Consider the following 57,671-nt stretch of genomic DNA (forward strand, 5'->3'; position numbering starts at 1 on the left):
GAAGGGACGAATCGATGAAGCCAAGCTTAAACAATGTCCGCCTGCGGGACAAGATGCTGCTGATGTATTTCCTGGCTGTTTTTTTGCCGATTCTGATCACCAACCTGATCTTCTATAATGTGACATCCGGCAGCGTGAGGGAGCAGCGGATCCAGGATATAACCGTAGCGCTTGAGCAGATGAAGAACGAATTCCGCCGAGAAGTCGAGGATGCCCTGGAGATCTCCTCGGTCTTCTATACGGATGTTCAATTGAACGAGATCGTGGAGACGGGGTACGACCACCCCGCCGATTATATTGAGGCTTATGACAGCTATCTTCGCCGCATTTTGAATTCGGGCAGCGCCGTATACAACTCGGTCAGCGAAATTACGGTATATGTGGACAATCCGACCCTGCTGTATTCCGGGGGCATCAATTACATCGATGACAAGGTGAAGGAAGAGGCCTGGTACAAATTGATCGCGGGCAAGAACGTGACTCAACCGATCGTGATGCGCACGGGTGGAAACGGCCAATTGGACAGCTTCAGCATCATCCGGAGCATGAATTATTTCAACTCCCAGAATGACTATACCAAGTATCTCAAGATTGATATGCGGATGCCCTCGATCCGGCAGATTATGAGCAATCTGAACGTGCAGGGCAAGGTGTACCTGCTGAGCGGCGCCGGAAATATTGAATACACCACAGATTCGAACGTCAACGTCATGCAGGGCTCCGTGCCGTACAGCAGCATCGAGCATGAGGACAAGTTTCTGGAGTTTCGTACCGACAGCTTCACAACCAACAATCTGAACTCCTGGACGATGGTGGCGGTGACGCCTGAGGATGTGGTGCTGCGGGATGTCCAGCAATCCCTGCGGTTTGTCATTGTGCTGACCTGCTTGAACTTTCTGCTCCCCACCCTGGTGATCGTCTGGATTAGCCGTTCCCTAAGCGTGCGGCTGGTACGCATACTCAAGCATATGAAGAAGGTTAAGAACCAGAATTATGACACGATTGAAGAAGCGGAGGCGCGCGACGAGATCGGCCAGCTGACGGGTGAATTCAACCGGATGACGCTGCAGCTCGAAAGCTTGATCAATGACGTATACGTGGCGGATATCCAGAAGAAAAATTTGGAGCTGCAGCGAAGGCACGCGCAATTGAATGCACTGCAGAGCCAGATTAACCCGCATTTCCTCTTTAACGCCTTGGAGACCATCCGCATGCGGAGCCTGATGAAGGATGAGGATGAGACGGCAAGAATCATTCATAACATGGCCAAGATTTTCCGTAATTCATTAGTTTGGAAAAAAGATATGGTGACGCTCAAGGAAGAGGTGGAGTTTATCCACTGTTTCCTTGAAATCCAGAGATACCGGTTTGGGGACAAGATTGATTATACGGTCCACGCACCCGCAGAAGAGGGTCACCTGCAATTACCCAAAATGGCGATTGTTACCTTCGTGGAGAATGCCAGCATTCACGGCATTGAGCCGCTGAAGCACGGGGGACGCATTGAAGTGCATATCGTACGCGAGGGTCGATCGCTCATCTGTACCATTCAGGATAACGGGGCCGGCATGTCCGCGGAGCAGGTCGAACGCATCTGCCGTTATCTCGATACCGAGGATGAGATGGGGGAGCGGATCGGCATTCAGAATGTGATCTACCGATTGAAGCTGTACTACGGAAGCCGGTTCCGGTTTGAAATCGACAGCTCGCCGGGACAAGGCACTCGGGTCCAGCTGTCCATTCCCATCGAACAATAACGGCGGCAAATCCTGCTTGGCATTCCGGTTTGGAATGACCAGAAGCAGGATTTGTTTGTTGCAGGGAGAAACCTGCCCTGCATGATGCCCGTACAGCCTTTTTTTTCTGCCGCTGGACACAGTTCTATAGTTTTCTAAGTATCACCTAAAGATTGACGGGTGAAAATCGCTCAAGGGCTCTCTTATAATGAAAGTGCTTACAATTAAACAAGACCGAAAGGGGTAGGTCAAGAGCATGAATAAGAAATTTTGGATGAGCTGTCTGACCGTAGTCATGATGGTATCTCTTCTGGCAGCTTGCGGCGGAAAAGACAATCAAACCGCGGACAACACGCCGGCGGCTGGTGGCGAAGGCGAGAAGAAGGAAGAGAAGGTCACCTTCACGTATTTCAACGCAGCAGCAGGCAAGGACAAAAATACGAACGAAACCACCATCGGTAAGATCTTCGAAGATCAAACTGGCGTGAACTTTAAGATGGAGCATCTGGTAGGGGATGAGAACACGAAGGTGGGAACCTTCATCGCCAGCAACGATTATCCGGATGTCATCGTACCGGGGAACTCGATTGACAAGCTGGTTGGCGCGGGCGCCTTTATCCCCTTGAATGATCTGATTGATAAGTATGGACCTAACATCAAGCGTGTATACGAGCCGTATTACAACCTGATGAAAGCCGAGGATGGCAACATCTACTTCCTGCCGCTGAGCGCGGTGGTAGGAGAGTACACGTCTGCTCCAAACATTGAGCAGGGTGCATTCTGGATTCAACGACGTGTTCTGAAGGAAGCGGGTTACCCGAAGATCAAGACCTTCGATGAATACCTGGGCCTGATTCGCGACTACGTGAAGAAACATCCGGAGGAAGGCTTGACCGGGTACCTGGCACTGACAACACAGGATAAATTTTTTGCACTGACCAATGCCCCGATGCACTTGGCCGGATATCCGAACGATGGCGGGATCATCATCGACATGGAGACCCACGTAGCGAACGATTATGCGGACGATGACATTACGAAGCGCTACCTGCAGGAGCTGAACAAGCTCAATACAGAGGGGTTGTTTGATAAATCCTCTTTCGTGGACAACTATGATCAATACCTTGCCAAACTGACTTCCGGTAAGGTGCTGGGCTTCTTCGACTATCGATGGCAGGTAGGCCAATCGATGAATAACCTGCGCGAAACAGCCAACGCATCGGGTAACGACGATCTCGAATATATGGCTCTGCCGATCGTCTACGATGAGAATATCAAGGACCAGTATCTCGATCCGCCATCCTTTGTTAACAACCGCGGCGTAGGAATCTCCGTCAGTGCGAAGGATCCAGAGCGTATTGTGAAATATTTCAACAACCTTCTTACGGACGAGAACCAGGTTCTGTCGAACTGGGGCATCAAGGACGAGACGTATTCCGTTGATGAGAACGGCCGCTTCTACCGCACGGAAGAGCAGATCACACAGACGAATACGGAAGCCTTCCGCGAGTCGTTCGGCTTCAAGTACTTTGAATACAACTGGCCTCGTTACGGCAATGGCTCCACGCTTCCTGACGGTAATTCCGTCGGTGCAGGACGCCAGCCTGAGGTTGCCAAAATGTCTTATTCCGAACCGGATAAAAAGCTGCTTGAAGCCTATGACATCGATTCCTTCTCGCAATTGTTTGCGGCGCCGGATGATCGTCCATGGTACCCGGCTTGGAGCATTCCGATTGATCAGGGCTCACCGGCACAAATCTTCACTCAGAAGAAAAGCGATTTGCAGCGTAAATACTTCCCGAAACTGGTGCTTGCAAACCCTGCGGAGTTTGACCGTATCTGGAATGAATACGTGGGCGAGTTCAGCAAGCTGGATGTGAAGGGATATGAGGATCTGATCACCGAGGAAGTCGCCAAGAAAATCGCAAATGCCCAAGGACAATAATAGATGAAGGAGAGGCGAAGGGGGCGGACCACTCGGTAGACTTGAGTATCCGTCCCTCCTCTTCTATACAACAAGCTCGGCGCTGAGAAGTTGCCTGCTTCGAACTTAACGGTAAGGGCTTGGATAGGAAGGAGAAGAAACCGTGGATAAAGCGAACCCGATTGGACCTGCAGAGACGAAGGCGTTGCGAGAAATGCCGGCGGAATCGAAAGGTTTCTTCAATAAACAACGAAAAAACGATACTGGTTTAAATACCAGGCCGCCATCAGGTGAAAAAAGCTTCTTTCAAAAGCTGCTGCAGCAGAAGGCGCTCGTCTTCATGTCGATTCCTTTTTTGCTCTGGCTGTTTATCTTTAAATACCTGCCACTATGGGGCTGGACGATAGCGTTTCAGGATTTTAAACCTGCGAAGAAAATCTTTGATCAGGAATGGGTAGGTTTGAAGCATTTTACCTTCCTGTTTCAGGATGAGCATTTCCTTCGGGTCATGCGCAATACACTCGCCATGAGTTTTATTAACCTCGTGCTCGGGTTTGTTACCGCCATTGTGCTGGCGATTCTGCTCAATGAACTGCGTAATCTGATGTTTAAACGGGTCGTGCAGACGATCAGCTATTTGCCCCATTTCATCTCATGGGTGGTGGCGGCGAGCATTATCTCGACGGCTCTGTCCTCGGACGGCGGAATCATCAATGAGCTGCTGCTGTGGCTCGGTCTCATCAAGGAACCGATTCTTTGGCTTGGAGAAGGAGAATATTTCTGGGGAATACTCGGTGTTTCGGAAGTATGGAAGAATGTCGGCTGGAACACCATCATATATTTGGCAGCCATGACGATGATCGATCCCTCGCAGTATGAGGCGGCGGAAATCGATGGCGCCGGACGTTTTCAACGGATTTGGAACATAACCCTGCCGGGTCTGAAGCCGGTATTTATTATCCTGTTGATCATGAATATCGGTAACTTGCTCGAATCCGGTTTTGAACCGCAATATTTGCTTGGTAACGGCATGAACGTGGATTATTCCGAGAACCTGGATATCTTCGTGCTGAAATATGGTATTCAGATGGGGAACTTCTCGCTCTCGATCGCTGCAGGCATGTTCAAGACGGTGGTCAGCTTCATACTCTTGTTCACGGCTAATCATATCGCGAAGAGACTGGGCGAGGAACGATTGTTCTAAGCGTAAGCTTACGAGGACCGTTTTCCTTCAGAACACTTACAGGAGGATTCATATGGCGAAGACATCAGATTCACCACGAGCTCATGCCCGGTTCAAGTCTCCCGCGGACCGGATATTCGATACTTTGAACATTGTATTCATGATCTGCCTAATGGTGGTTACGTTGTACCCGTTCCTGAATACGCTTGCAGTATCCTTCAACAATGCGACGGATTCGGTGAAAGGCGGCATTTATCTATGGCCTCGGGACTTCACATGGGAGAATTACAAATATGTGTTTAATGAAGCAACCATCTTTCAAGCTACCTTCATATCCGTGCTTCGTACGGTGATCGGTACGATCACCTCCGTATTCTGCTGCGCCATGGTTGCGTATACAATCAGCCGTCCGGAATACGTACTGCGCAAGTTCGTATCCATTGCTTTTATCTTGACCATGTATTTCAGCGGCGGTTTAATTCCGAACTTCCTGCTGATTCGCGAATTGGGCATGCTGGGCACCTTCTCGGTGTACATCATTCCGGGACTGATCGGCGTGTTTAACGTGATCGTCATTCGCTCCTTTATCGAAGGGCTGCCCGAAGGGATTCTGGAATCGGCCCGCATCGACGGCGCCGGCGAATTCACGACCTTTATGCGGATCGTGCTCCCGTTATGCGTACCCGTTCTTGCGACGGTATCGCTGTTCACGGCGGTATCGCAGTGGAACTCCTGGTTTGACGTATTCCTCTACAACTCTTCCTATACGGAACTGAGCACACTGCAGTACGAGCTGATGAAAATACTCCAGAACTCGAATTCCTCGATGAACTCGGGCAATGATTACGCAAGCCAGTTCGCAAGCTCGGAAAGCGGAGCGAACCAGGTCACGCCGACATCCATTCGGGCCACGATGACCATTGTGGCAAGTGTGCCGATCATCCTGGTGTATCCGTTCCTGCAAAAATACTTTGTGCAGGGGATGACCTTGGGCGGGGTAAAAGGTTAAGCTGCGGGAGCCGCTAAAGCTGTGCACCGTGCGCACTGCTTCCTGTGCGCACGGTACGTGGCCCGATGCATGCCTTGGATGACGGTCGACCAACCGGGATGCAGGTGGCATCACGATCATAAACCATCAATCTTGTTATTATCTCTAATTCAAGGAGGGACTGAATGTGACCAACCATCATCGTAGTGAACCAAAGCTGAAGGAAATGTTCGCGGATGACTTTCTCATTGGAGCGGCCGTAAACCCGCTGACGATCGAAACGCAGGAGGAATTGCTATCCTATCATTTCAACAGCATTACGGCGGAAAATGAAATGAAGTTTGTCAGTGTGCATCCCGCGGAGGATACGTATACGTTCGAGGATGCGGATAAACTCGCTGCCTTCGCCCGCAAGCATGGAATGAAGATGCGAGGCCATACGCTGGTATGGCATAACCAAACGACCGACTGGCTGTTCCAGGACAAGAATGGGAACATGGTGGATAAAGCGACACTGTACGAACGGTTGAAGTCGCATACCGATACGGTCGTGAAGCGATACAAGGATGATATTTATGCCTGGGATGTCGTGAACGAGGTGATCGCGGATGAAGGAGAAGAGCTCCTTCGTCCATCCAAATGGCTGGAAATCGCGGGTCCGGAGTTTATCTCCAAGGCGTTCCAGTTTGCGCATGAAGCAGATCCGTCGGCTGTATTGTTCTATAACGATTACAATGAGTCCCATCCGAACAAGCGGGATAAAATCTACATGCTGGTCAAGTCCTTGCTGGATCAGGGAACCCCTATCCATGGCGTAGGATTGCAGGCACACTGGAATCTGTACGATCCTGGCCTTGACGATATCCGCGCAGCGATTGAGAAGTATGCATCGCTCGGTCTGCAGCTTCAGCTGACGGAGCTCGATGTTTCGATGTTCCGGTTCGACGACACCAGAAAGGATCTGACCGAGGCGCCGGAGGAGCTTCTGGAGGCTCAAGCCAAGCGGTATGACGAGATGTTTGGCATTCTGAAGGAGTATCGGGATCATATTACGTCCGTTACCTTCTGGGGTGCAGCCGACGATTACACCTGGTTGGACAACTTCCCGGTGCGGGGGCGCAAGAACTGGCCATTCCTGTTCGATGAGCTTCATCAACCGAAGCGTGCGTTTCACCGCTTGGTGGAGCGTATGGTCAAGTCGTAATTGCTTTTACAAGGATTCCTACATTCAATTTAATTACCATAGCTAATATATGAAGCGGCTGAGGCTGCCATCAGCTCTTGTCGTGCCGGTCCTTGTGGCCGGCATCTGTATTTTACTGCCTCAGGGCAGCAGGAACTAGTGGAGTGAGAAGCTGGGAAATCATTGGCCTTGCCCAAACGAAGGGGGAACTTACGTTGAACAGCACTTTATATAAAGCGTGGCTGCAATATGCGCCCATCGAGGATCGGGAGCTTGCTGCCGCCTACAGCAGGCAACTCGGCACCATTGTTGTGGATCAGCAGCAGTCCCGAGTTGCGAACGCGGCTGTCCAGGAACTGAAGCATGCGTGTCAATCCATGCTTGGCATCGTACCGAATATCACCTCGGAAGCCTTGAACTCCTCCCATCTGGAGGTTCGTATTCATGTGGGGGCAGCGGCAGCAGCCGAAGGAGCCGCAGAAGGGATAACCGAGGCTATGGATAGGGGCCGGGCTGATACACAGCTGGATCCGGAGGGCTTCACGCTGGTACATTCAGGCCAAGGGCAGCAGGAGAAGCTTGTCCTGATCGGGGGATCCGGCAAAGGTATATTATACGGGGTGTTTCATTTGCTGCGGTTGCTGGCCTCCCATCAACCGCTAACCGGTTTGAAGGTGGCTGATCAGCCTGTGAATCGTCTGCGGATGATTAATCAATGGGATAACGTCGACGGCACCGTTGAACGCGGATATTCGGGTCAGTCGATTTTTTACGAGAACGGGCGGTTTACCGACAATCTGGAGCGAGTGAGGGACTACGCCCGATTGCTGGCTTCGGTGGGCATGAATGCAATCTCCATTAATAATGTCAACGTGCATGAGATCGAGACGCGATTCATTACGGCCGAATATTTGCCAACGGTTGCGAAGGTGGCTGATATTTTCAGAGAATACGGGATTACACTGTATCTTAGCATCAACTTTGCGGCTCCGCTCCACATAGGGGGCGTATCCACCTCCGATCCGCTGAATGAAGAGGTTCGGCAGTGGTGGAAGGATGCGGCGGATGAAATCTACGATCATATCCCGGATTTTGGAGGCTTCCTGGTCAAGGCGGACTCCGAGCATCGGCCGGGTCCATTCGCTTATGGCCGGGACCATGCCGACGGCGCCAATATGCTCGCCGAAGCGCTGGAGCCGCACGGCGGACTCGTGATTTGGCGCTGCTTCGTATATAACTGCATGCAGGATTGGCGCGACCGCAGCACGGACCGTGCACGTGCGGCCTATGATCATTTTACCCCGCTGGATGGACGGTTTAAGGACAATGTGCTGCTGCAGATTAAGAACGGGCCTATGGACTTTCAAGTACGAGAGCCGGTATCGCCGCTGTTCGGCAGCATGAAAGAGACCAATCAGGTGCTGGAGTTCCAGGTTGCCCAGGAATATACCGGCCAGCAGCGTCATGTGTGTTATCTGGTGCCGCAGTGGAAAGAGGTGCTGGATTTTGATACCTATGCGGATGGGGCCGGGTCTGAGGTGAAGAAGATAACAAACGGCTCGCTGCATGGCATGAAATATAGCGGGATTGCTGCGGTGTCCAACATCGGGAATGATGAGAACTGGACGGGCCATACGTTGGCACAAGCGAATCTGTACGGCTTCGGACGGCTGATCTGGAATCCTGAATTATCCTCAGAGGGGATTGCAGAAGAGTGGACGAGGTTAACCTTCGGCAATGACGAGTCAGTTGTAAAAACGCTGTGCCGCATGCTCATGCAGTCGTGGCCGATCTATGAGAGTTATACGTCACCGCTCGGCGTGGGTTGGATGATTACACCGCATACGCATTATGGTCCGGATGTGGATGGCTATGAATATTCCCGGTGGGGTACGTATCACTTCGCGGATCGGGACGGCATGGGGGTGGACCGCACGATGGCGACGGGTACAGGCTACACTGCTCAGTACTTCGAACCAAATGCCGCTCTGTATGATTCACTGGAGGACTGCCCGGACGAGCTGCTGTTGTTCTTCCATCATGTCCCGTATTCCCATATGCTGAAATCCGGCAAAACCGTGATTCAGCACATATATGATACTCACTTCGAGGGAGCCGAGGCTGCCGCTGGACTGCTTGACGCCTGGACCTCGCTAGAAGGCAAAGTCGATCCGGAGCGTTTCGCTCAAGTGGCACAGCGGCTGGCCGATCAGGCTGAGCACGCCAAGCATTGGCGGGATGTAATCAATACGTACTTCTACCGCAAATCAGGCGTACCGGATGACTCGGGACGGATCATATATTAATTCGGGCGAAAATATAGGGGGGTGCCCCATCAGATATTCCATCTGATGGGGCACCCTTTGGTTATAGCGATCCACAGAACCATTCATGTATCGATTCAACGAAATCTCATCCGTTCGGATAACCTCATTCCATAAGCTGGGCTTTATAGGGTGGGGGGCTATATGATATACTAGGTTCAGGATAGATTAGATTCAAGATGAAGGAACGGGATTTAAAGGAGGGGGAAATGGGCATGACAACTGAGAACCATGTACATGATGCTTGTGCTGTAACCAGCGAGCGGAAGAGCCATCATTCCGATAAAACGAAAAGCAACCTCATCAGCCGGTTGAACCGGATCGAAGGGCAGATTCGCGGTGTGAAGGGCTTAATTGAGAAGGATACGTACTGTGACGATGTATTAAACCAGATTTCCTCGATCCAGTCGGCATTAAACGGTGTCAGCAAATTACTGCTGGAGCATCATATGAAGAGCTGCGTCGTGGAGCGCCTTCAGGAAGGCGACGATGAGGTTATTACCGAGCTGTTAACAACGATGAATAAGCTGATGAAGTAACGGGGATGGGACTCTCAGCTGGAGAAGATCCGGTTGTAGTGAATAATGTATGGAGCTGCCACCTTCCGAAGGTGGCAGTATGTGTTTAGTCAAAGTGATGAATTCCGCACGGTCACGCGATGTATCCATGATATTGGAATTATTTTATAAAAAATCGAAAATAACTGGTTGACTAAATATAGGGTAGGGGGGTATACTAACTTCAAGAAATAGAAATTACAAGTAAAGTTCAGCGGGAATCCGAATCGAGTTTCTTGGATGATTCATCAACAATAAAACCAAACCTAAAGGAGAGATTCAGAATGGAACAGGTAACCATGAAAGTAGAAGGCATGTCCTGCATGCATTGCGTGAATTCAATTGAAGGGGCACTGAAGCAGCAGAACATCGAGGGCCATGTAGACCTGAAGGCGGGCACCGTTTCCGTCAAATATGATGAAGCTAAGTTCAATCTGGAAGAAGTCAAAGAGATCATTGAAGAACAAGGGTACAACGTAGTTTAACCAAATGGCACGAGGATGAAGAGGGGTGAGGAGAAGATGGAAGCAGGAGCAACAATGGAGCCGAAGAAAACGTCGCTGCAGTTAACGGGCATGACATGTGCCGCCTGTGCGAATCGGATCGAGAAGGGCTTAAGCAAAATGGAAGGTGTGCAGGAAGCCAATGTGAACTTTGCGCTGGAGAAGGCATCCGTGACTTTTGACCCGAAGGTGGTTACTGTCCAGCAGATGGAAGAGAAAATCGAGAAGCTGGGGTACGGAACAGCCAAGGAAACGGTTGATTTGCAGCTGATCGGCATGTACTGCGCGGCTTGCGCGGCGAAAATCGAGAAGGTTGTAAGCCGGATGCCGGGAGTCAGCGAAGCGAACGTTAACTTTGCCATGGAGACCGCCCGGGTGGAGTACAATCCTGCCGAGGTTAGCCTTGGCGATATCCAGCAGCGGGTCGAGAAGCTGGGATATCAAGCCGTATCGAAACGGGAGACGCTGGATCAGGAAGGTCACCGCAAGGAGGCCATCACCAAGCAGAAACGGAAGCTGCTCATATCGGCCATTCTGTCTCTGCCATTGCTATGGGCCATGGTGAGCCATTTTTCCTTCACCTCGTGGATCTGGATGCCGGATCTGTTCATGAACCCTTGGTTCCAGCTGGCCCTGGCAACGCCCGTACAATTCTATATCGGAAAACAGTTCTACGTGGGGGCTTACAAAGCGCTCCGCAACAAAAGCGCCAATATGGACGTTCTCGTTGCACTCGGCACCTCAGCCGCTTACTTCTACAGCCTTTATCTAACGATCGATTGGGCAGCGGCCGGAGCGAGCGTACACCATGGGCCCGAGATGTATTATGAAACGAGTGCGGTTCTGATCACATTGGTGATTATGGGCAAGCTGTTCGAATCTATGGCGAAAGGCCGTACCTCAGAAGCCATCAAAACCCTGATGGGTCTTCAGGCCAAGACAGCCCTGGTCGTTCGTGGCGGACAGGAGATCACCATTCCGATTGAACAGGTGATGGCGGGAGATCTCGTATTGGTGAAACCGGGCGAGAAAATTCCGGTGGACGGGAAAGTAGTGGAAGGCACGTCGGCGGTGGATGAATCCATGCTGACCGGTGAAAGTATTCCTGTTGAGAAAAAAGCGGGCGATGCTGTCATCGGTGCCACCATGAACAAGAATGGACGCTTGACACTTGAAGCGACCAAAGTGGGCAAAGAGACAGCTCTCGCCCAAATTATCAAGGTGGTGGAGGAAGCACAGGGCTCCAAAGCCCCGATTCAGCGGGTGGCGGACGTCATCTCGGGAATTTTCGTTCCCATTGTGGTTGGAATTGCGGTGGTTGCCTTCCTCGTGTGGTTCTTCTGGGTAACACCGGGTAACTTCGCCCATGCGTTAGAGATTGCCATCGCCATACTGGTCATTGCTTGTCCATGTGCGCTGGGTTTGGCTACGCCAACCTCGATTATGGCCGGATCAGGCCGCGCGGCAGAGCTGGGCGTGTTGTTTAAAGGCGGGGAGCATCTGGAATCCACGCATAAAATCGACACGATCATTCTGGACAAAACAGGCACGGTCACCAAGGGTAAACCCGAGTTGACGGATGTTGAAGTGAACGACATTGACGAGGAGCTGTTCCTGCGTCTGGTTGGATCTGCGGAGAAGAGCTCCGAGCATCCGCTGGCTGAAGCGATTGTTGCCGGAATTGAGGCAAGAGGGACACAGCTCCCGGCTGTCGAGCATTTTGAAGCCGTTCCGGGCTATGGCATCCGTGCCAACGTGGAAGGACACGAGGTGCTTGTCGGTACACGTAAGCTGATGGCACAGCATAACGTGGCAATCGACTCGGTTCTGGCCCGAATGTCGGAGCTGGAGACCGAGGGCAAGACGGCTATGCTTACCGCGGTAGATGGCCGATATGCCGGTCTGGTGGCCGTGGCGGATACCATTAAAGAGACGTCCCGGGCAGCCGTAGCCAGACTGAAGCAAATGGGCATTGAAGTGATCATGATTACCGGTGACAACGAACGCACGGCTCAAGCCATTGCGAAGCAGGTGGGCATTGACCATGTTCTTGCTGAAGTGCTGCCGGAAGGTAAAGCGGACGAAGTGAAGAAGCTCCAGCAGCAGGGCAAGAAGGTCGCCATGGTTGGCGACGGCATTAATGATGCGCCGGCACTTGCCGTTGCCGATATCGGCATGGCTATCGGGACAGGTACGGATGTGGCGATGGAAGCCGCGGACGTTACGCTGATGAAGGGTGATCTGAACAGCATTCCGGATGCCATCTATATGAGCCGCAAAACGATGAGCAACATTCGTCAGAACCTGTTCTGGGCGCTCGGTTATAACTCGCTTGGCATTCCGATTGCCGCCATCGGTCTTCTGGCACCTTGGGTGGCCGGGGCCGCCATGGCACTCAGCTCCGTATCGGTTGTGCTGAACGCCCTTCGTCTGCAGCGCATGAAGGTGTAACGGCAACGGATGAAGGATATTCGTAGAGCAAGGAAAAGATACTATGGTGACTTGATGGGAGTGTAGACATTGGCATCGCAAAAGTTTGCCGTAACCCCCGGCTTTGAAGTGGGCGGGACGCTGTTCCGCCCGCAGCAGCTGGCGGTACTGGGCTCCATCGTAGGTGAGGATGCCCGCATAGAGATGACAACCTTTAAGCAGCTGTACGTGGAGATGGATGAAGAGCGGGCGGAGGAGGCGAAGGCGAAGCTGGTGGCCGCAGGCCTTCAAGTTCATCCTGCCGGTTTTGTCTCCAAGAGCCTGATTACCTGTAATTTTTGCCGGGGAGCAGAGGATTCGGGCCTGGATGTTGCAGCTATGCTGGATGAAGTTATATCCGATCATCCGGTACCCAATCCCCTGAAAATCGGGTACGCCGGCTGTGCGCTGGGAACGAGCGAGCCCCTGCTTAAAGATATTGCCGTCATCAAGATGAGGGATGCCTTTGATCTCTATGTTGGCGGAGAGCCAAGGGGATTGAAGGCTGCTCTGGCGAAGCCGCTGCACACGGATTTGAAGGCTGAGCAGCTGGCGCCGATCATCTTGAAGCTGATAACCATTTATCAGGAGAACGGGAAGAAGAAAGAGAAGTTCTCGCGGTTTGTGGACCGCATGACACTCGATTACCTGCAGGAAGCAACGCTTCACGAGCGGATGGATACCGCTGCTGGATAATCGACCGGATCAGAGTAGGCATCACCTTAGGGTGGTGCCTTTTTTGGTGCAGGATGAGGTCAACCAGAAACATAATGCTATGCTGAAAGATAGTGCTGATCAGAGACATAACGCCAAGTCGAAACATAACAGAGAGTAGATAGCCTCCGCAAGAGCCGCCTAACACCTTACGGGATACTCCGAAATGGGGATGGATATACTTTAAAAAAGCACCGGGAGGTGCTTTTTTTATCTATCAGAACCTGAATCTGAATCGAAATACAGTAATTGAAATCATGGAAATAACAACCAAATCGGGCATTTTATCGCGGTTGACGAGCTATGTGAAAGGGTATACAATTTAATTGTTAAAAGCTTTTAACTATTTAAATTTGTAATATATAACGATGACGGACTTCGTCAGCACCGAGGAGATGAATACTGATACTGGATAAGCGGGAACAACTATCGAACATGATGGCTCGTCAGATGATGACACTTGTGGCGAACTATGCCAAGATCTTGGACAACGATTTGACAGCTCCTCAGTACTTCGTGCTCCAGACCTTGGCTTACGAGGGGCAGCAGACCAGCTCGTATTTTGCCAATGCTTTGAATGTTACACTCTCTGCTGTGACCAATTTAAGCAATAAGCTGGTCAGCAAAGGTTACATTGAGCGAGTGGCTTCAAGCACGGACAGGCGTCAGGTCTATCTTAAGATTACGGAGCAGGGCCGTGAAGTGGAGGCCCGAATGATTGCGAAGTACCGTGAATTGAACGAAGGTTTATGGTCGGATTTCTCGGATCAGGAGATGGATGTGCTGATCGCCTCGTACGAGAAGATGATTGAGCATTTGCAGCTTAAGATCAGTCAATCCAAGGCGGAAGACGGGTCCAATGACTAACAATTTCAGGAGGTATTCCTATGGGAAGATTAGATAATAAAGTAGCGGTGATTACGGGTGCAGCAGGCGGTATGGGTAAAGCTGACGCTCTTTTATTTGCGCAAGAGGGAGCCAAGGTGGCCATCACGGATCTTCAGGAAGACAAGATCAAAGACGTGGTTGCCGAGATTGAAGCGCTTGGCGGCGAAGCCATCGGATTGAAGCACAACGTGGCTTCCGAAGAAGACTGGATTCGCGTCGTGGACGAGACGATGAAGAAGTTTGGCAAGATCGATATCCTGGTCAACAATGCCGGTATCTCCAATGCTACGCCGTTCATGGATTTGACGGTGGAAGGCTGGGAGAAAACAATGACCATTAATGTGACGAGCATTTTCCTTGGCCAAAAATATGTCATCCCGCACATGATCGAAGCCGGCGGCGGTTCCATCGTCAACATCTCCTCCATTGCCGGTCTGACCGGCGGCAGCGGCGCAGGTCCCTACACGGCGAGTAAAGGCGCTGTACGTATGCTGACCAAAGCTACGGCTGTTGACTACGCGAAGCACAACATCCGCTGCAACTCGATTCACCCCGGATTTATTGAGACTCCAATGACCGTTGATATGTTCAAGGATGAACAGATGACGCAGTGGTTCCAATCCCAGACTCCGCTTCCACGCCTGGGCAAAGCGGAAGACATCGCGCGCGGTGTATTGTTCCTGGCTTCAGACGAATCTTCTTACATCACCGGTGTTGAGCTGCCGATTGACGGCGGATATTACGCGAAGTAAATCACTATAGATTTCAACAGGGGAGTGTTGATACATGTCCGATAACCAAACAATTGCTGTCATCACGGGTGCAGCCAGCGGAATCGGTAGAGCCAGCAGCTTGAAATTGGCAGAGAATGGCGCAACGGTTGTGCTGGTCGATTTCAACAAGGAAGCCGGTGAAGAAACGCTGCGCATGATTAAGGAGCGGGGCGGGGACGGCATTTTCGTGCAAGCCGATGTGACCAAGACCGAGGATGTTCAGAACTATGTGAACAAGGCGGTTGAAAGCTACGGCAGAATTGACTTCTTCTTCAACAATGCAGGGATCGTGCAGAAGTTCTCGATGCTGGACGATATTGACGAGAACGAGTTTGACCGTCAAATGTCCGTGAATGTAAAGGGCTGCTTCCTCGGCATGAAGTATGTCCTGAAAGTGATGAAGGAGCAGGGCAGCGGGCATATTGTCAATACCGCTTCGACAGCGGGTATTCGCAGTGAGCATAGTGCTGCCGCTTATTCGGCAAGCAAGCATGCGGTGGTCGGCTTGACGAAGGCCGCAGCACTGGAATACGTCAAGATGGGCATTCGCGTGAACGCGATCTGTCCAGGCGGCGTTCAGACGCCGCTTACCGCAGCGGTGGCCAAGTCCTTCACGGAAGGCGGGTACGTGCCGGAAGAGATTGGCAACATGCGGATGGGCCGTCCGGCTGAGGCGGATGAAATTGCCGACGTGGTAGCTTTCCTGGCTTCCCAGGGCTCCAGTTATATGACAGGATCCCTGGTGACCATTGATGGCGGGCTGACGCTATAAAAAAAGAGAAAGACCAGTTAAGCGCCGGGTTCCGGGCTTAACTGGTCTTTTTGGATAAGGGCTGTTATTTGATGCCGACGGCATCCGCCAGCAGCTCATAAGAGTGCAGACGCGCCTTATGATCATAGATCGCGGCGGCAACAATGATCTCGTCCGCGTTTGTTGTTTGCTGGAACTGCTCCAGCTGCGCACGGACGGTGGCCGGGCTGCCGATCGCGGAGAAGCTGAGCTGGCGCTTCACAATGGCCTGCTCCTGCAGGTTCCACAGATCATCCATGCTGTCTACCGGCGGACTCAGCTGGCCGGTGCGGCCCCGGATGATATTCAGGAACTGCTGGTACGGCGATGTGGCAAGGCGCTGCGCTTCCTCATCCGTGTCCGCACAGATCACGTTCACGCCGATCATGGCGTACGGCTTGCTTAGCTCGGAAGAAGGCCGGAAGCTGCTGCGGTACAAATCCAGCGCAGGCATCAGATAATCCGGGGCGAAATGGCTCGCAAATGAGAATGGAAGCCCCAGCTGTCCTGCCAGCTGGGCACTGAATCCGCTGGAGCCGAGCAGCCAGATCGGAACATGCAAGCCTTCACCGGGAATCGCCCGAATGCGCATGGACGAGCCGGAGGTGGGCTGGAAGTAATTTCGGAGCTCGCCGAGACGGTCAGGGAAATCCTGGCCATCACTGCCGGGTCCGCGGCGGAGTGCCCGGGAGGTTAGCTGATCCGATCCCGGCGCACGGCCAAGACCGAGGTCGATCCGGCCCGGGTAGAGCGACTCCAGTGTACCGAATTGCTCGGCAATGACAAGCGGTGCATGGTTGGGCAGCATAATTCCGCCGGATCCCACGCGAATGGTGTTGGTGCCTCCAGCGACATGCCCAATGACCACGGATGTGGCAGAGCTGGCAATCCCCGGCATGTTGTGATGTTCGGCAAGCCAGTAACGGTTGTAACCCCATTTCTCGGCATGCTGGGCAAGATCAAGCGTATTCCGCAGCGAATGTGCAGCGGTGCTGCCCGCTGTAATCGGTGCGAGATCCAGAATGGATAGAGGGATATCGCGGAGCGCTTTAGGCGCTGTATGATCAAGATGTGGTTCTGTCATATTGGAATGACCTCCTTATGCGTACGTAGTGCACGGTGAGTGAGATTATATAGATAACCGATAATGGTACATTAACAGTTGGAGATGGTATCTCTATATAACCCATATTATATACCTACTTAATCGATATGAAAAATAAGTATGTAATTACTCTTATATAATATATGCTTATTCACCTGATCTAAGTATCGTTTAAAAAGGATTCTGTGGATGCATAATAACGAAAACTTCGGCTGGCGTTTTACCTGCACGACCAATAGCCCAAAAAACAACGCGACCCTGCAGCGGCCGCGTTGTTGAATGTTCAGATAGGGTGGAGCTTGTTGTAATCAGTCTGTCTCGCTTGGCGGCGTAATTCGCTCCATTCCGTTCAGGTAGGGTCTCAGCGCTTGCGGGATCAGAATCGAACCGTCCTCCTGCTGGTGATTCTCCAGCAGCGGGATCAGAATCCGGGGCGACGCCACAGCCGTATTGTTCAGTGTATGGCAGTAACGAAGCTTGCCTTCCGCATCCCGGTAGCGGATGTTCGAACGGCGCGCCTGAAAGTCCAGCAGGTTCGACGACGAGTGGGTCTCTCCATAAGCTGCGCGGCTTGGCATCCAGGTCTCGATGTCGTATTGTTTGTACGTCTTCTGCGACATATCGCCGGTACAGACGGCAACGACCCGGTACGGCAGCTCGAGCATCTGAAGCAGTTCCTCGGCATTCGCCGTGATTTCCTGAAGAAGCTGCTCCGAGGTTTCCTCACTCGCTTCGCAGAGAACCACTTGTTCCACCTTGGCGAACTGATGAACACGGTACAGACCATGGACATCCCGGCCACCCGAGCCGACCTCGCTTCGGAAGCATAGCGATGCAGCAGCCAGACGGATCGGCTGCGTGACGTCAACGATTTCCCCGCTGTAAAACGATACTAAGGGGACTTCCGAGGTGCCAACGAGCCACTTGTCTTCCTCGGCTATGTGAAAGGCCTGATCCTGACCCAATGGGAAGAAGGCCGTATTCTGCATAGCCTCCGTCCGTACGGTCAATGGTACATCCATGAGGGTAAAGCCTCTGGCTGTCAGCATATCAACCGCAAGCTGCTGAACGGCCCGGTGCAGCATCGCCCCGATGCCGGTCAGGTAATAGCTGCGCGTGCCGGCGGTTTTGACGCCGCGGGGAATATCGATCAATCGGTGCAGCTCACCGAGTGTTACGTGATCCCTGTATTCAAACTCAAACTCGGGTGGCTGGCCTACGCGTTTAACTTCGACATTGTCTTGATCCGAAGCGCCTACAGGCGTATCCGGCGAAACGATATTCGGTACAAGTATGAGCAGCTCGTTGTAAGCAGCGTCAACCTCCCGGTGCAGCCCTTCCTGTATATCCAGCTCTGTATTGATAGCCTTGACCTGCTGCTTCAGAAGCTCTGCCTCTTCACGCTGCCCCTGCTTCATGTGGTTGCTAATATCGAGCGACATCGTATTGCGCTTCTGCCGCAATCCCTCCACGGCAAGCAGCAGGGCTCGCCGCTGTTCATCCAGCTCGACCAGTTCAGCAACCGACAGGGCGATGCCCTTCTGGTCAGCTACACGCTGCAATTGCTCCTGATTTTCTGCACTTTCCCGGACCCATTTCATGTCTAACATGATCACCGCGCTCCTTTTCTGTGGAAAAAATAAAAAAGCGTCCTAGTCCATATGGGACGAGGGACGCTTATGCGCTCGCGGTGCCACCCAAATTGATTGAACAGTAACCTGCCGCGAAAGCATGCCGGTCCTGGTTCAATCCACTTTGATTCCGCGGTAACGGGCGGTGCCGGTTAACTTAGGGGGATGGTTGATCAATTAAGGATCAATTCCCCTTGACGAGAACGCCTCAGAGTTGGAAGCTCTTCATTGGCCTGATGTTCATATTGTTGTTCAGTATACCGCATGAGCCGTCTTTTATACAAGGGCAGCAGGTTTTTTCTGTTGTTGAATGTTAAACTCGGTATTGAATGAAAGCGATTTAACGTTTAGTCTATTAGTGTAGTGCAAACTAGTATGGCAGTTGGATGAGGAGGCTATGGAGTCTATGAATTACAGACAATTAGGCAATACGGAACTTCACATTAGTGAGATCAGCTTCGGCACATGGGCCATCGGCGGCTCATGGGGGCAAACCAATGATGAGGAAGCTTTGAAGGGACTGGATCGCGCCATTGGGGAAGGCGTGAACTTTTTTGATACAGCCGACGTGTACGGCGATGGACATGCAGAGGATTTACTCGCAATCGCAACCAAAGGCAAAGAAGATTCGGTGCATATTGCCACCAAGTTTTGCCGTGCTGGAGATATTCATGATCTTCAGACCTATTCCGAAGCGTCGATTCGCCGCTATTGTGAGAACAGCTTGAAGCGGCTCAAGCGGGAGCGGATTGACCTCTATCAGGTTCACTGTCCTCCCTTCGAGGTGCTGAAGGACGGACGGGTGTTTGAGACGCTGGACAAGCTGCAGGCTGAAGGAAAAATCCGCCATTACGGCGTAAGTGTGGAGACGGTGGAGGAAGGACTCTACTGCCTTGGGGTTCCCGGGGTGAGGTCCTTGCAGGTCATCTTCAATCTGTTCCGCCAAAAACCCCTGGCAGAGCTCCTTCCGAAGGCAAAAGCGTCCGGTGTCGGCATTCTGGTGCGCCTTCCGCTGGCCAGCGGCCTGTTAACCGGGAAGTTCACGGAGACAACGGTCTTCCATGAAGGGGATCACCGGAATTTCAACGCCAACGGCGAGCAGTTCAATGTGGGCGAGACCTTTGCCGGACTTCGTTTTGAAAAAGGGGTTGAGCTCGCCAGAGAGCTCGCCTGGATCGCTGAGGGCAGAGGCGACATGGCTCGTGCATCCATGCGCTGGATTCTGGATTGCCCTGAAGTCACCGCCGTGATTCCTGGCTTCCGAAACGTCCGCCAAATCGAGGATAATCTCGGAACCCTGGATGTGCCTTCGTTTACGATGGAGGAGAAGGAACGACTGTCCCGATTCTATCGGGAGCAGGTGACGGAGCATATCCGCGGCGCTTACTAAGCACGATTTTCTTGAGGTAGAATAATAGAGAAGCCTCCCGATCATTCGGGGGGCTTTTGCTTGGGATGACGGCCTCCGTGAGAGCAAAACAACGGTTACAGCGCTGCTTTAAAGCGTATCCTATGCTTTATCATGGCAATGATACTATAATATAGGCAAGTATTCGGATTCGGAATGAGTTCATCAGGAGGATTGTCGTTTTGAATGATTTGTTGAAGCGGGAGCATGACATCATCAAGGTTTGTCTGTTAGCAGGCAAAATCATGCTGCAGAGCGGGGCCGAGACTTATCGTGTCGAGGACACGATGATGCGGATCGCCGCGGCTTATGGCGTGGAGAACAGCCACAGTTATATGACCCCGACCGGGATTATTTTCTCGGTGGAGGAGCCTCAGCACATTACCCGGCTGATTCGGATCTCGGATCGGACAACCAATCTGTACAAGATCGATCAAGTCAACAGCGTTTCCCGGAGGGTAAGCATCGGAGAGCTGACGATTGAAGAGGCCCGAACGGCTCTGGAGAAAATCGAGCATGAGCCGGCAATCTATCCAACGTGGCTGCTTATCCTTCTCTCAGCGGTGGCCAGCGGCTGCTTCCTCATCATGTTTCGCGGGATCTGGCCGGACTTCATCCCGGCGGCCATCGCGGGCGGACTCGGCTTCTCCTGCTTTGTATTTATGCACCGGGTCATACCGGTGCGATTTTTTGCCGAGTTCTCGGGAGCGCTATTGATAGGGATTGCATCGGTATGGATGGTCAGATACGGATTCGGTCATCAGCTGGATATGATCATTATCAGCTCCGTGATGCCGCTTGTCCCGGGCCTGCTGATCACCAATGCCATTCGCGACCTCATGGCCGGGCACCTGATCTCCGGTCTGTCCAAAGGGGCGGAGGCCTTTGTCACGTCCTTTGCCATCGGCGCGGGGATTGCATTTACTTTGTCATTCTAAAGGGATGGAGTGGAGGAACAGGATTATGGCAGCCTTTTACATACAGCAGCTCATCACGAGTTTTATTGCTTCGGCCGCATTCGGGATGATGTTCAATGCACCCAAAAAAGCACTGCTGCAGTGCGGATTTGCCGGAATGGTGGGCTGGCTGCTCTACATCATGCTGCAGGACATGATGGTTCAGCCGGTGACGGCCACCGTTGTGGCGGCTTTTTGCGTCACGATGATCAGTCATTTTTTTGCGAAAAAGTACAAGACCCCCATTATCGTGTTCAGTGTGTCGGGAATCATTCCGCTCGTCCCGGGCGGTGTCGCCTATAATGCGCTTCGCCATGTGGCGCAGAATCAATTCGATCAAGCCGTTCAGCTGGGGGCCCAGGCGTTCATGATCTCAGGCGCCATTGCGCTCGGTCTGCTGCTCTCGGAGGTCATCAACCAGGTCATCCGGAAATGGTCGATATCCCGGTCCATATCCCGGTAGAAGCAGGTGCAGCGCATTTCAATCCGAACGCAAGGCGCAAGCTCTTGGCAGACGCTGCAGCATCAGGAAGAGGCAGCCTTACCTGTCTTGAGATGAAACCATGAACCAGCCGTATTTACGCGTTGCCGCGGGATACGGTTGTTTTGGTGCTTGCGAAGATAAGGATCCTTTTGCATCTTTATTTACATAAGTTTCATGTTATTCCTTTTTATTGTCCTATCGCTCGCTGTGCTATATAATCTTCTTGCATCCAATGAAACCGTATTCAAATCAAACCTTTGTGTAACTATACTGCATTGCATTGATTGTAAGCGGACTGTCAGATGAAGGGACCAATAGTCCATCGGGAAGAGGGTTATCTATGCAGGAGCTGACTCTGCATCTGTTCGAACGGATGGGCATGCTGCTCATCTTGACTTTCATACTGACGAGAATTCCGTTATTCCGCCAGCTGCTGGATCGGAAGGAGATGTCCGGCAAGCGGATGTTCACGTATTCATGCTTGTTTGGACTCTTCGGCATCCTTGGAACGTATGCAGGCGTGGTCGTGGAGAATGGCGAGTCCAGCTCCTCCTTCTGGCTGATGCGGCTGACAGAGAATCAGGCCTTGGCCCATTCCGCTTTGGTTGGCGTGGTCATCGGCGGGCTGATCGGCGGACCGCGCGTCGGAATCGGGGGCGGACTTCTGGCGGGAGCCCATCTGCTGTACATTGGCGGATATACCGGGCTGGCCGGTGTCATCGCGGTGCCGCTGACGGGAGCCTTGGCAGGAGGCGTGGCGCGATTTTTCTCGCAGGAACGGGTCGTCTCCCCCGCCAAAGCCTTATTCGTTGGGATGTTTGCACCGATCCTCCTTATGGGGGTTATCCTGATCTCTGCAACGGAGCCGGACCAGGCGATTGAGCTGGTTAATCTGATCGGTCTTCCAATGGTGCTGACAAACAGCATCTCCATTGCCATCTTTACGACCATGCTGCGGGTTGCGCTCGCCGAGGAGGAGCGGGCAGCGGCCTATGAGACGGAGAAGGCATTCCACATCGCCGAAGCCGCGCTTCCGCATCTGAAGCAGGGGCTGACGTACCGGACGGCGCAGGCCGTGGCAGCGCTGCTGCTGCGGGAGCTGAAGACCACAGCGGTAGCCATAACCGACACAGAGCGATACCTGGCCCATGCCGGGGCCGCCAGCCGTACCATCGATCCGGGAGAAGAGATCCGGTCAAGCCTGACGAAGAACGTCATCTTAACCGGCACACTTCAGATCGTGGATAATGCGGAAGATATTCAGCCCCGCCATCCGTCACTTGGCGCCGCCATCCTGGTTCCGATCATCGAGGGGAGCCAAGTCGTGGGCGTCATTCAGTTCTACTTCAAGCGGCCGCAGGATATCCGCCGTGTGGAGCTGGTTATGGCCCAGGGCTTGGGACAGATGATCTCCTACCAGCTCGGTGCCACATCCCATGAGAAGATGAGCCATTTAATGAAAGAAGCGGAGCTGAAGCTTCTTCAGGCCCAGATCAACCCCCACTTTTTGTTCAATACGTTAAATGCGATCCATTCGCTGATTCGCACCGATCCGCATCTGGCAAGACATGCCACGATGCAGCTCGGAGCATTCATGCGCCTGAACGTAAAGGTTATGGCTTCACGCAGAACGACCATACGTGAGGAGATGGAGCTGTTGAATGCGTATTTGGATATTATTCAGATCCGGTTCGAGGACCAATTTACGTTTGAGTGCCAGTTGGATCCGGCGCTTGAAGAGCTTCTGATTCCGCCTGCCACGCTGCAAATGCTGGTGGAGAACAGCATCAAGCACGGCTTGCGTGACAAGGCAAGCGGCGGCATCATTCAGCTGACGCTGAGGCAGGTCGATGATATGGCGGTCATTCAATTGAAGGACAACGGGGTCGGTATCTCACCCGAGGTTCTGGATCGTCTCGGTGAACAGCCCGTCATCGGCAGCGAGGGTACCGGAATCGGCATCTACAACATTAATCAGCGTTTAATCAGCATGTTCGGCAAGGAAGCCAGACTGAGGGTGGAAAATCTGGCAGAGGGCGGCTGCGGCATAACTTTCAGCTTCCCCTGCATATCGGAAGGGAGTCGGTACCGTGAAGCGAATTAAAACGATCATTGCGGAGGACGAACGATTGGCAAGGGAGGAGCTGGCTTATCTGCTCGAACAAGAGCCTGATATCGAGCTGCTTCCTCATGCCGTGAACGGCAGAGAGCTGCTGGAGCTCGTTCCGTTGTGGCAGCCGAATGTCGTCTTTCTCGACGTTCATATGCCAGAGCTGGAAGGACTGCAGGCGGCACGAATGCTAAAGGCATCGCCTGCTTCACCCTTGATTGTGTTTACGACGGCTTATGATGAATATGCTGTCGAGGCGTTTGGTCTGGATGCGATTGACTATTTATTGAAGCCATACAGCCATATGCGGTTGAAGGAAACGCTGCAGCGAATCCGTAACCGGCTTCTGGAGGGGCACGCTTCCCCCCGCCCGGAGGCCAGCGCCTCCACTCCTCAGCGGGCCTCCAATTCCCAGGCAGACGCAGCTGCCCGAAGCATGCGCGGCAAGCTGCTGTTCGATGATGGAGACAAGCATGTGCTGGTTGATCCCGAGGGGATCCTGTACGCGGTGCGCGAGGAACGGGTCATTCGCATTTTGACAACGGAAGGCCAGCGGATCACGAGCAAGAGCACGCTTCAGGAGCTGGAGGAGAGGCTTGAGGGTTATTCATTCTTCCGTCCTCATCGCAGCTATTTGGTTAACGTGAACCGGATTGCAGAGTTATCGCCCTGGCAGAATGGGGCTTACAATATTGTGATGAAGGATGAGCAGCGGACGATGATTCCATTGTCGAGGGAGGCAGCCAAGGATTTGTTCCGTTTGCTAAGAGAAGCATAGCCTACGTGCGCAAGGAGGGTATTGTCCCCTGTTCAGGCGGCATATCCGCCTTTTCACGCTTCATATCGGGCGTTTCGCGCAGGAGCCGTAGTCGGCTGCGGACCTCCCGTATATAATCATTCTAAAGCGCTTTCAAGTGTTGGAGCCGCAATAGAATCTGGATCATCAATGGAGGGAAAGGCAATGGAGGAAAAAAGCTATACCGAAGTATGGCATTCTGAAAAATTCAAAACGCTGCTCTCCCGCAAGAAACGGTTCATTATTCCCATGACCGTCTTTTTTCTTCTGTTTTACTTTGCGCTGCCGATCCTCACTTCGTATACTGAAGTGTTGAATCATCCTGCTATAGGGCCGATTACGTGGGCATGGGTGTTTGCCTTCGCGCAATTCATTATGACGTGGGTGCTGTGCATATTATATTCCCGCAAGGCAGCCCAATTCGACCGAATGGTAGACGATATCAAAAAGGATATGGGGGCGTAATCGACTATGGCTATCGCGTTATTTTGCGGGATTGTACTTCTCACGCTGATCATTACCTATTACGCCGCCAAGAAAACAACCAACACCAGCGATTTCTATACGGCTGGCGGAGGACTGAAGGGCTGGCAGAACGGGACGGCCATTGCCGGCGATTATATGTCCGCGGCTTCCTTTCTAGGCATCGCCGGCTCGATTGCTTTGGTCGGATTTGATGGTTTCTTCTACAGCATCGGCTTTTTGGTTGCTTATCTGGTTGTACTGTATCTCGTAGCAGAACCGCTTCGGAACCTCGGCAAATATACGGTGGCCGATATGATCGCCGCCCGTTTCTCCGACAAGAAAGTGCGCGGCGTGGCAGCGTTGAACACGATCTCCATCTCCATCTTCTATATGATCGCGCAGCTCGTCGGGGCGGGTGCGCTCATCAAGCTGCTGCTGGGCCTGGACTATGTAACGTCCGTACTGATCGTGGGCGTGTTGATGACGATCTATGTTGTGTTTGGCGGCATGCACGCCACAAGCTGGGTCCAAATATCCAAAGCCGTGCTGCTCATGGCAGGCACGTTCATTATTTCGCTCATTGTATTTGCCAAATTCGATTTCAGCCTGACTCAAATGTTCCATCATATGAAGACGGCCACGCCGCTTCAGGAAGCCTTCCTGAACCCTGGCAACAAATACAAAATCCCGCTGGAGACGCTGTCGCTCAATCTTGCGCTCGTGCTCGGAACAGCAGGACTGCCGCATATTCTGACTCGCTTCTTTACCGTGAAGGACGCCAAGACGGCACGCAGCTCGGTTGTATACGCCACATGGATTATCGGCATTTTCTACGTCATGACGATCTTTCTCGGATTCGGTGCAGCGGCCTTCGTAGGCGCAGCGGATATTACAGCGGTTGACAAAGCAGGCAACATGGCTGCACCGCTGCTGGCTAAAGCCATAGGCGGCGACTTCCTGTTTGCGCTGATCTCGGCGGTTGCGTTCGCGACCATTCTTGCTGTGGTGACGGGGCTTGTGCTGTCCGCCGCATCGGCCTTCGCCCATGATTTCTACGGTCAAATCTTGCGCCGCGGCGAATCTTCGGAGAAGGAACAGCTGAAGATGGCGCGTTACGCATCGATTGGCGTATCCATCGTCTCCATTCTGCTTGCCTTGTTCGCTCAGAAGATGAACGTGGCGTTCCTCGTCTCGCTGGCCTTCGCCGTTGCAGCCAGTGCCAATTTACCGGTTATTCTGTTCACGGTATTCTGGAAAAGATTCAATACGACAGGCGCGATCACAGGCATGCTGACCGGATTGATCAGCACTGTGATTCTCGTAGCCCTGAGCCCGAATATATGGGATCCGGCCGGCAAAGCGATTCTGGTTGGCGATCCGATCTTCCCGATGAGCAACCCGGGCATTATCTCCATTCCGCTTGGCTTCCTGGCAGCTTATGTCGGCACGCTCCTGTCCTCCTCCAAGGATGAGGCCAAATATGCCGAGGTGCTGGTCAAGGCAAATACGGGCGCTTGATTCGATTTGAGCGCGCTTAAGACATTTGTTGAAGAAAAAAGGGCGTATCCTGCTGCTCGTCAGAGCAAAGGATTGTCCTTTTTTTGCCATTTTATCGTAGAATGGGAGAATAACAGCACCTCTGGGGCTGAGCGGAAGGAGGTCATCCAAGTGAACATGTCCGGCATCGTTTTTTTTCTGGCGATTGTGGTTGGCACGTTGATGATTACGTATTACGCCGCCAGGCGAACCACCAACACGAACGATTTCTATGCGGCGGGCAACCGGCTTAGCGGCTTGCAGAATGGACTGGCCATCTCCGGTGACTATATGAGCGCGGCGTCCTTCCTTGGCATTGCGGGTTCCATCGCGGTTTACGGCTTCGACGGTTTCTTCTATTCGATCGGCTTCCTCGCCTCCTATGTCATTGTCCAGTACATCATTGCCGAGCCGCTCCATAATCTGGGCAGGTATACGATGGCGGATGCGGTGGCGGTCCGGTTCGGCGAGAAACGGCTGCGCGGGTTTATCGCTGTCAACAATATGATGATTACCGTGTTCTATATGATTGCCCAGCTGGTTGGGGCCGGATGGCTCATCCATTTGTTATTCGGCCTTGAAACGTCGCTTGCCATCGTGCTGGTTGGCAGCTTAATGACTATCTACGTCACGTTTGGCGGGATGCTTGCGACGTCCTGGGTGCAGATCGTCAAGTCCATACTGCTGGTAAGCAGCACCTTTATCGTGAGCCTGATTGTGTTGGCCCGATTCGATTGGGATCTGCTCGGCTTATTCGCTTCCATGAAGCAGGCAACGCCGCTGCAGGAGCGGTTTCTGATGGCGGGCAATATGTTTGATCAGCCGCTCGATATGCTGTCCTTCAATATGGCGCTTGTGTTAGGGACGGCCGGACTGCCGCATATTATTGCGCGCTTCTACACGGTCAGAGACCCGCTAACGGTGCGCGCTTCGGTAAAGACGGCGACGTTTACGATCGGCATCTTCTACGCGATGACAATCTTTCTAGGCTTTGGAGCCGCCGCTTTTGTTGATTGGTCTGTTTTGTCCGAGCGGGTGGATCTGGCGGCGCCGCTGCTCGCAAGCGCACTGGGCGGCGAATTCCTGATGGCGTTTGTATCGGCCGTCGCGTTTGCGACTATACTGGCCGTGATCTCCGGGCTTGTGCTGACGGCATCCTCAGCGTTTGCTCATGATGTCTACAGCAGCATCTTCCGCAGCGGGCAAGCGACGGAGGCACAGCAGATGCGAGTGGCCAAGCTGTCGGCCATCGTGGTTGGCATGGCCTCAATTGTGCTCGCGCTTGGCGCGCAGAAGCTGAACGTGGCGTTCCTTGTGTCGTTTGCCTTCGCAGTTGCCGCCTCGGCCAATCTGCCGGTGCTGCTGTTCACGCTATTTTGGCGGAAATTTAATACGTACGGCGCCATGTCGAGCATTGCGGCCGGTTTGATATCTTCCCTGCTGCTCATGGCTATCGGGCCTAATGTAATGGACCCGGAAGCAGGCTGGATTCGGGCAGAAGCGATCTTCCCGCTCAAGCATCCGGGCATCGTGTCGATACCGATCGGATTCGCGGGGGGCATCATCGGCACCTTGCTGTCCGGCAAAGCCAGCTCTACGGGCCAATTCAAGAAGATGCAGGCGATCGCCCATGTCGCTCCGGATGAGATCCGTACGCGTGAGCTTGGCTAAGGCTGACTCCATATGTTTTTTTGAAAACGAGGCTCATCCCATGTCCCATCCATTGTGCATATGCACAATAAAAACCGTTATGGCGTCAATAGGATTGAATGCGGCATTCCGGTTATACTGTATCCTGTAAGCGCAATCATAGTTTCATAAAGGATGAATACATCATTGTTCACAAGCTATATTGCTTAAGGAGGCATACACAACATGGATGGGACTGTTATACATTGGGGCGGAGCCGTCGTCGGTCTGATTATCGCCATTGTCTTGATTTTTAGAAAAGTAAACCCGGTTTACGCGTTGTTTGGAGGCGCTGTCATTGGCGGTCTGCTGGGCGGAGCCACCATTGATCTGACCGTGCAGTATATTATCGAGGGCACCAACAGTGTCATGGGTGCTGTCGTCCGGGTCCTGGCTGCAGGGGTGCTCGCAGGGATATTGATTGAATCGGGAGCCGCGGAGCGCATTGCCGAGACCATTGTTGCCAAGCTGGGCGAGAAGAAAGCGCTTCTATCCATCGCGCTGGCAACCATGATTATCACCGCAGTAGGGGTATTCATTACCGTTGCAATCATTATCGTAGCGCCTATCGCTTTGTCCGTCGGCAAGAAGATCGGAATTTCCAAAACAGCCTTGCTGCTCGCGCTGGTCGGGGGCGGTAAAGCGGGGAACATCATTTCCCCGAACCCGAATACCATTGCTGTCGCCAAGGGTTTTGACGTCGATCTGGCTCAGGTCATGATCCATGGTTTCCTGCCGGCTGTTGCCGGACTGATTGTCACCATCATCGTGGCGAAGATGCTCACAAACAAAGGGGTTATGGTATCGGATAGCGATCAAGTGGCGGAGGAAGCCGGCAAGAAAGACAAGCCAAGCTTCGGACGTGCGATGGTTGCACCCATCGTGGCCATCGTCTTGCTGGCGCTGAATCCACTGGGAAGCATTCTGGGCATTGAAGCTCTTCAAGCCATCAAGATTGATTCCATGATTATTTTGCCGGTTGCCGGTATCATCGGTTTGATAGCCATGCGACAGACAAAGAGCATCATTGCTTATACCACCTCCGGTTTGAACAAAATGACCGGTACCGCAATCATCCTGATTGGTGCTGGCGCCATTGCCGGCATTATCTCCAAATCCAATCTGAGTGCTGTTGTGGTACAGGGTATCGATGTCATGGGCGTGTCCGGCACATTCCTTGCGCCGCTCGCCGGTATTCTGATGGGAGCCGCTACGGCATCCACATCGACGGCATCCATTGTGGCCGCAGGTTCGTTTGGTGAAGCGATTCTGTCCATGGGGACAGCGCCACTTGCCGCAGCCGTCATGGTACACACGGGGGCAACGGTCATTGACCATCTGCCGCACGGGAACTTCTTCCACGTCACCGCAGAATCGGTGAAGATGAGCATTAAGGAACGGATGAAGCTGATTCCTTACGAGAGCATTGTCGGTCTGACCATGGCCATTGTCGCTACGATATTGTACGGATTTGTATTTTAAAGAGACTACAGCATAGATTTGAAATCAATAAGGATAGGCAGGGGATAAACCATGAAGCAGGATTATGTAATTGTACTCGCGCCCGATTCATTTAAAGAGAGCATGACCGCCAAGGAAGTCTGTGAGGCGATGGAACGCGGCATTCTGAAGGCAAACCCGAATGTGACCTGTATCCATGTGCCGATGGCGGACGGCGGTGAAGGCACGATGCAGTCCCTCGTGGATGCAACGGGCGGCACGGTGCACACCGCGATGGTCACGGGTCCGCTGGGCAATCAGGTGGAGGCGTCCTACGGTATTTCGGGAGATGGCAGCACCGGCGTGCTGGAGATGGCCAGTGCAAGCGGGATCCACTTGGTGCCCCCGGCTGAGCGGAATCCGCTGGTAACCACGACTTACGGGACGGGTGAGCTGATTAAAGCTTGCCTGGATCATGGCGTGAGCAGGCTGCTGATCGGCATCGGCGGCAGTGCGACGAATGACGGCGGAGCGGGAGTTGTTCAGGCGCTCGGCGGCAAGCTGCTGGATGCGGAAGGGAAGGAGCTTGCTTTTGGCGGCGGGGACTTGGGCCGGCTTGCAAGTTTTGACTTGACCGGCCTGGATTCACGACTGCAGCATGTGGAGGTCGAGGTGGCCTGTGATGTAACCAATCCGCTCTGCGGCGAGACGGGAGCCTCTCATGTGTTCGGACCGCAGAAGGGTGCTACGCCGGATATGATCGAGCAGCTGGACAGCAATCTGCGGAACTACGCCGGGGTTATGAAGCAGCAGCTGGGCAAAGATATCGTGGACTACCCAGGGGCTGGAGCGGCAGGCGGTCTTGGCGGGGGGCTGATGGTCTTCCTGAACGGGACGCTGAAGAAGGGGATCGATATGGTTGTTGACTATACGGGCCTTGAAGAGAAAGTGCGCCAGGCGGATATGGTGTGGACCGGTGAAGGCGGGATGGACTTCCAGACGCAGTACGGCAAAACCCCGCTGGGCGTGGCGATGGTTGCGAAGAAGCATGGCAAGCCTGTTGTTGCCTTGGCCGGACGGATCGGTGACGGGATCGAGGTGCTGTACGATAAAGGAATGGACGCTATTTTTGGCATTATGCCGGGTGCGGCTACGCTATCGGAAGCACTGGTGAACGGACAGCAGAATGTGGAGAGAACATCGGAGAATATTGTCCGTCTCATGAACTCCTTGAACAAGTAATCATTCACTTCATAGCGAGGGAACAAGGGGGAGCTGACCTGTACGGGTCGGCTTCTTTTTCTACCGGCCGGATATGGATTGGAAGCGGGATGTGTAAACTATAGAGAGTGACTCTTGTATTGGGATCTTATACGGGGCAGTACGTGACAGGCAGGTAAGGAGGGACATAATGTATGAAACTATCACGGCCGCTGGCGGAGAATATCGCCAAAGAAATGATGCGTGTCATTCCTTACAATATTAATGTGATGGATGAGAACGGGGTCATTGTGGGCAGCGGGGACCCAGCACGGATCGGCACGCTGCACATCGGTGCCCAGAAAGCCATTCAGACCGGGAGAATCTATGAGGTCTATGAAGAAGGCGGCGGCATGAAGCCGGGGGTGAACGAGCCTATTGTAGTGAAGGATGAGGTGATTGGCGTGGTCGGCATCACGGGGCATCCCGATGAGGTGAGACCGCTCAGCAATTTGCTGCAAGTGACCGTCGTTCTCCTGATCGAGCAGGAGCGTCAGAACAAGGCCATGTTGAACCAACGCCAAAATCGGGAGAAGTTCTACCATGAGTTATCCTATCGCAAGACGCCTTACGATGAACCGTTTCTGGAGCGTGCCGAAGGCTATGGACTGGACCTGACGCGAAAATGCCGGGTGCTGCTCGTGCAGGGCTCTGTGGGAGGCAAAGTATTCCGGGGGCTGCAGCAAGCGTACCCTCAAAGCTGGAATTTGGAGAACGACAAAACCGTATTCTTCATGACAGACGCCATGAAATACCGGAGCCTTCTGGACAAGCTGACCGAGCTGGATGAAGTCCACAGCTTGGGGATTGGGGAGCGGGAGGAGCTGGCTGCCACATCGCTGGAGCAGGCGGTATCCGCTCTGGAGCTGGGCATGAACATCGACCCCCGCCGCAAAGTGAATTTCTACGAGGATTTAAGGTTTCTCATCAGCCTGGCTTATAATTCGGATGACACACAGGCTTCGCTGTATTCGCTTCTGGAGCAGGGCGGAGACAAGCTGGACCTCATTGAGACGCTTCAGGTATACATTTCCGAGAATGGGGATCACAACAATACGGTAAAAAGGCTAAATATCCACCGCAATACCCTGCATTACCGGTTAAACCGAATTAAGCAGCTGACAGGCAAAAATCCGCGCCATGTGCTGGACCTGTTCGAATTGTTGTGCAGCTTAATGTGGCGAAAATAAGCAGTGAGGCTGAGCGCGGTCTCGATCTGGAAGGGCTACCGGTTCCCGCTGACTCTTCCTGCAGAAATATTTCACGGCATATCATCGGCAGGGGCGGTGAAGTGAGAAAGGCGCGCGGCTCTTTTTTGTCTTATGGCAAAAGAGTCCAATGAACAACAGGGCAGCTTCAAAGGCCATTATGACCTTGGAGCTGCCCTGTTGTCTGACTTTATTTAATGCCGAGCCGCATGCGATAGCTGAGCATCACGGGGAGAGTACGCCCTTGAAAATGCTCCTCGACCAGCGTATGAAACTGTGCAATTTTGTCGTTGATTTCGTTTTGCTTCAGCTTGAATACGGTTTGGATGCCGCCTTGACTGACAGCAAGGCCGGTATAGCGTTCCGCGGTGAACGGCTCCATATGGTGGAATACAATTTCCTTGGAGAAGCGGAACACACCGCTCTCGCGGATGTGCTTCAAATGCTCGTTCTTATTCCCTTTATAGGCCTGCTCCTGAGTATCCACATGGCGGTCAATGATGGTTTCAGCCAGTTCAATCAACTCAAGATAGGTTTGTTCAACCTTCCGGGTGAGGCTTGGCGGCCAGTCGCAGTCATATACAGCGAATATACCGTCCTCGCGCAGCACACGGGATACCTCTTTTAACGTACTGGCAGGGTCCATCCAGTGGAAGGACTGGGAGCAGGTCATGATGTCTGCGGATTGATCCGGCAGTGCCAGCTGATTGGAATAACCGGAGACGAACTTGATATCGGCAGCTTTTCCATGGGGACTGCTGCCTTGCTCTTGCTGCAGCGACTGCCATTTGGCGATAGCTTTGCCCCGCATATCGTCATTCGGCTCGACGCCGATGACTTGGTCCGCGGTATCTCTCCATGCAAACGAGGATAACCCCGTCCCGCAGCCCAAATCGACAACAAGCGAGGGCTTGCGTTCCAAATATCCTGTTAGAAGTGTAACAACCTCCTGAGGAGCTTCCGGGCGATGCTGGTCATAGGTATCCTCAAAGCCGGTGAAACGATCCACATTACTGGCCCGATTGCCTTCGGGAACGAAATCCTTGCTCCACACTTCGGTCATATCCTTGGTCATCGTTATTCATCTCCTTATCCGGGTACATAAGCTGGGCATTGCAATTTGAGCTTGCTTGGCTGTGCGCGAGTCTGGATGAGGACTCCATTGCCGTATCCTGCTGCTTTAATGCCATCATATCACAGCAAGGGAGCTTATCAACAGACGGACTTGACCCAAGCGGTGCCTGTACAGGTACAATAGAGGGACAGGGAGAAGGAAGAGGGATGAATATGAAGAGAACAACATCACCGAAGGGAATCTTCTTCGATGTGGATGATACATTGTATGACCATTTGGCGCCTTTTCGCGAGGCTGTTCAAGAGACGGCCCGTCCAGGCGAGGCATTTCCCTATGAAGCGGCATACCATCGGATGCGATATTACAGTGACCGCTTGTCCGTTGAGCTGGGAGGTGCTGGCACGGCAGCTTACGGGGAAGCCGTCGAGGAGATGCGCAGACGCCGATTTCAATTAGCGCTGGCTGAATTCGGCATCCCACTGTCACTGGAGGAGGCCGAAGTGGTACAGCAGACCTATCTGGATCGGCAGTATACCATCAGAATGTTTGCCGGTGCCCGGGAGCTGCTGAAAAAGTTGGCGGACGCCGGGCATGTGGTCGGCTTGATTACCAACGGACCGGCGGATCACCAGATGAACAAAATAGCGGCTATGCAGCTCGGTGATCTAATCCCGCCGGATCGTTTGTTCGTATCCGGCGCCGTTGGCTGGGACAAACCCGATCCGCGGATATTCCGCCATGTGAACCAGCTGACCGGCACTGCGCCGGAGAGCTCTTATTACATCGGGGATTCATGGCGCAATGATGTGATTGGCGCACTCGCCGCGGGCTGGAATATCATCTGGTTCAATCACCGGAGCGTTGCTCCCGAGTCGGAACATGAGCCGCACCATATTGTCACGAGTTATGGCGAGCTGGAGCGGCTGCTTGATGAGCTGATTGGATAAGGATGAAATGCCGCTTCTAGGCTGCACCGGAGAGTGTTTGATGTTTGGTTAACCCCCCAGACGATGCCCAGGTGGTTGTTTATGATGGAGACCACGAACAAAATGGCCCGAAATGAACCGCGTGTGGATGGAACCTGGGAGATCACTGTGCCTCATGAGGAAGACTGGTTGGTAGAGGATATCGAGCAAGCACGGACCGAATACATCACCAAACCGAGCATGGCTGGGGTAAAAGATGTTTGAAGGGCTGGAGCAGCGTCTGGAGACAGGAAAGATGAATGATCTCGATCTAATGAACAAAGGAGCGTGTTTTATAGATGAAGAGTAATGATGCCGCTGGGCAACTATGGCTTTAGTGAACAATTCGGCTGGATCGCGGACAAGTTTGGCGTGTCATGGCAGCTGGATCTGCCAAACAAAGCATAGTGTCAGGCAGCCGATCTAAACAGGACGGGCCCAAGTGGGGCCGTCTTTTTTATGTGCCGGTACTGCAAATGCCGTGCAGCCGCTGCCGGGTGTCCAGAACCAAGAACCATCTCCTTGTTCTCCCTCCGACCCGAAATGACCATTCATATTGTCATGATCATCCCCACTCTCTATATGCCGCTTATTCCGTATACTGCTTACGGAATTGCAGCGGCGATAGACCGAAACGCGCGGAGAAGCGCCGGGAAAAATAGGGCGGATATTGAAACCCAACATGCTCTGCAATATGCGACATGGACCACCTTGTGGTCAGGAGCAGCCGCTTTGCCTGGTCCAGGCGGTATTGAAGCAGATACTCCGTTGGGGTTACGCCATGCGATTCTTTCATGCAGCGCGTCAAGTAATTGTAGTGAAAATGCAGGTCTGCCGATATCCGCGCATTGCTGATGGGTTCGCGATAGTGCATTTTGATATAGGATTCCACTTGTTCCGCCACTTTGCGCACCCGCGACTGTTCCTGGTCGGACCTCGACGGATCAAGCAGCTGCAGCAGCTCAATAAACAAGGTTTGTTCCCGCCAAAATGCGGTAGACCTCGGTTCGGTTGCCAATAGGTGCAGAGACTCAAACTGCTGGTAGACTTGCTCCGGATAGGGTATACGGCCTTGTTTGGGCAGCTCAATATTGTGTGAGATTGAATCATGCCCGGTTATATCCGGTGTTAGGGTCTGAAAATGCAGCCAGTAGAAGGACGTTTCTTCTCGGCAATCCTGTACCGCGAAGTGGTAAGCATCGGGGAGCAAGACGACCATATCCCCCGCACACAGTTTCCAGTGCTGCCTCTCTTCGCCCAAGAACAAGCAGCCGCTTTGCACCAGGATGATATCGAAGACGCCAAGATTTCTTCGGTTCGGATGCGACTCTCCCGGCATATAGTGTGTTTTACCTGATTCAAGGAAGAAGGGCAGCGGCAGTGAAGGGAAGGAAAGAACGCTTCGTTCCGTCACGGATTCACCTCCAAGGGATGTGTGAGATTGTATAAGAAATTAGGTCATTTTTGATATCGTTTTCATCCTATCATAGATCGTAGAATGGGAAGTGTCGAGGCTTTATCCTATCGAATCTCAAAGGAGTGTATTGAAGATGACGACTCTTGCTTCGCGTTCTGCTGCCGTACCTCTTAAGCAAGTGAAACTGACGGACCCGTTCTGGTCCCGTTACATAGAGCTGGTAAGGGATGTGGTGATTCCGTACCAGTACGAAGCCCTGCATGATCGAATCCCGGGTGTCGAACCAAGTCATGGCGTCTCCAATTTTCGAATCGCTGCCGGCAGGGACAAGGGCGAGTATGGCGGGATGGTATTTCAGGATAGCGATGTTGCCAAATGGCTGGAGGCTGCGGCGTATTCGCTTGCCATCCATCCGGATCCGAAGCTGGAACAGCAGGTGGATGAGCTGATTGATCTTGTGGCCGCTGCCCAGCAGCCCGATGGATACCTGAATACGTATTTCACGGTGAAGGAGCCGGAGAAGCGCTGGACCAATCTGACGGATTGCCATGAGCTGTACTGTGCCGGACATATGATGGAAGCCGGGGTAGCGCACTATCTGGCAACAGGGAAGCGGAAGCTGCTGGATGTGGTGTGCCGCCTAGCGGATTATATCGATTCTGTTTTTGGGCCTGAGGATGGCAAAATCCACGGATTTGACGGGCATCAGGAGATCGAATTGGCGCTTGTCAAACTGTATGAGGTGACCCGGGAGCCGAGATATTTGAACCTGAGCCAGTATTTTATAGATGTGCGCGGCACGGAGCCTCACTTCTTCCTTCAGGAGTGGGAGCAGAGAGGGCGAAAATCATTCTACTCCTCGGTAGCGAACCCGCCGCACTTGCCTTATCATCAGAGTCATCTGCCCGTAAGGGAACAGAGGGAGGCGGTTGGACATTCGGTCCGGGCCGTGTACATGTACACGGCCATGGCGGACTTAGCGGCCAGAACAAAAGACCCCGCTCTTCTGGAGGCGTGCGAGAACCTGTGGTTTAACATGGTTCATAAACAGATGTACATTACCGGAGGCATCGGTTCAACCCATCACGGAGAGGCGTTCACGACGGATTATGATCTGCCGAACGATACAGTGTATGCCGAGACCTGTGCCTCCATCGGTTTGATCTTTTTTGCCCGGCGCATGCTGGAGCTGGCTCCCAAATCGGAGTATGCGGATGTGATGGAGCGTGCGCTGTTCAACACGGTCATTGGCAGCATGGCTCAGGACGGGCGGCATTTCTTCTATGTCAATCCGCTTGAGGTATGGCCTGCGGCCTGTCGCCATAATCCGGGCAAGTTCCATGTGAAGCCGGTTCGGCCGGGATGGTTCGCATGCGCTTGCTGTCCACCGAATGTGGCGAGACTGCTGTCTTCGCTGGGTGAATATGTGTATACGATGAACGAGGATACGCTGTACACGCATCTATACATGGGGGGTGAAGCATCGGTTCAGTTCGGGGATGTGCCTGTGAAGGTCATTCAGAACAGCGCGCTGCCTTGGAATGGGGACGTTACACTTGCCATCCAGACGGAGAAGGCAGTTGAGTGGACGGTAGCTCTCCGCATTCCGGATTGGTCCCGCGGCAAAGCAGATTTGCGCTTGAATGGGGAAGACGTGAGCATGGAGGATGTTATGACAGACGGCTATGCCTACATCAAGAGAGTATGGGCGCCGGGAGATACCCTGGAGCTGGAACTCTCCATGGAGATCCATCAAGTAAGGGCTAATCCGAATATACGGGCCAATGCCGGTAAAGCCGCAATCCAGCGTGGACCGTTGGTATACTGCCTGGAAAGCGTAGATCATGGAGCGCCGATGTCGTCCGTATCGCTAGCTCGCGAGCCTAAGCTGAGCTCACGGTTTGATCCTGATTTTCTCGGAGGGGCGGTTGTCATTGAAGGGGAAGGCTGGCGTGAAGAATCCGGTGACTGGGGCGGTGATCTGTATCGTACTTCGCCAACGCCGCTGCGTCCCGCAGCGCTCAAAGCCATTCCGTATTATTTATGGGGCAATCGTGGCGAGAATGAGATGACGGTGTGGATGCCATTGCAGTAAAGGAAGCCAGGCAGCGAAAAAGGGCTTGCTCAAGGTCGGTTGATCTCGCGCAAGCCCTTTTTTTATTCGAATGTATGCAGCTCCAGATTTATTTCAGCAGCTTCTTGATATCTTCTTCCATTTTTTCCGGGGTATCCGTTGGCGCAAAGCGTTTAACCACCTTGCCGCTGCGGTCCACCAGAAACTTGGTGAAATTCCATTTGATTGCTTTAATGCCGAGCGCGCCGGGGGCTTCACTGGTCAGATGTTTGTAGAGGGGATGAGCGTGCGAGCCGTTCACATCAATCTTGGAGAATAAAGGGAAGGTTACGCCATGATTGAGCTTGCAGGCTTCCTCGATCGCGGAATCCTCCTCCAGCTCCTGATTCATGAATTGGCTGCTGGGGAAGCCAAGCACGGCCAGTCCCTGATCGCGGAATGACTGATGCAGCTTCTCCAAACCGTCAAATTGAGGGGCAAAGCCGCATTTGGTTGCCGTGTTCACGATGAGCATCACCTCACCCTTGTAGGGCTCGAGTGTTTGGGACTCACCACGTATCGTTTTTACTTCATATTCATAAATGGACATCGCCGTAGAACCTCCTCTGATAGGATGTATATAGAAACAGAGTATATCCTTTTACCAAGGATTGCAATTTAATAGAACCGTGATGTCAGGTTATACATGCTATAAATATGACAGATCAAGGAGCACAATACATGATGTGGAAAATATAAAGTAAAAATTTGTATTTTTATCTGGACGTATTTAGGAAATATGTGATAGTAGTAGAATAAGTAGTTAAGCAGATGAAGCAAGACAAGAAGGGTACTGCTGAAACAATGTATAGGAGGCCTAAATGAGATTAAGAACACAAATGCTCAAAACGACGGTGACCAGTCTGCTCGCTTTTATGTTCATCGTCCTGATTGTGCTGGTTCCAAGGGATTTGAATCTGTCGCTGGACGGCAATTTAGTGGTGACCAATTATTCCTTTGATCTGGGCCAGTATGTTACGTACATCCGTGACTATTTTGCAAGCGCTGTTCAGAACGGGACGCTCGGGGGAACGCGGTATATCGGCCAGTCCTCGGAAGCGGCTGCTTTTGAAGCTGTTGGCAAAAGCCTGCTGGTTATTGTATCCGCTTTACTGATAGGATTCGTGTTAGGTATTCTGAAGGGAGTTTTGGACTACAAATTGTCCAAGACCAAATTCAGCGTGCTGGGGCACTGGACGACATGGTTGTTCCAGTCCATTCCGGATTTTTTCCTGATGCTGATCGCCCAATGGGTGCTCATTAAGCATGTTCCGGCTATCCGTTATTTTGCGGTTGACGGCTGGGAGGCTTTCGTGCTGCCTTCGCTGCTTGTCTCAATTTACCCGATATTTTTTATTGCCCGGATCACGTCGGCTTCGCTGCTCGCACAGGAAGGCAAACTATACATACTGCTGGCTAAAGCCAAAGGGCTGAGTGACCGGAAGGTCGTCTACAAACATATGCTGCGAAACGGCATCGCAACCATCCTGACCCATCTTCCGGGTCTGCTGGTCTTCATCTTGTCGAACCTGCTCGTGGTGGAATATTACCGCAACTATCCGGGAGCGGCTTGGAGATTGTTTCAGGCGCTGGATTTCAATACGTTCAGCGGCACCGGCGGCAACTATGAGCCGGGTGTCATTATTTATATCGCATTTTCCTTCATGGTGCTGTTCATGATCGTTCAATGGATCAGTCATTCGGCACGCAAGTACTTTGATCCGCGATAAGAAACGAGGTGAGTTATCTTGAAGAATTTCCCTTTATGGATTGGCGGCATTCTGCTTGCTTTCTTTGTCTTTGTTATGCTGGCGGGGCCGTACATGCCCTTCATTGATAAGGATTTGAAGAATGAACCCTCCAGATGGGTCATGAAGGACGGCAAGCAGAAGCTGACCCTTCCGCCTTATAAACCTTCTTCGAAGAACTGGCTTGGATCGGATAAGAGGGGGGTCGATAACTTGAGCAAACTGGTTGTGACCGCCAAGGATACGATTCTGCTGGTGCTCGCGATTACGGCTGCCCGATATGCGATCGGGGTGCCCCTGGGACTGATCGCTCGTAAGAAAAAGGGCTTCACCCACCAGTTCATTACCTTCTGGAACCAGATGTGTTCCTATTTGCCGCCGGTCTTCGCATCCGCGCTGCTGCTTGCGCTTCCGTTCTTTCTCTTCTCCCAGCAGCGGATGGGCTGGGCCATACTGATTCTGGCCAGCGTTGAAGCCGGGCGGGTGGCCATCACGATTCAGCAGCAGGCCCACAAGATGGCAAGCGAGCCTTACATGGAAGCCGGAACCGCGTTAGGTCTTCGCACGAGGACGTTGACGAAGAATTACTATATCCCGGTCATGTTCCCCGAAGTTATCGTCAACTTCTGTTTGGATATGGGGAAGGTGATGCTCCTCCTCGGTCAGCTTGCGATTGTGAACATCTTCCTTGGTCACGAGTGGAAGGAAGTCAACTATTATGTCATGGAATTCGTGGAGACCGGGTACAACTGGGCGACGATTCTGTCCAAGAATCGAGCGGACATCTGGTTAGGAAAGTTCCAATTCGTTGTGTATCCGGCATTTGCCATGATGCTGCTGATCATAACGTTCAACTTGTTAGGCGAAGGCTTGCGCCGTCGTTTTCAGGTTAAGGGCTGATTAGAGCCCGGCTGTTAACGTCAAAAAAACCGGAAGAATGAAGGCTATCGCAAGGCGCTTCCCATGTGGAGGCATACCTGGCGGAGAGCCATTCTTCCGGTTTTTATAGTCTCTGTATAATGTGTCCGCTGTTTAAGCTTCTACGGGAAGCTCCGGGTGAGCCCAGACGGACACACTCCCGCCGTTAACCGGAAACAGAGCGAACCCGTCCTCACCGATCGTGATCCGTTCCTTCCGGGTGCGAGTCAGATCCACCCATATCTCTCCGGCGCGATGCTCACCAACAAACATTCTCTTCTCCCCGGCATCCCCGTTAGCGATCACCACGGCACAGCCGGAATGCTCGATTTCCTCGATCCCCCGGCGGACCCAGCCAATCGTGTTCGGATGGTCAAAATAATCATCTTGCTCGCCATACGCCCGGTTCACCCTGGCATACAGCAGCGGGTCAATGGCCTCTCTCTTGCCGGGAATGGGCTTCTCGCCGCCGATCCCGTAATAATCTCCGTAGAAGACGGAAGGATAACCGTCCTTGCGCAGCAGAATCAGCGCATAAGCGCTCTGTTTAAACCAGTCCTCCACCCACGATTCCAATGATTCCTGCGGCTGTGAATCATGGTTGTCCACAAACGTAACGGCATTCATGGGGTGCGATGCGACGAGTGTATCGTCGAAGATCTTTCGCAGATCGAAGGAACGGCCGGCTTTGGAAGCAGCTTGGAGTTTGTAGTGGAGGGAAACATCAAACAGATCGATTTTGTAATCCACCGTATCCAGGAAATGCCGGCAGTCCTCAAGCTCGGGATTCCAGAACTCGCCCACGATGTAAAAATCCTCTCCGCGTTTTTTCTTCATGGCTGCGGCAAATTCTTTAATGAAATCATGGTTGATGTGTTTGATGGCATCAAGCCGGAACCCGCTGCATTGCAATGTATCCACGAGCCACTGGCCCCAGGCGGTCATTTCCTTGCGTACATCCGGATGACCGTAATCTATGTTGGCAAACATCAAGTAGTCGTAATTCCCGAATTCATTGTCCACCTTGTCGCTCCAGGATTTATTCTCGCCCACAATTCGGAATATGCCGGAGCGCTTGCTCTTATCATCATAGTCGGTTCCGTTAAAGTGATTGAAATTCCATTGGAACGAGGAATACTGATCACCGCGGCCAGGGAAGGTGAATTTGGTCCAGCCCTCGATCTCGAACGGCTTGGATATATCCTTCGTCCGATCCATCTCATCAACCTGGATAACCTGAAACCGCTCGGTTTCATCAGCACCCGCCTTATGGTTCATCACCAGATCCACATAGACGGCAATCCCGTGCTTGTGGCAGGCTGCAATGGCATCGGTTAGTTCCTGCTTGGTCCCGTATTTGGTGCGAACCGTTCCCTTCTGGTCAAACTCCCCCAGATCGTACAGGTCATACACCCCATACCCGTTATCCTCGGCGGAGGATGCTTTGGTCACGGGGGGAATCCAAACCGCATCGATTCCTGCCTTGCTCAGCTCCGGTGCTGCGCTTTTGAGTCGGTTCCAGTGCGAGCCATCGGCTGCAACATGCCATTCGAAGAATTGCATAATCGTATGATTTCGTTGCATACTTCCATCTCCTCTACAATGATAGCTCTGTATAAATACTGCGTGCTAAATCTCAAATACCCAAGAAAGCAGGGGAGCTAAACCTTTGTGCCCGATGAGTGGGTCCAATTGCTTTAGTTTTACCCTAAAATGGAAGGAAAAAGACGGGGGTTCTTCATCGACAGAAGAGCAAGAAACGGACATGACACCGGAGGCATTTTCTTCAAATATAAGGTTGCAGCTCTCTTATTCCAATAGTTCCCGCAATTCGGCATCCACACACCTCTTCGGCTTGGTTCATCTGTGCAAAAAAAACCATCCCCTGCGCATGAATATGCGTGAGGATGGTTTTTGGTTCGTACACAATGGCAGCCGATCCCGCTCACTCAAGCCATAGCATAGGTAAGCAGGATTAGCAGCGCAGTGGTGATGGACATGGCCAGCAGCGGCCGCCATGCGCTGCGCAGATCCTTCAAGTGGACATTCAGGCCAAGTCCCACCATCGCCATGGCAAGAAGGAAGGAAGCTGCCTGAGAAATCGTATACTTGATCGGCAGAGGAATGATCGGTTGTCCGGTCCATTCCCAGCTTCCCAGTATACTCGCTGCAATGAAGCCGAGCAGGAACCAGGGGAACTCCATCTTCGTGTGGCTCTCGATGCGCCCGGTACGTTTCATCCAGAGCATGAGCACGACACTGAGTGGTACGAGCAGAAATACCCGTCCCAGCTTGGCAAGCAAGCTAATGGCCAGCGCGTCCTCACCCGCCGGAGCGGCTGCGAGGGCTACATGGGCAATCTCATGCAGACTTACTCCCGACCACACACCATACTGGGTGTCCGTCAGAGGAAGCAGCGGCTGAACGAGGGTGTAGCCAATGGCAACAATGGTTCCAAGAAAGGCGATAAGGCCCGCTCCAAGCGCCGTGTCCTTCTCCTTGGCCTTCACAATGGGGGACACGGCGGCAATGGCAGCCGCGCCGCAGACACCGGTTCCAATGCCGAGCAGAAGGGACAGGGACATGTCGGCTTTAAGCCATTTGGCAATTAGCAGCGTCAGCCCAATGGCTACAACAACGCTGATCACATCCTTCAGCATCAGGCCCAGGCCTTGCTGGAACACGATGCCGATATTCAGCTTCAGTCCATACAGAATGATGGCCAGACGCAGCAGCCGCTTGGCTGTGAATTGAATGCCGATGCGCAGCCGCTCCGGGTAGTCGCGCAGTTGCCGGTATAAGGCGGCGATCAGAATCGCCCAGGCAAGCTGGCCGAGGTAGCCAAGACCCGGGATGCTTGCTAGTGCGTAGCCCATGAGGGCAATGATAAAGGTGAAGGCAATGCCGCCTGCGGCGGCAGGCAGTGTATCATGTATCCAACGAACCAGGCGATGGACGGTTGCTTGTGATTTGGAATAGGCTGGTTCAGTCATAAGGTCTAACCTCCGATTCGTTCGGTTGGTCTGAACCCATCGTATCCCATTCGGCTGGATAAGAAAAATAAATCATTATAATAGTCATCATAAGTAATCAGTTATGGTAATATCATCTCATATTGATGAGGGACGCTGGAGAAGTGAAGGAGGTCCAAGATGGATCAAGCACTAGAGGTATTTGTAACGGTCGTGGAGAAGGGGAACTTCACCCGCGCAGCCGAAGAACTACTCATGACACAACCTGCGGTAAGCCAGTATGTCCAGGCATTGGAGCGGTCTGTTGGCACCAAGCTGCTGGATAGAACCAATAAATACGTCCGCCTCAATAAAGCCGGAGAAATTGTATACCATCACGCGAAGGAGATTCTGGGCCTGTACACGCGCATGAATTCACTTGTGGATGATTTGATGCACCGTGCTGGCGGGAACCTCTCCATTGGCTCCAGCTACACCTTCGGGGAGTATATGCTGCCGCATTTGATCGCATATATGAGAGAGCATTATCCGCTGATTCGCCCTACGATCACGATCGGGAATACGACCGAGGTGGCGGAGATGATTCTGCGCCATGAAGCGGATATCGGTATCGTTGAAGGGGATTATCATGATGAGAAGCTGCATATCGAGGCTTTTGCAGAGGATGAAATGGTGGTGATGGTTCCCCGCGACGGGCGGTATGATCATCTGCAGGAGCTGGCGCTTTCCGAGCTTGCCAATGAGACCTGGATTGTAAGAGAGGCCGGATCAGGCACGCGGGAGGCCACGGAGCGGATGTTTACCCGGTATGGTGTTCACCCTGAACATATCGTGGAGTTCGGAAGTACGCAGTTGATCAAGGAATCCGTAGAGGCAGGTCTCGGCGTTACCCTGCTGTCGCGATGGGTAGTGCGCAAAGAGGTTCAGCTCGGAACCCTGCATATGCTGGTACCCAACGGTAAGCCGGTAGCGCGGCAGTTCTCGTGGATTACGGAGAAGACACCCTATCATACAAAGGCGGTTGAGGTATTTCTGGAGCTGCTGCATCAGCGGCGCGGATTTCCGAAGGAAGTGTGAATATGCGTGAAATGATCGAAGAGAATGGACATCCCTGACAAGGGATGTTTTTTTTGTTAGGACATGATTACAAATGAGATAAATGGTCAAAAATAAATACTAAAATCCATAGATAAGCTATTCATGATGAATTGATATGAAAATCGGGCGTAAGGAGGGTTAAACGATGAAAACATTTAATACCATTGCTTTGCTGTTATTGATCGTTGGGGGCATTAACTGGCTGCTTGTAGGCCTGTTTCAATACGATTTGGTAGCTGCATTGTTCGGTGGGCAGAGTTCTGCAGGCTCCCGTATCATCTATACGATTGTGGGTCTGTGTGCATTATACTCGATCCGCTTTTTCGGTGATGTTACGAATGATGATAGAGATCCAGCTAGATAAGTCATGTTTCATAACATGTACATATCATAATTCGGGATTTAAATCGATATTCGCATCTGGTAATAAAGCTGCTCCGTTTCACGGGGCGGCTTTTTTTTCTGCCCTTACTCCGATATTGTCCATGGCTGCACAATCTCATGTCAGGTGCAAAATCAACATATATTCCTTGTTTTTCCCAGTGTTTATCAGTGTCTATATGGCCTATACTCCAAGTTAAAAACGACATATTTACGGAGCAGGGAAGGAACTCATAGAATAAAACCAAGTCATAACGATGCTTGAAGGAATGATAGATGAATGATAGATAATATAACACATATTCTATCGGGATTTCTTCTTGCACAAACAGAGAAAGGTCTGCCTCGCACATATAAACATGAACGAAGCAGACCGGAAGAACGGTGGACACCAAATATACATGAGGAAGGGAGCGAGATAGCTGCAAAGCAGGCAAGCCTCGATTTCGTTTAGGAATGAAATGCTCTGTACATGGCATCCAGCAGACTGTGTGTCGCATCGCAGCTGTATTCCCAGAACATGATACCCGCCAGCCCCTGATCCTGAATGTATTTGCATTTATGGGTTAACGATTCCGGATCATCGTATGTAATGAAGCTGCTGCCATCGAACAAATAAGGGGCTTTGGCTTCATCATCCCAGAACCGCTTGAACTGAGGGTTATTGAAATAGTCGGCCGTGAGTTGGGTGTAAGTCGGACCATAGCCGCCCGAGGATGGAGCGATCTGGAGATAACCGTTGTTTACATCCGGCACGTCCTTCCATCTTCTGGAGTAGAATGCGGCACCGATCACGATTTTCTCTCGCGGCACGCCCGCTAGGGTGAACATGCGTACGGAAGCATCCGCACTAATTCGAAACAGATCGCCAGTAGAGGTATAGAGGTTGGCATGATGGCCTGTTATTGTCTGGAACCCGCCGCGCATGTCGTAGGTCATGAGCTGGATGAAGTCGAGATAAGGGTGGATGTCGCTTATTTCGGTACCCTCAATATAATACTGATCGGCTCCGGCAGCGATGGTCAGCAGATAGCGATGATTCCTCCCCTGTCCGTAGTGATCGAGCGCTTCCCGCAGCTCCTTCAGCAGCACGGTAAAGTTCCCCTTGTCGTTAGGCGATGCAGTCGTTCCGGCTATTGAGTAGCAGGGATATTCCCAGTCCAGGTCGATGCCGTCAAAAGGAAACTCCTGCAGCAGAGCTATCGCTGATTCGCACACGCTTTGTCTTCCCGTTGCCGTGGATGCAGCTTCCGAGAATCCGTCTGAGCCCCAGCCGCCAACGGATAACAGGATCGTGAGCTTGGGATTGATGGATTTCAGGCGCTGGATTTCGTGAACGGTATCCGTGTCAGCATACGTAATCTTGTCTTCTTGGATATGAGCGAAAGCAACGTTCAGATGAGTGAGCCGCTGGGCATCCTCGGCAGTGATCTGGGATAAGACCTTGCGCCCTGCATAACCGGCCAGAATCCAGGATGATGTCTGCATACGTGAATACCTCGTTTCGTGAAGAATATGTGGGTTTTGTCTTTACGGTTTATTTTTCCAACTTACGTTCAGATCTGGCATCTGTCAAGCTTGTGCACGATGCTGTAATGACAACTTCAGGTGGGAAAAGGGTCAAATTCTACATGTTTTACTTCTCCGAAATGACAATGGCAAGTTGGGGCCAAAAGCCCAAAACCCCGTGATGACAGCACTTTCCGGGTCTTAAGGTGACAATTGAAAACGACATATTTACGGATGAGCCCGCGGTTCATACACTTGGGATGTAAGCGTTAACAATTTTCCGAAGCGAAGCAGAGCCGCACGATATCGAGGTGTGGTCAGTGGCCTCATTCCTTACATGTAAACAGGAGTGTTATTCGCTTTTCCTGCAAAGACGGCCGGATTTTCATTAGAAAAGGAGGGAGCAACCGATGCAGCCAGATGGGAAGTCCGCCTTGTCGCCAGACCTATCGGTGAACACGATTCCGAATCGCAAGAAAAATACGTTATGGAGGAGGATGATTCGAAACTGGGAGTTGTATCTGTTTATCGCGCCAGCATTTTTGTACTTTGTGATTTTCCATTACGGGCCGATGTACGGCATACAAATCGCATTTAAGAACTTTATCCCTACATTAGGGGTTACGGGCAGTCCGTGGGTTGGATTCGATCATTTCGTACGCTTCTTCAATTCATATTATTTCTGGGATTTGCTGTGGAATACCCTCAGCATCAGCTTGTACGAGCTGGCTATAGGCTTTCCGCTGCCCATTATTCTGGCCTTGGCCTTCAATGAGGTAAGGGATTCCTTCTTCAAGCGCACCGTGCAGACCGTAACGTATGCGCCGCATTTTATTTCCGTTGTGGTCATGTCCGGTATGATTATTACCTTCTTGTCTCCATCGTCAGGGATGATTGTCAATCTGGTGGAGGGCCTTGGATTCCAAGCGCCTCAATTTCTAACAGATCCTGCATGGTTCAAGACCGTGTATGTGCTGTCCGGTGTCTGGCAGAGTACAGGGTGGGGCACCATTATATACCTTGCTGCCCTGTCGGGGGTGGACCCGCAGCTGCATGAAGCTGCTGTGGTGGACGGTGCAAGCCGGTTCAAACGGATTCTTCATATTAACATCCCGGCCATTATTCCTACGATCACCATTTTGTTAATTCTGAACATGGGCAGCATTCTCGGCGTCGGCTTCGAGAAAATCCTGCTGCTGCAAAATCCGCTGAACATGGGCTCGTCCGATGTCATCTCGACATTCGTCTACCGTTCCGGTCTGGTTGATGCGCAGTACAGTTTCTCCACAGCTGTCGGATTGTTCAACTCGGTAGTGAATGCGATTCTGCTGATCGCGGTGAACCAAATTGCACGCCGCACCAGTGAAAACAGTCTGTGGTAGAAGGAGGGGAAAACACATGTCATCCGCGGTTAAGGAAAGCAGAAGCGACAAATTGTTCCTGGTATGCAACTACATCTATCTGACGATAGCGCTCGTCATTGTGCTGTACCCGCTGCTATACATCGTCAGCGCCTCAATCAGTGATCCCAAGTATGTCAGCTCCGGCGAAATGTGGCTTATTCCAAAAGGGATTACGTTTGACGGTTATGCCCGGGTGTTTGAGAACGCCAACATCTGGATCGGTTATAAAAATACGATTATTTATACGGTGGTAGGCACCATCGTCAACCTCATTGTCACCCTGCCGGCAGCGTATGCGCTGAGCCGCTCGGACTTCGTAGGACGGGGCTTCTTCATGGCGTTGTTCCTGGTAACGATGTTCTTCGGCGGAGGGCTCGTCCCGAGCTATCTGCTGGTTAAGGATCTTGGCATGGTGAACAGCATGTGGGCACTCATTCTGCCAGGCGCCGCATCTATCTGGAATATTATCGTATCCCGCACGTTCTTCCAGTCCACCATTCCGAAGGAGCTGCAGGAAGCGGCCCATATCGACGGGTGTACTAACTTCCGGCTGTTCATCCGAATTGTGCTTCCGCTCTCCATGCCTATCATTGCTGTCATGGCACTCTTCTACGGAGTCGGACACTGGAACAGTTACTTTAGCGCCATGATCTATCTGAATGATTCAGCGAAGTACCCGCTGCAGCTCTTCCTGCGCCAGATCCTGGTGCTTCAGGAGATGGCAGCGCAGGGCGGCGGAGCCATTGATGCCTCTTCAGCGACGGCGATGAATACCAAAGCGGAAATCGCTGCGCTGGTTAAATATGCCGTCATTATTGTTGCGACCGTTCCGGTCATTGCGATTTATCCGTTCCTTCAGCGTTACTTTGTGCAGGGTGTTATGATTGGTTCCGTCAAGGGCTGATCTTAAACCATAATCCACACTAAAAAGGGGAGTTGTTGTCATGAAAAAGCTTCGCAAGGCTTCATCGATTGTACTCTGCCTCACCTTATCAGCAGCATTGCTTGCAGCCTGTGGTTCACCCAAAGAAGAGGGAGGTTCCTCGACTTCCGGTACGGCCAGTACCGAAGGGGTCAAAAAAGAGGGATTCCCGATCGTTGACAAACCGCTGACGTTAAAGGTTATGTCCCAGGATGCGGGCGTAGCCGACTGGAACACGATGCCGGTCCTTCAAGAGATGGAGAAATTGTCGGGTATCAAGCTGGAATATCAGTTATCGCCAATCGACAGTTTTGAAACGAAGAAGAATCTGGTGTTCGCAAGCGGCGATTTGCCAGATATGTTCTACGCTGCGGATCTCAAGCCGGCTGAGCAGGTGACTTACGGCAGCCAGGGCATTCTGATCCCGCTGGAGAAATACATTGACGAAGGATATGCCCCGAATATCAAAAAGATTCTCGACGAGCATCCGGATGTCCGCAAATCCTTTACGACGCCTGACGGACATATGTATGCGCTGCCGTTCATCGATACGGCCGCCGTGTGGTACAGAGGTCCGATGTGGTATAACGGCGAGTTCCTGAAGGCGCTTAATGTGGAAGAGCCTAAGACTACGGAGGAATTGTATACGTATCTGAAGCGTGTGAAGGAAGAGGATCCTAACGGCAACGGTCAACCGGATGAAATTCCGCTTACTTCCGTAAAACTCGATGATCTTCGAATGTTTTTCTTCGGCTTCTGGGGAATGTACAACGAAGGAATCTATGCCGATAAAGACGGAAAAGTGCACTATCCTTACCAGGAAGAAGGCTACAAAGGCTATCTGACGTTCATGAACCGCTTGTGGAAGGAAGACCTGCTGGATCATGAGACCTTCTCGCAAACCGGCGATCAGAAAAAAGCAAAAGGCGAAAGCAACAAGCTTGCGCTCTTCAATGACTACCATCCGTACTTTACGCTCGGCGGCGAGCCTAGCACGGATCACCCGCTGATGACACCTGTGAAGAGTGAGATCGCAGACTCTCCTGTATACGGCAAGCACCCGGGTATGTCGGCCCGCGGCACCTTTGCGATTACCAGCAGCAACCCGTCCCCGGAGGCGACGATGCGCTGGATCGATTATCTGTACAGCTATGAAGGTGCGACCCTGTTCAATCAAGGTCCTGAAGGCGTGCTGTGGAAATTCAAAGACAAGGAAAACCGGGTGAAAGAGTGGCTTCCTGTCCCTGGCGGTGGAGACCGTGAGGAATACCGCGGCAAAATCACACCGAACTACGGCATTTTGACTCCGGGCATTAACGATCCGGATGTCGCGAAGGGTCTTCGCACCGAATTTGATGAGTGGATTGACCAGCAGAACCAAGAGAAGCTGGTGCCAATCGGAAAGGCTCCATTCCCTAACGTTTATTTGACAAATGAAGAGCAAAGCGAAGCAACCGCTCTATTGTCTGACCTGGATACGTATGTCAAGCAGATGGAAGCGAAATTCGTGACCGGTCAGGAACCGATGGAGAACTGGGATAAATATATAACGCAGATCAAGAAGATGGGCAGTGACCGTATCGTCGAGCTGTATCAAGGGGCATACGACCGCTGGAACACCGGAAAATAAGAAAATAGATCCAACATAAAAGCCAACTCATCCCGGTCCCTCCAGGCCGGGGGTTGGCTGTTGTTTTTAACGGGCAAGCCCTCATCATCTTGTTAAGGCCATAATCACAAATCAGATATCGGAGGTACACCATGTCGGAGAATAAGCTGGTAGAGGAAGAAGAGCAAGCGGTAGTAGAGCAGGGCGTACACAATTTCAGCAGTGAGGATAAGTGGGTGAAGCCGGAGGATCCGCTGCTTCTGGAACGCCTGGAGTGGTTCAAGGACCAGAAGCTTGGGCTGATGATGCACTGGGGACCGTATTCCCAGCTGGGTCTCGTTGAATCTTGGGCGCTGAGCGACAAGGATGCGGATTGGTCGCGTGACGGCATCGACTGGGATATCGATGCGGAGGAGCTCAAGCGGCAGTATTTTGACCTGAACAAGACCTTCAATCCGCTTCGCTTTCAGCCTGAGCTGTGGGCTGATCTTGCCGCGGATAACGGCTTCAAATATTTGAACTTTACCACCAAGCACCATGATGGATTCTGCATGTGGGATACGCATACGACCGACTATCGTGTCACGGGTCCGGATTGTCCGTTCCATACGCATAAACACGCCGATATCACCAAGGAGCTGTTCAACGCCTTCCGTGCGAAGGGACTTGGCATCTCTGCATATTTCTCCAAGGCCGACTGGCATACGCCATACTACTGGGCGCCGGGGATGGAGGCAGGCAGCTTCACGTCCAGGGGCCCCAGCTATAACCCGCAGGAATACCCGTGGCTGTGGGAGCAGTTTGTCCAGTTTACGCACGAGCAGATTATGGAGCTGATGACCCGTTACGGCCGCATTGATGTGCTGTGGCTGGATGCAGGCTGGGTGAACGACTACCGGGATCAAAATATCCGATTAGGCGAGGCAGTGGAAAAGGCGCGCAAAATTCAGCCTTGGCTCCTCTCGGCAGACCGTACGGTTGGCGGACCGTACGAGAATCTGATTACGCCGGAGCAGACGCTGCCTGAACGCGCTCTTCATGTCCCATGGGAGAGCTGCATCACGATGGGAACCTCCTTCTCCTTCCGCTATGAGGATCGTTATAAATCGGTGCGTCAGCTCATCCATCTGCTAGTCGAGATTGTGGCCAAGGGCGGTAATCTGGCGCTCAATGTGGGCCCGCAGCCGGATGGAAGACTGTCCGAAACGGCGATTTCACGCATGAAGGGTATGGGAGCCTGGCTAAAGGTCTATGGGGAGGCGATTTACGGAACGCGTATTTGCGAGCCGTACTCCTCCGGTGCCGTTCAGTTTACCCAAAAAGGCGATACCACCTATGCCATCTACCTGTATCGCAGCGAGCAGGAGTCGGTTCCCGAGGAACTGCATATTCCGTTGCAGTCGCCGTTTGGCCGCATTGATCTGGTAGGGGGTCAGGAGGCATTGGATTACCGCCGCACGGAGAATGGCATTGCCGTCCGTCTTCCGGAACAGGAGCGACAGGGTCTGGCGCCGATCGCGCATGTATTGCGGTTTCGTTAAGGAGCGGGAACAGCAGCATTACGAATTTTTCACATACAAGGACTTCGGAGAGGTGTGAACAGATATGCAGAAATGGTTCCAGGACGCCAAGCTGGGGATATTCATTCACTACGGCATCTATGCCGTGGACGGGGTTTCGGAATCGTGGTCCTTCTACAATGGACGGATTTCGTACGAAGAATACATGAAGCAGCTGGACGGCTTTACGGCATCGAGATTCAATGCGGAGAAGTGGGCGGACTTGATTGAGAAATCCGGTGCCCGATATGCCGTGCTGACAACGAAGCACCATGACGGTGTTGCACTGTGGGATACGCAGTACAGTGACCTCCATGTGGTGAAGCGGACTCCGGCCAATCGGGACATCGTGCGGGAGTATGCGGAAGCGATCAGGGAGAAGGGGATTCACCTGGGTATGTATTTCTCCCTGATCGATTGGTCGCATCCGGATTATCCGAGTGTGTTCGAAGGAGGCAGGGTGCCGGAGGATCTCAGCGGCGTCAACCCGCATTCAAGTCCCGTGGACGGCGTTCAGGATCAGGAGAAGTGGCAGAAATTTCTGGAGTTCAACAACAACCAGCTGCGGGAGATTCTGACGAATTACGGAAAGGTGGATCTGCTGTGGTTCGACGGCGACTGGGAACGGAGCGCCGAGCAGTGGAATCTGCCGAAGTTCAAGCATTACCTGCAATCCTTTAACCCGGACATTATCATCAACTCCCGTCTTCAAGGCTATGGCGATTATAAGACGCCGGAGCAGGGCATACCGATCACGAGACCGGAGGGGCCATGGGAATTCTGCACCACGATCAACACATCCTGGGGCTATGTGCCAACGGATCATAAATATAAATCGTTACACCAGATCATTCGGATGTTCTGTGACTGCATTTCGATGGGCGGCAATATGCTGCTGGATATCGGTCCGCGCGAAGACGGCACCATCGATAAGAGGCAGGAGGATATTCTGCTTGGGCTGGGAGCATGGATTCGGACCCATGAAGAGGCCGTGTTCGGAACGGGAGAAGGCATCATGTCCCGCTATTATCTGGGAGGCAGCACCGTATCCGAGGACAGAAAGACATTGTACCTGTTTGTGTATGACAATCCGAAAGAGAGTGTGTGCATCAAGGGGCTCTGCAACAAGATCAGGAAGATTACCGTGCTGCATTCAGGGAAAGAGCTTGCTCATGAGATTCACGGGGGCGTGCCCTGGTTCAACATTCCGGGAACGACCTGGATCAGGATGACCCCGGAAGACACGCATGAGCAGGTGACGGTGCTGAAGCTGGAATTGGAGGAGGAGCTGGAGATGTACGGCGGCTCAGGAGCCGTTGTGACTCATAACTAATCTACGGGGAGGGCCAAGCGCCGAGGGGTGCAGGGTCTCCCTTACGAAGCGGAGAGAGCGACATGAACCAAAGTGGAGTGCCAGAGCCGAGGATTGAGTATGCTCCCAAGCATTATATATGCCAGCGTGCGGGGCAGCCGCTGGTGCTGGACGGCCGCGTGGATAAGGCATTCTGGGCTGCGGCCGATTGGACTGAGGACTTCGTTGATATCGAAGGGGATCTTCGTCCTTTGCCTGGGAAGCAGACACGGGTAAAAATGCTGTGGGATGACAACTATTTCTACTTTGCTGCCGAGCTGATCGAAGATCAGATATGGGCTACCTTGACGGAGCGCGATTCCGTTATTTTCTACGATAATGACTTTGAGATTTTCATCGATCCGGACGGGGACACCCACCAATATTATGAATTCGAGATCAATGCGCTGAACACGGTGTGGGACCTGCTGCTGGTGAAGCCGTATCGGGACGGCGGGCCTCCGGTCAACGGCTGGGATATCAGCGGTCTCAAGACGGCGGTGTCTATCGACGGGGAGCTGAACCGTCCTGACGCCGATAACCGGAAATGGAGTCTGGAAGTGGCGATTCCCTGGACCAGTCTTAAGGAGTGTGCCGAAGGCGGGCGCCCGCCTGCTCCGGGAGAGTTCTGGCGCGTCAACTTCTCGCGGGTGGAATGGCAGGCTGAGGTGCAGGACGGTGAGTACCGCAAGGTGCTAAACCTGGAGACGGGGAAGCCTTATCCGGAGGACAACTGGGTCTGGTCGCCTATGGGCATTATCAATATGCATTATCCGGAGCTGTGGGGATATGTCGTATTCGCGGACGGCGAGGGGCCCCGGTCGTTTACGCTTCCGGATGACGAACGGATCAAGTGGGAGCTTCGCAGGCTCTACTACCGGGAACGTAATTATTATGAAGCCCAGGGTGAATTTACACAGGATGTGAAGCTGCTCATGGGTGAGGATTCATGGAGCATCGAGCCTGTCATTGAAACGACTCGCAGCCTGTTCCAGATTAGTGCGCCTTCCTCTGATGGAACAGCCCTAATCTGTGTACGGGAAGACGGAAAGTTATGGAGGGAGTGAACGGAGGATGACCAGCCAAACTTTGGTGTTCTCAATGGATTCGCAGATGCTCGAGCGGATCGAGCAAAAATTCCGGGAGAAGGTCGTGTTTGCGGAAGGCCGCAAAGATAAGCTGTTCCATGTTTTTGGGCAGGAATTAACGGAAGAAGAGACTTGGGCCTTAAAATATTTGTTTGCCTACATGCCGGTGAACGATTTGGCCGACTATGACGGAGAGTTGTTCCTCAGCCATGTGCGCAGAACGCTGGACACCCGCAAGCGCGTCCCTTGGGGAGACCGCGTGCCGGATCACTTGTTCCTGCATTTTGTGCTTCCCTACCGGGTCAATACGGAGAATATTGAGGATTACCGCGGTATTCTCTACAACGAATTGGCAGAACGGACAGCCAAGTTATCCATGGCAGACGCCATTCTCGAAACCAATTACTGGTGCCACGAGAAGGCAACTTACATCGGCAGCGATCTGCGTACGATATCGCCGCTGACTTTGATCCGCAATGCGCGCGGGCGCTGCGGCGAGGAGTCCACACTGGCGGTGGCCGCTCTTCGAAGCATTGGCATACCTGCGCGTCAGGTCTACACGCCGCGCTGGGCTCACTGCGACAGCAACCATGCCTGGGTAGAAGCTTGGGCGGACGGCCAGTGGTATTATATCGGGGCATGCGAGCCGGAAGCCCGCCTGAATCAAGGCTGGTTTAGTCCGCCGGCCCGCAGAGCGATGCTGATCAATACGAGGATTTTTGCCGATTATCCGGGACCGGAGGATGTCACGCTCTCCGAGAAGGGATATACGGAGATTAATTTGCTGGAGAACTATGCACCGGCTCGAACGATCCGTATACAGGTGAGGGATGTGCAGGGAGAACCTGTTGCCGGAGCAAGTGTCCGCTTTGAGCTGTACAATATGGCGGAATTTTATCCCATTGCCGAAATCAAGACCGATGAGCAAGGGGAGGCTGCTTTCAAGACAGGTTATGGCGATCTCTTGATTCGTGCGGTCTACGGCGGCCTGTGGAATGAAACCCTCTTCAAGGCTCAGGACGGCGAGTGTGTTGAGCTTGTGCTGGACTCATCAGAGCAGCCGGCAGGGATTGTGGATTTCGATATGGTCCCTCCCCCGGAAGGAGAGGGGGAAGCGGCGATTGCGTTATCGGAGGAGAAGATCCGGGATCACAACCGCCGTCTTGAGGAAGGGGCTAAGACCCGGAGCGAATATGAGCGTACATTCCCGAGTGAGGAAGAGGCGTTCGCACTGGCTCATAAGGCTGAACTGCCTCCGGAGCGGGTGTGGGATATTCTGCGGAAGGCACGGGGCAACAGCCGCGAAGTCGCAGCTTTTCTGGAGGGGCGCTGCTCCAGTGAATACGGCGAGTGGCCGCTGCGGCTGCTGGAGTCGCTGAACGAGAAGGATTTGATCGATACCTGTCGGCAGACGCTGGATGATCATCTGATTGGCGCACTCTCGCAGCGCGGACAATGGGCAGAGGATACGTTCGTGAAGTACATCCTGTGCCCGCGGGTTTCCTATGAAATGGTGGTTCCTTACCGAAGCTTGTTTCAGAATGCCTATTCAGCGGGCGAGGCGGCGGCATTCAGGGAGGAGCCTTCGAAGCTTGCCCGCCTTCTGGAACAGGGCTATACGCATTATGAGGATCTTCCCAACTTGAAGGGCAAAGGAAATCCGGCAGGGACCTACAGTCTGATGAAGGGGGATCTGCAGTCGCTTGATATTCTGTTTGTGGCTGTATGCCGCAGCTTGGGCATTCCGGCCCGATTGCATCCGAGCGAGCAGAAGCCGCAGTACTTGGTCGACGGAGGCTGGGAAGATGCCGTGTTCAGTCTCGGCTCGCCTCGCAATCAGGAGAGCTCCGGTTGGGGAATGCTGCAGCTCCTCAGAGATCCCGAGGCTTCACAGGATGCGCCGGCCGCATCCTATGCCGAGAACTTCTCGTTGGCCCGCCTGGAAGATGGCGTATATAAAACGCTGGTTTATCCGTATGGCAGCACCGATGTCTACGATGAGCCATACGAGGTTGAACCGGGAGCCTATCGCTTGACTACAGGCATCCGTCTGAAGGATGGAACCGTAAGCGTGCGCTTCCTTTACTTTACCGTGCGTGCCGGGGAGACCACGGAGGTTGTGCTGACTTATCGGGAGACGGTGGTCGATATCCCCGTGCTGGGCAAACTGGCAACAGGCAGTGTACTGACCCGTCTGGATGGATCAGAGGTCGTACTGGAGGATCTTCTGGAATCGGCGGGTTCCATTGCTGCCTGGATTGAACCGGAGCGGGAGCCGACCAAACATCTGATTCGCGAGCTGAGCGAGCTGGCTGAATCGTTCGATCAGCTGGGAATGCCGATCGTGCTGGTGATCGGAGATGCGGAATGGAACGTTTCCTTCGACCCTGCGGGTTATCCGAGGCTGCCGGTACGCACGGTTTTTGTGCGGGATTCCAGTTATGCCTCCTTGTCCGGTTTCATTCCGAAGCCCGCGGCTCACGAAGCTGGCTATCCTCATCTGTTCGTGCTGGATAGCCGGGATCAAATCCGTTATACGGCTTCCGGGTACAAGATCGGTACCGGGAAGGAAGCTCTGCAGATTGCAGCGGCGATATCTCAATTTTCGAATGGATCGGAGTGAAGAGTATGACGAACTATATTGCTGCAGGTTATGCCGTCGATGCTGTTCTTCCCGACATGGCGCATGAGGATCTGTTGAAGTTAACCCACCTGAACGTCGCCTTCGGCCACGTCAAGCATGGTGAGATCACGACCGAGCATTTGAAGAACGGCGAGGTTGTTCGGAACATTAAGCGGGATCACCCGCATCTTACGGTGCTGCTGTCCGTTGGAGGCTGGAGCGCCGGCGGTTTCTCCGAAGCCGCATCCACCGAGGCAGGGAGGAACAGCATGGCCGCATCGGCCGTCCGGGTGCTGGAAGAATACCCTTTTGATGGGATCGATCTGGACTGGGAGTATCCTTGTTACGGTGAAGCCGGCATCGCCTCGAGTCCGGATGACAAACGGAATTTCACCTTGCTTCTCAAGGCGATTCGGGAGGCACTGGATGCCAAGGGATCCGGGGATAGCCGCCATTATCTGCTTACAATTGCGGCAGGTGCAGACCAATACTACCTGGACGGTACAGAGATGGACGAGGTGCAGCGCTACCTCGACTTTGTCCAGTTGATGACCTATGATATGCGCGGCGGTTTTCAGGTTCTGACCGGTCATCATACGAATCTGTACACGTCGACCGGCGATCTGTTCCGAATCAGTACAGATGCGTCTGTGAACCTGTTCGCTCGCGCGGGCGTCCCGAAGGAGAAGATGGTGATCGGTGCGGCATTCTACTCGCGGATCTGGGCTGAGGTTCCGGATCGAAACCGCGGACTTCACCAAATGGCTGGCAGCACAGGCGGCTACGGTCCGGCCTTTGCC

48 protein-coding genes and 1 pseudogene (2 of these 49 only partly in view) are annotated in these 57,671 nt (G+C 52.7%); 41 read left to right on the plus strand and 8 right to left on the minus strand.

What is annotated here, in order from left to right:
- The 14 genes from PGL02S_RS07155 to PGL02S_RS07220 form a co-directional block, all read left to right on the plus strand.
- Nucleotides 1-18: the end of a response regulator transcription factor gene (locus PGL02S_RS07155; protein ID WP_036640238.1), read on the plus strand. It extends 1,584 nt beyond the left edge of the window; the window shows 18 of its 1,602 coding nt (coding positions 1,585-1,602); the start codon falls outside the window, past its left edge; its stop codon occupies nt 16-18.
- Nucleotides 15-1,757: a sensor histidine kinase gene (locus PGL02S_RS07160; RefSeq protein WP_036640235.1), complete on the plus strand. Its 1,743-nt coding sequence runs from the start codon at nt 15-17 to the stop codon at nt 1,755-1,757. Before PGL02S_RS07155 ends, PGL02S_RS07160 begins: the two co-directional genes overlap by 4 nt.
- Nucleotides 1,758-1,992: 235 nt before the next feature.
- Complete coding sequence (locus PGL02S_RS07165) at nt 1,993-3,681, plus strand: ABC transporter substrate-binding protein (protein ID WP_006207116.1); 1,689 nt, start codon at nt 1,993-1,995, stop codon at nt 3,679-3,681.
- A 142-nt stretch (nt 3,682-3,823) separates the two neighbouring features.
- Nucleotides 3,824-4,864, plus strand: a complete 1,041-nt coding sequence (locus tag PGL02S_RS07170; protein ID WP_006207115.1) for an ABC transporter permease — start codon at nt 3,824-3,826, stop codon at nt 4,862-4,864.
- Between the two features lie 52 nt (nt 4,865-4,916).
- Complete coding sequence (locus tag PGL02S_RS07175; RefSeq protein ID WP_006207114.1) at nt 4,917-5,852, plus strand: carbohydrate ABC transporter permease; 936 nt, start codon at nt 4,917-4,919, stop codon at nt 5,850-5,852.
- Between the two features lie 166 nt (nt 5,853-6,018).
- On the plus strand, nt 6,019-7,035 hold the full coding sequence (locus tag PGL02S_RS07180) for an endo-1,4-beta-xylanase (RefSeq protein WP_036640231.1): 1,017 nt from the start codon (nt 6,019-6,021) through the stop codon (nt 7,033-7,035).
- Nucleotides 7,036-7,229: 194 nt separating this feature from the next.
- Entirely contained in the window at nt 7,230-9,320 is a 2,091-nt protein-coding gene (locus tag PGL02S_RS07185) for an alpha-glucuronidase family glycosyl hydrolase (protein ID WP_036640604.1), read from the plus strand.
- 233 nt (nt 9,321-9,553) lie between these two features.
- Nucleotides 9,554-9,877, plus strand: a complete 324-nt coding sequence (locus tag PGL02S_RS07190) for a metal-sensitive transcriptional regulator (protein ID WP_006207111.1) — start codon at nt 9,554-9,556, stop codon at nt 9,875-9,877.
- A gap of 302 nt (nt 9,878-10,179) precedes the next feature.
- The gene (locus PGL02S_RS07195; RefSeq protein WP_036640228.1) at nt 10,180-10,380 is read left to right on the plus strand and encodes a cation transporter; all 201 of its coding nucleotides are present in this window, start codon (nt 10,180-10,182) and stop codon (nt 10,378-10,380) included.
- A gap of 36 nt (nt 10,381-10,416) precedes the next feature.
- Entirely contained in the window at nt 10,417-12,849 is a 2,433-nt protein-coding gene (locus PGL02S_RS07200) for a heavy metal translocating P-type ATPase (RefSeq protein WP_036640225.1), read from the plus strand.
- A 69-nt stretch (nt 12,850-12,918) separates the two neighbouring features.
- Nucleotides 12,919-13,563 (plus strand): nitrite reductase, encoded by a 645-nt coding sequence (locus tag PGL02S_RS07205; RefSeq protein WP_006207107.1) that lies wholly within the window; start codon nt 12,919-12,921, stop codon nt 13,561-13,563.
- A 456-nt stretch (nt 13,564-14,019) separates the two neighbouring features.
- The gene (locus tag PGL02S_RS07210) at nt 14,020-14,448 is read left to right on the plus strand and encodes a MarR family winged helix-turn-helix transcriptional regulator (protein ID WP_255308616.1); all 429 of its coding nucleotides are present in this window, start codon (nt 14,020-14,022) and stop codon (nt 14,446-14,448) included.
- A 20-nt stretch (nt 14,449-14,468) separates the two neighbouring features.
- Nucleotides 14,469-15,221 (plus strand): SDR family NAD(P)-dependent oxidoreductase, encoded by a 753-nt coding sequence (locus PGL02S_RS07215; RefSeq protein ID WP_036640221.1) that lies wholly within the window; start codon nt 14,469-14,471, stop codon nt 15,219-15,221.
- 34 nt (nt 15,222-15,255) lie between these two features.
- Complete coding sequence (locus PGL02S_RS07220) at nt 15,256-16,014, plus strand: SDR family NAD(P)-dependent oxidoreductase (protein ID WP_036640218.1); 759 nt, start codon at nt 15,256-15,258, stop codon at nt 16,012-16,014.
- Nucleotides 16,015-16,078: 64 nt separating this feature from the next.
- Here the strand turns inward: PGL02S_RS07220 and PGL02S_RS07225 are convergent, their stop codons facing one another.
- Both PGL02S_RS07225 and serS read right to left on the minus strand, forming a co-directional pair.
- The gene (locus PGL02S_RS07225; RefSeq protein ID WP_036640216.1) at nt 16,079-17,116 is read right to left on the minus strand and encodes an LLM class flavin-dependent oxidoreductase; all 1,038 of its coding nucleotides are present in this window, start codon (nt 17,114-17,116) and stop codon (nt 16,079-16,081) included.
- A gap of 329 nt (nt 17,117-17,445) precedes the next feature.
- Nucleotides 17,446-18,747 (minus strand): serine--tRNA ligase, encoded by a 1,302-nt coding sequence (gene serS / locus PGL02S_RS07230; protein ID WP_036640214.1) that lies wholly within the window; start codon nt 18,745-18,747, stop codon nt 17,446-17,448.
- 427 nt (nt 18,748-19,174) lie between these two features.
- On the opposite strand from serS, the gene PGL02S_RS07235 reads away from it, so the two are divergent.
- From PGL02S_RS07235 to PGL02S_RS07285, 11 genes are all read left to right on the plus strand, one after another.
- On the plus strand, nt 19,175-20,158 hold the full coding sequence (locus tag PGL02S_RS07235) for an aldo/keto reductase (RefSeq protein WP_006207101.1): 984 nt from the start codon (nt 19,175-19,177) through the stop codon (nt 20,156-20,158).
- 200 nt (nt 20,159-20,358) lie between these two features.
- Nucleotides 20,359-21,114 carry a threonine/serine exporter family protein gene (locus PGL02S_RS07240; RefSeq protein WP_036640211.1) on the plus strand — a complete coding sequence of 252 codons (756 nt, stop codon included), beginning with the start codon at nt 20,359-20,361 and terminating at the stop codon, nt 21,112-21,114.
- Between the two features lie 25 nt (nt 21,115-21,139).
- Entirely contained in the window at nt 21,140-21,595 is a 456-nt protein-coding gene (locus PGL02S_RS07245; protein WP_006207100.1) for a threonine/serine exporter family protein, read from the plus strand.
- Nucleotides 21,596-21,956: 361 nt separating this feature from the next.
- Nucleotides 21,957-23,720, plus strand: coding sequence for a LytS/YhcK type 5TM receptor domain-containing protein (locus PGL02S_RS07250; RefSeq protein WP_063455968.1), 1,764 nt, complete (start codon nt 21,957-21,959; stop codon nt 23,718-23,720).
- On the plus strand, nt 23,707-24,504 hold the full coding sequence (locus PGL02S_RS07255; RefSeq protein ID WP_036640207.1) for a LytR/AlgR family response regulator transcription factor: 798 nt from the start codon (nt 23,707-23,709) through the stop codon (nt 24,502-24,504). The genes PGL02S_RS07250 and PGL02S_RS07255 overlap by 14 nt, the downstream gene beginning before the upstream one ends.
- A 183-nt stretch (nt 24,505-24,687) precedes the next feature.
- Entirely contained in the window at nt 24,688-24,987 is a 300-nt protein-coding gene (locus PGL02S_RS07260) for a DUF485 domain-containing protein (protein ID WP_006207097.1), read from the plus strand.
- Between the two features lie 6 nt (nt 24,988-24,993).
- A complete protein-coding gene (locus PGL02S_RS07265) occupies nt 24,994-26,505 on the plus strand; it encodes a solute symporter family protein (RefSeq protein WP_036640205.1) in 1,512 nt (503 codons plus the stop codon).
- Between the two features lie 156 nt (nt 26,506-26,661).
- A complete protein-coding gene (locus tag PGL02S_RS07270) occupies nt 26,662-28,194 on the plus strand; it encodes a solute symporter family protein (protein WP_036640601.1) in 1,533 nt (510 codons plus the stop codon).
- A 204-nt stretch (nt 28,195-28,398) separates the two neighbouring features.
- Nucleotides 28,399-29,694 (plus strand): GntP family permease, encoded by a 1,296-nt coding sequence (locus PGL02S_RS07275; protein WP_006207092.1) that lies wholly within the window; start codon nt 28,399-28,401, stop codon nt 29,692-29,694.
- 51 nt (nt 29,695-29,745) lie between these two features.
- Entirely contained in the window at nt 29,746-30,894 is a 1,149-nt protein-coding gene (locus PGL02S_RS07280; protein WP_036640202.1) for a glycerate kinase, read from the plus strand.
- Between the two features lie 173 nt (nt 30,895-31,067).
- A complete protein-coding gene (locus PGL02S_RS07285) occupies nt 31,068-32,102 on the plus strand; it encodes a CdaR family transcriptional regulator (protein WP_036640200.1) in 1,035 nt (344 codons plus the stop codon).
- Between the two features lie 208 nt (nt 32,103-32,310).
- On the opposite strand, the gene PGL02S_RS07290 is transcribed toward PGL02S_RS07285, so the two are convergent.
- Nucleotides 32,311-33,195: a class I SAM-dependent methyltransferase gene (locus tag PGL02S_RS07290; protein WP_036640197.1), complete on the minus strand. Its 885-nt coding sequence runs from the start codon at nt 33,193-33,195 to the stop codon at nt 32,311-32,313.
- Between the two features lie 206 nt (nt 33,196-33,401).
- On the opposite strand from PGL02S_RS07290, the gene PGL02S_RS07295 reads away from it, so the two are divergent.
- The 3 genes and pseudogenes from PGL02S_RS07295 to PGL02S_RS07305 all read left to right on the plus strand — a co-directional run.
- Nucleotides 33,402-34,142, plus strand: a complete 741-nt coding sequence (locus PGL02S_RS07295) for an HAD family hydrolase (RefSeq protein WP_036640195.1) — start codon at nt 33,402-33,404, stop codon at nt 34,140-34,142.
- 81 nt (nt 34,143-34,223) lie between these two features.
- Nucleotides 34,224-34,385, plus strand: a complete 162-nt coding sequence (locus tag PGL02S_RS28725; RefSeq protein ID WP_235187358.1) for a hypothetical protein — start codon at nt 34,224-34,226, stop codon at nt 34,383-34,385.
- Nucleotides 34,386-34,469: 84 nt separating this feature from the next.
- Nucleotides 34,470-34,568, plus strand: a pseudogene (locus PGL02S_RS07305) (VOC family protein); the annotation flags it as partial.
- Between the two features lie 181 nt (nt 34,569-34,749).
- Here the strand turns inward: PGL02S_RS07305 and PGL02S_RS07310 are convergent.
- Entirely contained in the window at nt 34,750-35,574 is an 825-nt protein-coding gene (locus PGL02S_RS07310) for a helix-turn-helix domain-containing protein (protein ID WP_036640193.1), read from the minus strand.
- 136 nt (nt 35,575-35,710) lie between these two features.
- On the opposite strand from PGL02S_RS07310, the gene PGL02S_RS07315 reads away from it, so the two are divergent.
- Entirely contained in the window at nt 35,711-37,672 is a 1,962-nt protein-coding gene (locus tag PGL02S_RS07315; protein ID WP_036640190.1) for a glycoside hydrolase family 127 protein, read from the plus strand.
- Nucleotides 37,673-37,760: 88 nt separating this feature from the next.
- Here the strand turns inward: PGL02S_RS07315 and PGL02S_RS07320 are convergent, their stop codons facing one another.
- On the minus strand, nt 37,761-38,240 hold the full coding sequence (locus PGL02S_RS07320; protein ID WP_036640188.1) for a glutathione peroxidase: 480 nt from the start codon (nt 38,238-38,240) through the stop codon (nt 37,761-37,763).
- Between the two features lie 271 nt (nt 38,241-38,511).
- On the opposite strand from PGL02S_RS07320, the gene PGL02S_RS07325 reads away from it, so the two are divergent.
- Nucleotides 38,512-39,420, plus strand: coding sequence for an ABC transporter permease subunit (locus PGL02S_RS07325; protein ID WP_036640186.1), 909 nt, complete (start codon nt 38,512-38,514; stop codon nt 39,418-39,420).
- Between the two features lie 18 nt (nt 39,421-39,438).
- Nucleotides 39,439-40,338 (plus strand): ABC transporter permease subunit, encoded by a 900-nt coding sequence (locus PGL02S_RS07330; RefSeq protein WP_006207081.1) that lies wholly within the window; start codon nt 39,439-39,441, stop codon nt 40,336-40,338.
- A 132-nt stretch (nt 40,339-40,470) separates the two neighbouring features.
- On the opposite strand, the gene PGL02S_RS07335 is transcribed toward PGL02S_RS07330, so the two are convergent.
- Together PGL02S_RS07335 and PGL02S_RS07340 are read right to left on the minus strand one after the other, a co-directional pair.
- Nucleotides 40,471-41,940, minus strand: a complete 1,470-nt coding sequence (locus PGL02S_RS07335; RefSeq protein WP_036640184.1) for an alpha-amylase — start codon at nt 41,938-41,940, stop codon at nt 40,471-40,473.
- A 365-nt stretch (nt 41,941-42,305) separates the two neighbouring features.
- Nucleotides 42,306-43,349 carry a YeiH family protein gene (locus PGL02S_RS07340; RefSeq protein ID WP_036640182.1) on the minus strand — a complete coding sequence of 348 codons (1,044 nt, stop codon included), beginning with the start codon at nt 43,347-43,349 and terminating at the stop codon, nt 42,306-42,308.
- A gap of 159 nt (nt 43,350-43,508) precedes the next feature.
- On the opposite strand from PGL02S_RS07340, the gene PGL02S_RS07345 reads away from it, so the two are divergent.
- Nucleotides 43,509-44,405 (plus strand): LysR family transcriptional regulator, encoded by an 897-nt coding sequence (locus PGL02S_RS07345; RefSeq protein ID WP_036640181.1) that lies wholly within the window; start codon nt 43,509-43,511, stop codon nt 44,403-44,405.
- Nucleotides 44,406-44,571: 166 nt separating this feature from the next.
- On the plus strand, nt 44,572-44,790 hold the full coding sequence (locus PGL02S_RS07350; protein WP_036640179.1) for a DUF378 domain-containing protein: 219 nt from the start codon (nt 44,572-44,574) through the stop codon (nt 44,788-44,790).
- 467 nt (nt 44,791-45,257) lie between these two features.
- Here PGL02S_RS07350 and PGL02S_RS07355 read toward each other — a convergent pair whose 3' ends face one another.
- Nucleotides 45,258-46,295: a glycoside hydrolase family 18 protein gene (locus PGL02S_RS07355; RefSeq protein ID WP_036640177.1), complete on the minus strand. Its 1,038-nt coding sequence runs from the start codon at nt 46,293-46,295 to the stop codon at nt 45,258-45,260.
- 431 nt (nt 46,296-46,726) lie between these two features.
- Between PGL02S_RS07355 and PGL02S_RS07360 the strand changes: the two genes are divergently transcribed.
- The 8 genes from PGL02S_RS07360 to PGL02S_RS07395 all read left to right on the plus strand — a co-directional run.
- On the plus strand, nt 46,727-47,698 hold the full coding sequence (locus tag PGL02S_RS07360) for an ABC transporter permease (protein ID WP_006207076.1): 972 nt from the start codon (nt 46,727-46,729) through the stop codon (nt 47,696-47,698).
- A 16-nt stretch (nt 47,699-47,714) separates the two neighbouring features.
- Complete coding sequence (locus tag PGL02S_RS07365) at nt 47,715-48,623, plus strand: carbohydrate ABC transporter permease (protein ID WP_006207075.1); 909 nt, start codon at nt 47,715-47,717, stop codon at nt 48,621-48,623.
- A gap of 40 nt (nt 48,624-48,663) precedes the next feature.
- On the plus strand, nt 48,664-50,271 hold the full coding sequence (locus PGL02S_RS07370; RefSeq protein WP_006207074.1) for an extracellular solute-binding protein: 1,608 nt from the start codon (nt 48,664-48,666) through the stop codon (nt 50,269-50,271).
- A gap of 131 nt (nt 50,272-50,402) precedes the next feature.
- Entirely contained in the window at nt 50,403-51,791 is a 1,389-nt protein-coding gene (locus PGL02S_RS07375; RefSeq protein ID WP_036640174.1) for an alpha-L-fucosidase, read from the plus strand.
- 64 nt (nt 51,792-51,855) lie between these two features.
- Entirely contained in the window at nt 51,856-53,142 is a 1,287-nt protein-coding gene (locus tag PGL02S_RS07380) for an alpha-L-fucosidase (RefSeq protein WP_036640171.1), read from the plus strand.
- A 62-nt stretch (nt 53,143-53,204) separates the two neighbouring features.
- Nucleotides 53,205-54,227, plus strand: a complete 1,023-nt coding sequence (locus tag PGL02S_RS07385) for a carbohydrate-binding family 9-like protein (RefSeq protein WP_036640169.1) — start codon at nt 53,205-53,207, stop codon at nt 54,225-54,227.
- A 7-nt stretch (nt 54,228-54,234) separates the two neighbouring features.
- Nucleotides 54,235-56,871, plus strand: coding sequence for a transglutaminase domain-containing protein (locus PGL02S_RS07390; RefSeq protein WP_036640167.1), 2,637 nt, complete (start codon nt 54,235-54,237; stop codon nt 56,869-56,871).
- A gap of 5 nt (nt 56,872-56,876) precedes the next feature.
- On the plus strand, nt 56,877-57,671 hold the 5' portion of the coding sequence (locus PGL02S_RS07395; RefSeq protein WP_036640166.1) for a glycoside hydrolase family 18 protein. It continues 252 nt past the right edge of the window; the window shows 795 of its 1,047 coding nt (coding positions 1-795); its start codon is at nt 56,877-56,879; the stop codon falls past the right edge of the window.

Source organism: Paenibacillus glucanolyticus NBRC 15330 (genome assembly GCF_004000885.1).
Lineage (GTDB): Bacteria > Bacillota > Bacilli > Paenibacillales > Paenibacillaceae > Paenibacillus_AQ > Paenibacillus_AQ glucanolyticus.

Excerpts from the sequence above, each read along its gene's own strand:
- PGL02S_RS07160 (WP_036640235.1), top strand. The coding sequence starts at position 15 with ATGAAGCCAAGCTTAAACAATGTCCGCCTGCGGGACAAGATGCTGCTG.
- PGL02S_RS07165 (WP_006207116.1), top strand. The coding sequence starts at position 1,993 with ATGAATAAGAAATTTTGGATGAGCTGTCTGACCGTAGTCATGATGGTA.
- PGL02S_RS07175 (WP_006207114.1), top strand. The coding sequence starts at position 4,917 with ATGGCGAAGACATCAGATTCACCACGAGCTCATGCCCGGTTCAAGTCT.
- PGL02S_RS07190 (WP_006207111.1), top strand. The coding sequence starts at position 9,554 with ATGACAACTGAGAACCATGTACATGATGCTTGTGCTGTAACCAGCGAG.
- PGL02S_RS07195 (WP_036640228.1), top strand. The coding sequence starts at position 10,180 with ATGGAACAGGTAACCATGAAAGTAGAAGGCATGTCCTGCATGCATTGC.
- PGL02S_RS07200 (WP_036640225.1), top strand. The coding sequence starts at position 10,417 with ATGGAAGCAGGAGCAACAATGGAGCCGAAGAAAACGTCGCTGCAGTTA.
- PGL02S_RS07210 (WP_255308616.1), top strand. The coding sequence starts at position 14,020 with ATGGCTCGTCAGATGATGACACTTGTGGCGAACTATGCCAAGATCTTG.
- PGL02S_RS07215 (WP_036640221.1), top strand. The coding sequence starts at position 14,469 with ATGGGAAGATTAGATAATAAAGTAGCGGTGATTACGGGTGCAGCAGGC.
- PGL02S_RS07220 (WP_036640218.1), top strand. The coding sequence starts at position 15,256 with ATGTCCGATAACCAAACAATTGCTGTCATCACGGGTGCAGCCAGCGGA.
- PGL02S_RS07225 (WP_036640216.1), bottom strand. The coding sequence starts at position 17,116 with ATGACAGAACCACATCTTGATCATACAGCGCCTAAAGCGCTCCGCGAT.
- serS (WP_036640214.1), bottom strand. The coding sequence starts at position 18,747 with ATGTTAGACATGAAATGGGTCCGGGAAAGTGCAGAAAATCAGGAGCAA.
- PGL02S_RS07235 (WP_006207101.1), top strand. The coding sequence starts at position 19,175 with ATGAATTACAGACAATTAGGCAATACGGAACTTCACATTAGTGAGATC.
- PGL02S_RS07245 (WP_006207100.1), top strand. The coding sequence starts at position 21,140 with ATGGCAGCCTTTTACATACAGCAGCTCATCACGAGTTTTATTGCTTCG.
- PGL02S_RS07250 (WP_063455968.1), top strand. The coding sequence starts at position 21,957 with ATGCAGGAGCTGACTCTGCATCTGTTCGAACGGATGGGCATGCTGCTC.
- PGL02S_RS07260 (WP_006207097.1), top strand. The coding sequence starts at position 24,688 with ATGGAGGAAAAAAGCTATACCGAAGTATGGCATTCTGAAAAATTCAAA.
- PGL02S_RS07265 (WP_036640205.1), top strand. The coding sequence starts at position 24,994 with ATGGCTATCGCGTTATTTTGCGGGATTGTACTTCTCACGCTGATCATT.
- PGL02S_RS07270 (WP_036640601.1), top strand. The coding sequence starts at position 26,662 with ATGTCCGGCATCGTTTTTTTTCTGGCGATTGTGGTTGGCACGTTGATG.
- PGL02S_RS07275 (WP_006207092.1), top strand. The coding sequence starts at position 28,399 with ATGGATGGGACTGTTATACATTGGGGCGGAGCCGTCGTCGGTCTGATT.
- PGL02S_RS07280 (WP_036640202.1), top strand. The coding sequence starts at position 29,746 with ATGAAGCAGGATTATGTAATTGTACTCGCGCCCGATTCATTTAAAGAG.
- PGL02S_RS07285 (WP_036640200.1), top strand. The coding sequence starts at position 31,068 with ATGAAACTATCACGGCCGCTGGCGGAGAATATCGCCAAAGAAATGATG.
- PGL02S_RS07290 (WP_036640197.1), bottom strand. The coding sequence starts at position 33,195 with ATGACCAAGGATATGACCGAAGTGTGGAGCAAGGATTTCGTTCCCGAA.
- PGL02S_RS07295 (WP_036640195.1), top strand. The coding sequence starts at position 33,402 with ATGAATATGAAGAGAACAACATCACCGAAGGGAATCTTCTTCGATGTG.
- PGL02S_RS28725 (WP_235187358.1), top strand. The coding sequence starts at position 34,224 with ATGATGGAGACCACGAACAAAATGGCCCGAAATGAACCGCGTGTGGAT.
- PGL02S_RS07315 (WP_036640190.1), top strand. The coding sequence starts at position 35,711 with ATGACGACTCTTGCTTCGCGTTCTGCTGCCGTACCTCTTAAGCAAGTG.
- PGL02S_RS07320 (WP_036640188.1), bottom strand. The coding sequence starts at position 38,240 with ATGTCCATTTATGAATATGAAGTAAAAACGATACGTGGTGAGTCCCAA.
- PGL02S_RS07325 (WP_036640186.1), top strand. The coding sequence starts at position 38,512 with ATGAGATTAAGAACACAAATGCTCAAAACGACGGTGACCAGTCTGCTC.
- PGL02S_RS07335 (WP_036640184.1), bottom strand. The coding sequence starts at position 41,940 with ATGCAACGAAATCATACGATTATGCAATTCTTCGAATGGCATGTTGCA.
- PGL02S_RS07340 (WP_036640182.1), bottom strand. The coding sequence starts at position 43,349 with ATGACTGAACCAGCCTATTCCAAATCACAAGCAACCGTCCATCGCCTG.
- PGL02S_RS07345 (WP_036640181.1), top strand. The coding sequence starts at position 43,509 with ATGGATCAAGCACTAGAGGTATTTGTAACGGTCGTGGAGAAGGGGAAC.
- PGL02S_RS07350 (WP_036640179.1), top strand. The coding sequence starts at position 44,572 with ATGAAAACATTTAATACCATTGCTTTGCTGTTATTGATCGTTGGGGGC.
- PGL02S_RS07355 (WP_036640177.1), bottom strand. The coding sequence starts at position 46,295 with ATGCAGACATCATCCTGGATTCTGGCCGGTTATGCAGGGCGCAAGGTC.
- PGL02S_RS07360 (WP_006207076.1), top strand. The coding sequence starts at position 46,727 with ATGCAGCCAGATGGGAAGTCCGCCTTGTCGCCAGACCTATCGGTGAAC.
- PGL02S_RS07365 (WP_006207075.1), top strand. The coding sequence starts at position 47,715 with ATGTCATCCGCGGTTAAGGAAAGCAGAAGCGACAAATTGTTCCTGGTA.
- PGL02S_RS07370 (WP_006207074.1), top strand. The coding sequence starts at position 48,664 with ATGAAAAAGCTTCGCAAGGCTTCATCGATTGTACTCTGCCTCACCTTA.
- PGL02S_RS07375 (WP_036640174.1), top strand. The coding sequence starts at position 50,403 with ATGTCGGAGAATAAGCTGGTAGAGGAAGAAGAGCAAGCGGTAGTAGAG.
- PGL02S_RS07380 (WP_036640171.1), top strand. The coding sequence starts at position 51,856 with ATGCAGAAATGGTTCCAGGACGCCAAGCTGGGGATATTCATTCACTAC.
- PGL02S_RS07385 (WP_036640169.1), top strand. The coding sequence starts at position 53,205 with ATGAACCAAAGTGGAGTGCCAGAGCCGAGGATTGAGTATGCTCCCAAG.
- PGL02S_RS07390 (WP_036640167.1), top strand. The coding sequence starts at position 54,235 with ATGACCAGCCAAACTTTGGTGTTCTCAATGGATTCGCAGATGCTCGAG.